At 59.7% G+C, this 51,911-nt stretch carries 38 protein-coding genes and 3 pseudogenes; 8 read left to right on the top strand and 33 right to left on the bottom strand.

Going from position 1 to position 51,911, the window contains the following annotated elements:
- Positions 1 to 629: pseudogene (locus C4334_RS05960) on the top strand (amino acid permease); the annotation flags it as partial.
- A 386-nt stretch (positions 630 to 1,015) separates the two neighbouring features.
- Here C4334_RS05960 and C4334_RS05955 read toward each other — a convergent pair.
- Complete coding sequence (locus C4334_RS05955) at positions 1,016 to 1,390, bottom strand: zinc-ribbon domain containing protein (RefSeq protein WP_352431167.1); 375 nt, start codon at positions 1,388 to 1,390, stop codon at positions 1,016 to 1,018.
- Between the two features lie 152 nt (positions 1,391 to 1,542).
- Positions 1,543 to 1,740 (bottom strand): 30S ribosomal protein S21, encoded by a 198-nt coding sequence (rpsU, locus tag C4334_RS05950; protein WP_352431166.1) that lies wholly within the window; start codon positions 1,738 to 1,740, stop codon positions 1,543 to 1,545.
- Positions 1,741 to 1,949: 209 nt separating this feature from the next.
- Here rpsU and C4334_RS05945 point away from each other — a divergent pair, with 209 nt between their 5' ends.
- Entirely contained in the window at positions 1,950 to 2,435 is a 486-nt protein-coding gene (locus C4334_RS05945; RefSeq protein WP_352431169.1) for a nuclear transport factor 2 family protein, read from the top strand.
- Positions 2,436 to 2,474: 39 nt separating this feature from the next.
- Here C4334_RS05945 and C4334_RS05940 read toward each other — a convergent pair whose 3' ends face one another.
- From C4334_RS05940 to C4334_RS05920, 5 genes are all read right to left on the bottom strand, one after another.
- On the bottom strand, positions 2,475 to 2,696 hold the full coding sequence (locus tag C4334_RS05940) for a DUF2905 domain-containing protein (RefSeq protein ID WP_352431165.1): 222 nt from the start codon (positions 2,694 to 2,696) through the stop codon (positions 2,475 to 2,477).
- 23 nt (positions 2,697 to 2,719) lie between these two features.
- Entirely contained in the window at positions 2,720 to 3,238 is a 519-nt protein-coding gene (locus C4334_RS05935) for a CYTH domain-containing protein (protein WP_352431164.1), read from the bottom strand.
- A 130-nt stretch (positions 3,239 to 3,368) separates the two neighbouring features.
- Positions 3,369 to 5,360 carry an aconitase family protein gene (locus C4334_RS05930; protein WP_352431163.1) on the bottom strand — a complete coding sequence of 664 codons (1,992 nt, stop codon included), beginning with the start codon at positions 5,358 to 5,360 and terminating at the stop codon, positions 3,369 to 3,371.
- A gap of 183 nt (positions 5,361 to 5,543) precedes the next feature.
- Entirely contained in the window at positions 5,544 to 6,458 is a 915-nt protein-coding gene (locus C4334_RS05925; protein WP_352431162.1) for a serine hydrolase, read from the bottom strand.
- 227 nt (positions 6,459 to 6,685) lie between these two features.
- Complete coding sequence (locus C4334_RS05920; protein ID WP_352431161.1) at positions 6,686 to 8,152, bottom strand: ammonium transporter; 1,467 nt, start codon at positions 8,150 to 8,152, stop codon at positions 6,686 to 6,688.
- A 437-nt stretch (positions 8,153 to 8,589) separates the two neighbouring features.
- Between C4334_RS05920 and glnD the strand changes: the two genes are divergently transcribed.
- On the top strand, positions 8,590 to 11,304 hold the full coding sequence (glnD, locus tag C4334_RS05915; RefSeq protein ID WP_352431160.1) for a [protein-PII] uridylyltransferase: 2,715 nt from the start codon (positions 8,590 to 8,592) through the stop codon (positions 11,302 to 11,304).
- A gap of 56 nt (positions 11,305 to 11,360) precedes the next feature.
- Positions 11,361 to 11,699 (top strand): P-II family nitrogen regulator, encoded by a 339-nt coding sequence (locus C4334_RS05910; RefSeq protein WP_352431159.1) that lies wholly within the window; start codon positions 11,361 to 11,363, stop codon positions 11,697 to 11,699.
- A 67-nt stretch (positions 11,700 to 11,766) separates the two neighbouring features.
- Here C4334_RS05910 and C4334_RS05905 read toward each other — a convergent pair whose 3' ends face one another.
- Positions 11,767 to 13,119 (bottom strand): M20 metallopeptidase family protein, encoded by a 1,353-nt coding sequence (locus C4334_RS05905; RefSeq protein ID WP_352431158.1) that lies wholly within the window; start codon positions 13,117 to 13,119, stop codon positions 11,767 to 11,769.
- A gap of 205 nt (positions 13,120 to 13,324) precedes the next feature.
- On the opposite strand from C4334_RS05905, the gene C4334_RS05900 reads away from it, so the two are divergent.
- Together C4334_RS05900 and C4334_RS05895 are read left to right on the top strand one after the other, a co-directional pair.
- Positions 13,325 to 13,897 (top strand): gluzincin family metallopeptidase, encoded by a 573-nt coding sequence (locus C4334_RS05900; protein WP_352431157.1) that lies wholly within the window; start codon positions 13,325 to 13,327, stop codon positions 13,895 to 13,897.
- Positions 13,898 to 13,907: 10 nt separating this feature from the next.
- Positions 13,908 to 15,467, top strand: a complete 1,560-nt coding sequence (locus tag C4334_RS05895; protein ID WP_352431156.1) for an APC family permease — start codon at positions 13,908 to 13,910, stop codon at positions 15,465 to 15,467.
- Positions 15,468 to 15,548: 81 nt separating this feature from the next.
- Here the strand turns inward: C4334_RS05895 and C4334_RS05890 are convergent, their stop codons facing one another.
- Both C4334_RS05890 and C4334_RS05885 read right to left on the bottom strand, forming a co-directional pair.
- Positions 15,549 to 15,821 carry a hypothetical protein gene (locus C4334_RS05890; RefSeq protein ID WP_352431155.1) on the bottom strand — a complete coding sequence of 91 codons (273 nt, stop codon included), beginning with the start codon at positions 15,819 to 15,821 and terminating at the stop codon, positions 15,549 to 15,551.
- A 377-nt stretch (positions 15,822 to 16,198) separates the two neighbouring features.
- A complete protein-coding gene (locus C4334_RS05885) occupies positions 16,199 to 16,747 on the bottom strand; it encodes a hypothetical protein (protein WP_352431154.1) in 549 nt (182 codons plus the stop codon).
- 58 nt (positions 16,748 to 16,805) lie between these two features.
- Here C4334_RS05885 and C4334_RS05880 point away from each other — a divergent pair, with 58 nt between their 5' ends.
- Entirely contained in the window at positions 16,806 to 17,279 is a 474-nt protein-coding gene (locus C4334_RS05880) for a hypothetical protein (protein ID WP_502943408.1), read from the top strand.
- Positions 17,280 to 17,368: 89 nt separating this feature from the next.
- Here the strand turns inward: C4334_RS05880 and C4334_RS05875 are convergent, their stop codons facing one another.
- The 23 genes and pseudogenes from C4334_RS05875 to C4334_RS05760 form a co-directional block, all read right to left on the bottom strand.
- The gene (locus C4334_RS05875; RefSeq protein WP_352431153.1) at positions 17,369 to 18,031 is read right to left on the bottom strand and encodes an NF038129 family PEP-CTERM protein; all 663 of its coding nucleotides are present in this window, start codon (positions 18,029 to 18,031) and stop codon (positions 17,369 to 17,371) included.
- Positions 18,032 to 18,046: 15 nt separating this feature from the next.
- Positions 18,047 to 21,085, bottom strand: coding sequence for an Ig-like domain-containing protein (locus C4334_RS05870; protein ID WP_352431152.1), 3,039 nt, complete (start codon positions 21,083 to 21,085; stop codon positions 18,047 to 18,049).
- A 928-nt stretch (positions 21,086 to 22,013) separates the two neighbouring features.
- Positions 22,014 to 24,929, bottom strand: coding sequence for an ATP-binding protein (locus C4334_RS05865; protein WP_352431151.1), 2,916 nt, complete (start codon positions 24,927 to 24,929; stop codon positions 22,014 to 22,016).
- A gap of 530 nt (positions 24,930 to 25,459) precedes the next feature.
- Positions 25,460 to 27,160 (bottom strand): TonB-dependent receptor, encoded by a 1,701-nt coding sequence (locus tag C4334_RS05860; protein ID WP_352431150.1) that lies wholly within the window; start codon positions 27,158 to 27,160, stop codon positions 25,460 to 25,462.
- A 424-nt stretch (positions 27,161 to 27,584) separates the two neighbouring features.
- The gene (argH, locus tag C4334_RS05855; protein WP_352431149.1) at positions 27,585 to 29,138 is read right to left on the bottom strand and encodes an argininosuccinate lyase; all 1,554 of its coding nucleotides are present in this window, start codon (positions 29,136 to 29,138) and stop codon (positions 27,585 to 27,587) included.
- Positions 29,135 to 31,852, bottom strand: coding sequence for a PIG-L family deacetylase (locus C4334_RS05850; protein WP_352431148.1), 2,718 nt, complete (start codon positions 31,850 to 31,852; stop codon positions 29,135 to 29,137). Before C4334_RS05850 ends, argH begins: the two co-directional genes overlap by 4 nt.
- Before the next feature lie 52 nt (positions 31,853 to 31,904).
- Positions 31,905 to 33,602 (bottom strand): sodium:solute symporter family transporter, encoded by a 1,698-nt coding sequence (locus C4334_RS05845; RefSeq protein WP_352431147.1) that lies wholly within the window; start codon positions 33,600 to 33,602, stop codon positions 31,905 to 31,907.
- Positions 33,603 to 33,677: 75 nt separating this feature from the next.
- Positions 33,678 to 33,806, bottom strand: a complete 129-nt coding sequence (locus tag C4334_RS05840; RefSeq protein ID WP_352431146.1) for a hypothetical protein — start codon at positions 33,804 to 33,806, stop codon at positions 33,678 to 33,680.
- 86 nt (positions 33,807 to 33,892) lie between these two features.
- The gene (locus C4334_RS05835; protein ID WP_352431145.1) at positions 33,893 to 36,772 is read right to left on the bottom strand and encodes a TonB-dependent receptor; all 2,880 of its coding nucleotides are present in this window, start codon (positions 36,770 to 36,772) and stop codon (positions 33,893 to 33,895) included.
- A 56-nt stretch (positions 36,773 to 36,828) separates the two neighbouring features.
- On the bottom strand, positions 36,829 to 37,998 hold the full coding sequence (locus tag C4334_RS05830; protein WP_352431144.1) for an ROK family transcriptional regulator: 1,170 nt from the start codon (positions 37,996 to 37,998) through the stop codon (positions 36,829 to 36,831).
- 417 nt (positions 37,999 to 38,415) lie between these two features.
- The gene (locus C4334_RS05825; RefSeq protein ID WP_352431143.1) at positions 38,416 to 38,925 is read right to left on the bottom strand and encodes a VanZ family protein; all 510 of its coding nucleotides are present in this window, start codon (positions 38,923 to 38,925) and stop codon (positions 38,416 to 38,418) included.
- 155 nt (positions 38,926 to 39,080) lie between these two features.
- Complete coding sequence (gene atpG, locus C4334_RS05820) at positions 39,081 to 39,944, bottom strand: ATP synthase F1 subunit gamma (RefSeq protein WP_352431142.1); 864 nt, start codon at positions 39,942 to 39,944, stop codon at positions 39,081 to 39,083.
- Positions 39,945 to 40,002: 58 nt separating this feature from the next.
- Positions 40,003 to 41,616, bottom strand: coding sequence for a F0F1 ATP synthase subunit alpha (gene atpA / locus C4334_RS05815; RefSeq protein WP_352431141.1), 1,614 nt, complete (start codon positions 41,614 to 41,616; stop codon positions 40,003 to 40,005).
- A 51-nt stretch (positions 41,617 to 41,667) separates the two neighbouring features.
- Complete coding sequence (gene atpH / locus C4334_RS05810; RefSeq protein ID WP_352431140.1) at positions 41,668 to 42,210, bottom strand: ATP synthase F1 subunit delta; 543 nt, start codon at positions 42,208 to 42,210, stop codon at positions 41,668 to 41,670.
- Positions 42,207 to 42,740 carry a F0F1 ATP synthase subunit B gene (locus tag C4334_RS05805; protein WP_352431139.1) on the bottom strand — a complete coding sequence of 178 codons (534 nt, stop codon included), beginning with the start codon at positions 42,738 to 42,740 and terminating at the stop codon, positions 42,207 to 42,209. The genes atpH and C4334_RS05805 overlap by 4 nt, the downstream gene beginning before the upstream one ends.
- A 36-nt stretch (positions 42,741 to 42,776) precedes the next feature.
- A complete protein-coding gene (locus tag C4334_RS05800) occupies positions 42,777 to 43,253 on the bottom strand; it encodes a F0F1 ATP synthase subunit B (RefSeq protein ID WP_352431138.1) in 477 nt (158 codons plus the stop codon).
- Positions 43,254 to 43,627: 374 nt separating this feature from the next.
- Positions 43,628 to 44,263 (bottom strand): hypothetical protein, encoded by a 636-nt coding sequence (locus tag C4334_RS05795; RefSeq protein WP_352431137.1) that lies wholly within the window; start codon positions 44,261 to 44,263, stop codon positions 43,628 to 43,630.
- The gene (locus C4334_RS05790) at positions 44,248 to 45,096 is read right to left on the bottom strand and encodes a polymorphic toxin type 44 domain-containing protein (protein WP_352431136.1); all 849 of its coding nucleotides are present in this window, start codon (positions 45,094 to 45,096) and stop codon (positions 44,248 to 44,250) included. The genes C4334_RS05795 and C4334_RS05790 overlap by 16 nt, the downstream gene beginning before the upstream one ends.
- 1,080 nt (positions 45,097 to 46,176) lie before the next feature.
- Positions 46,177 to 46,769, bottom strand: a pseudogene (locus C4334_RS14795) (transposase); the annotation flags it as partial.
- A gap of 253 nt (positions 46,770 to 47,022) precedes the next feature.
- Complete coding sequence (locus C4334_RS05775; protein WP_352431134.1) at positions 47,023 to 47,427, bottom strand: Rrf2 family transcriptional regulator; 405 nt, start codon at positions 47,425 to 47,427, stop codon at positions 47,023 to 47,025.
- Between the two features lie 634 nt (positions 47,428 to 48,061).
- A complete protein-coding gene (gene selD / locus C4334_RS05770) occupies positions 48,062 to 49,081 on the bottom strand; it encodes a selenide, water dikinase SelD (protein ID WP_502943406.1) in 1,020 nt (339 codons plus the stop codon).
- A gap of 268 nt (positions 49,082 to 49,349) precedes the next feature.
- Positions 49,350 to 50,243: a ParB/RepB/Spo0J family partition protein gene (locus C4334_RS05765; protein WP_352431132.1), complete on the bottom strand. Its 894-nt coding sequence runs from the start codon at positions 50,241 to 50,243 to the stop codon at positions 49,350 to 49,352.
- Positions 50,179 to 50,997, bottom strand: coding sequence for a ParA family protein (locus C4334_RS05760; RefSeq protein ID WP_352431131.1), 819 nt, complete (start codon positions 50,995 to 50,997; stop codon positions 50,179 to 50,181). The genes C4334_RS05765 and C4334_RS05760 overlap by 65 nt, the downstream gene beginning before the upstream one ends.
- A 397-nt stretch (positions 50,998 to 51,394) precedes the next feature.
- Between C4334_RS05760 and C4334_RS14790 the strand changes: the two are divergent.
- Positions 51,395 to 51,535, top strand: a pseudogene (locus C4334_RS14790) (integrase core domain-containing protein); the annotation flags it as partial.
- Between the last annotated feature and the right edge of the window lie 376 nt (positions 51,536 to 51,911).

Raw genomic sequence — 51,911 nt, 5'->3', positions numbered from 1 at the left:
CCCCCGGCTTTAGCCGTGGGGAGGATGTCAACAACGCCTTGGGCGCAAGTTGCACGTTTGTCGTCCTATGCGTTTTCGTCGTCACCAAGTTCGTCCACGGCGCATGGGTGGTAGTGGTGCTTATCCCGCTGCTTGTGGCGATGTTTCGTGCCATCCACGCCCACTATGTGGATGTCGCGCGTCAGCTTTCGACCGAAGGGATGCCGCCCGTTGAAAAGCTACGCCACTACGTTGTCGTCCCGATCTCCGGCATTCACCGCGGCGTCGTTTACGCTCTCGAGTATGCCAAAGCGATCGCGCCATCGGGCGAAGTGACGGCCGTCTACGTCGATCTCGACGAAGAAGCGACGCGCAAGCTGCGCGAAAAATGGGCGCAATGGGGGCAGGGGATTAAACTCGTCGTCTTGCCATCGCCATACCGTGAGTTGACGCGCCCGTTGTTACGTTACATCGAACGCCTCAAACGGCAGGAGAAGGCCGACTTCATTACGGTCGTGATCCCTGAGTTCGTGCCAGCGCGCTGGTGGCAGCACCTGCTGCACAACCAAAGCTCGCTGCTTCTCAAAGGGGCGTTGCTTTTTAAACGCGGGGTGATCGTGACAAACGTCCCGTACCACTTGCGAGGCTGAGGCCAAGCCGCGCGGCAAAAAGAGCGCTCTTCAAAATCCGCCCGCTCAAAAGCACGACAACGATCGCGAACGAACGTGTGGGCGGGCGCTGACTTGGATGCCGAAGAGGCTTTCCGGCTCAGCGCGCCGTGCTGCCGAAGTCGAAACGAAGATTACGGCACGCTGATCACGCGCTGCTCCTATTTGCAGGCAAGAGTCGGTTTTGCGACGCGGCAATGCGCCCGAAAGGCGGCTGCGTCTTGAAACGATCGCTCCCCGGGTGAATTCGTGCCCTAAACGGAGCGCTTTCGGTCAGCCCTGAAGATTGAGTTTCAGCAGTGCGTGCGAGGGTTTGTTTGCTGCGAGGGGAGCAAAATGGAACGCGCTGCGGTCGCGGGCAGCCGTCGTTATTCAGCCTCCTGCTGTTCCCCGTTCTTCTGTGCGAGGAAACAGGAACGACAGTAAACAGGGCGCCCTTGCCAAGGATAAAAGGGCACGGTGGTTGTCTGCCCGCATTGCGCGCAGACGACTGGCACTTCGATGCGCCGACGGACGCCTTCGGCCTGCGCCGCCATGATCGCCGCAATGCGTTCGTTTTTCGCTTGTTTACAGGGCTTGCATCGTTTGGGCGGGTTCTGTAGCCCTTTGTCGCGGAAGAATATCTGCTCTCCCGCCGTCCAGATGAACTCCTCTCCGCAGTCGATGCACTTGATGATGCGATCACGGAATTCCATCTCGACTTCGTTCCACTCTCCGTCGGTTCTGGTTCCCTCGGTTCGCATAGCTCTTTTCCCCGCTTGCGTGCTAAAGAAAAAACCTCACCGAAATTGTTTCATCGCGCCAAACAACATCGGTGAGGGAAGTCGCTCAACGCAGCTTTCGAGCAGAGTTGTTGCGACCTTTGTTGGTGGTTACGGCTTGCGATTGGTACGCTCTAAGCTTCATTGCGACGCGCCTTCTTGCGATTGCGTTTGCGCGCCAGCGCCGATTTCAACCGGCGCTTCTCGCCCGGCTTGAGGTAGAAGGTGTGCTTTTTGTAGTCGCGAATGATGTCTTCGCTCTGCACGCGACGCTTGAAGCGCCGCAACGCCGATTCGATCGACTCGCCTTCGCCAACGATCACCAGCGCCATCCCTTCTCACCTCCTTTCGGGCCGTAGATTTGACTTTTCAGCCAGCGACCTATTTGAAACTAGCAAAGTAATATCTGGGCGGATGCTCTGTCAAGTCTTTTCTTGCATCCGAAACCTCACAAATCTTAGCGATTCTTTGCGTCGCTCGTTCTCGCTCATTCGAGAGATATCCGTGAAAGTTTGCGAAGAGGAGGCGCGTAAACTTCCGCCTGCAGTCGATCACGCGAAAGCAAGGGGGAAACAAAAAGGCGACCAGCACCGTCGAGCGTTTCATCGAAGCGTGGCGCAAACTCGAAGCCCAACACGACGTGAAACCGATGAGGCACCTCTACGCGATGGGAGCCGAGATCGGCAACATCATCTCGCCCGAAAAGTTCCACGGTCCGGAAAGAGCGCGCGAGTTTTGGACCAAATACCGCGAGACGTTCGCCGACGTCGAAAGCCGCTTTCGTCACCGCATCATCGGCGAAGATTGCGCGGCATTGGAATGGACAACCAAGTGGACTACCGGTTCGGGCAACGCGGTCGAGTACGATGGCGTGAGCATTTTGGAGATCTCCTGTGACAAGATCGTGCGGTTCCGCGCTTACTTCGATTCCAAGGCTCTCAGCCGCCAAGTTACAGGCCAACAGAGCGCGTCAACTTGGCGCAGACTTGGAATCTCTCATGCGCGCCCTCAAAAGAAGCGGCCATGATCTGAAAGTCAAGAGCGTTGTCGTCGCGCTCCGCGAACCTCAAAAGAAGCGGCGGACGAGTTGAAAGAGCAAGCTCAAGATAAGCGAGACGAGCAACATGGAAGCGAACGGGAAGTAGATGCGCACGCTTCCGCTCTCGTAGCGGAAATCCCCGGGCAATTTACCGAACCACCACAAAGCGCCGGACCAGATCAGAAGCCCGATGAGGACAACGAAAACGCCGATCAATACGATCCATTGACCGATTGAGCGCTGATCCATGATCTCTCCTCGCGGCGAAGACTTTAGCGACGGCTGGCGAACTCGCGCCGCAGATCTTCAAAGCTTAAGTAAACGAGGCGCCCGCCGGCAAAGAGCGGATCGCCCGTCACTTCGAGCGCGGCGAATGGCGGAACGGGGAATCGTTCCATCTCCGCTTCGGTGGCGAACCGCGCCTTGGCCAGAATCAATCCGAGCAATCGACCGAGAAAGAAGTCTATTTCGTAATGCCGTCCCTCGTATTCGAACGGGTAACGGTTTTTGCGTATCTCATCGCCTTCGAACGTCTTGAAGATCTCGTACTCTTGCGCCGATAGCTCCAGCTCGGCGAAGGCGAACGTTCCATGCGAGCCGGTCGGATACTTCTGCTGCAACCAGCGGCGGCGCTCGTCCGTCGCCGGCACGCGACTTTTGCGCAACCGCAATCGCGTTCCGGCGATGTAGTTGTCCTTGAGTTGCCAATGCCAGTGGTGGCGCTGCAGCCCGGGCGGAAGCTCGTTGAGCAGAAAGATACGCTCGCACACGAGGCGCACGCTCTCAGGCATCTGTTGTCCGAGCTCTCGATTCGTGGCCTTCATACCTGAATTTCACGCTTCTCTTCCGCGACACCGCCTTTTTTACACCGCTTGCAGCGCGCCTCATCAATTCAGCCGCGCACTCACGCCGCACGGCTCTTTAAACGGTTGCCAGATCCGCCTCCGGCACGCGCAAGAACTCTTCGGGCGCAACGATCTTACCGGCGATCGCCGAGGCGGCGACGACGTAGGGCGAAGCCAGATAAACTTTGCCCGGTCCGCTCCTTCCCGGGAAGTTGCGGTTCTGTGCGCTCACGGTCACCTTTTCAGGCGAATCGGACGCGCCCGGACCAGCGTTGATGCAAGCTCCGCAGCTCGGATCGATCAAACGCGCGCCCACCCTTTCGAAGATCTCGATGTAGCCTTTGCGACGAGCGTACTCTTTGATCTTCTGCGAGCCGAATTGCAAGTAAAGCTCGACGCCCGGCGCGACGCGCTTGCCCTGTTCGAGCGCGCGACCGAGCACAGCCGCGTACATATCCATGTCGGTCATTTTGCCGCCCGTGCACGAGCCGCCGTAAGCGATGTCGATCTTGATCTCGCCCGGGAGTTGATCGATCGGGATGCCGTTGCGCGGATCGCCCGGCATCGCCACCATCGGCCTGATCTGCGCCAGATCGATCTCGAACGTGGCGGCATACTCGGCATCGGGATCGCTGAAGACAAACAGCTCGCGGACGCGCTCAGGCGACAAACCGCGCATCCTCACGAGATAGTCAAGCGTCACCGCGTCAGGCTCGATGATGCCCGTAAAGCCGCCCGCTTCGACCGCCATGTTCGTCAACGTCGCGCGCTCATCCATGGGCCAGTCGCGTAAGCCCTCGCCAGCGAATTCCAACACCTGCCCGATGCCACGCCCTTGTTTCATGTAATCCGTGGCGAGGATGTAAAGCATGACGTCTTTGGCCGTCACGTCGGCCCGCTTTTTGCCCTTGAGGACGAAACGCACTGTCTCCGGCACGCGCAAACGAACGTCCTTGGTGTACCAAGCGTTGGCCATGTCGGTAGCGCCGACGCCGAAGGCGAAACATCCGAGCACGCCAGCCATGCACGTATGCGAATCAGTTCCGATGACGATCTGCCCGGGCAGCGCGATGTCTTCCACCACAGCGTTGTGGCAGATGGCTTCCGAGCCGCCTTCGGGCCGCTCCCCGTAATACTTGATGCCTTGTCGCGCAGCGAATTGCTGTTGCGTCGCGGCCAGCCCCTCAGCCCGTTCGAGCAATCCCATCTCGCGGTGCTTGCGCGGCATAATCTGGCCGAGAAAGGTCAGATGATCGCGAAAAGCGAAGACCGATTGGGGTTCGGTGACGCGCGCATCTGGTCCGAGCGCTTGCCGGAAGAGCGCTTCGGCCATGGGCGTCACGTATTCGTGCGAAAAGCGCACGTCGGCGACGGCAAAGAGCGCATCGCCGGGTTTGACCGCTTGGACGCCGATCTTTCCGGCAGTGACGAAAGCATGGCGCGCGATGATCTTCTCGACGATGTTCATCGGACGCGGCAGCGTGGTAATGGGCGGCGGCGAAACTTCGCCGGCGAGCCGCGCCTTGTTGTAATTAAACAGCCCGCCGTATTCGACGATGGCTTTCGAAATAGCATCGAGTCCGCGCGTGAACTCAGCGAGCGGAATCTCTTCGCCGCGCATGATTCGTTCGATCAAACCGAAATCGGTCGAAGTGAGCAGCCCGATGTTCTGTGCGTTCTGTTCGTAGATCTTCTCGATGGTTTTGGCGATGATGAGTTCGATGCCGGCGGCCTTTTCGGCAAACGGCGCCGTCTCGCGCGATGAGCCGCACCCTTTTGAAAGGCCGGAGACGACCACCGAGAAACGTCCGTTCTTCACCTCGTCCGGTTGTACGGCGTTTTCGCGCATCCCGACATAAACGTATCGCCCAAGCGTTTCGTCGTAGTAGAAACAGACCCATGCGGGCGTGATCTCGTCGGTGGAGATGTTGTCCATCAACGGCAAGTTCGGATCGTAGGCGAGATCTTCGCCCGCCAACTGGCGCCGAATGAGCGACGTATCTTTGGTCAAAAAGAGTGTGCGCCCGGCGAAACGGATCTTGTCGGGCCGTTTGCTGCTCTCGTTCATCCTTGACTTTTCCTCGCGAACGTATGCTCCGCAAGAACTCAAATACGATTATAAACTGAATTGATGTGAGGACGGCAATCGCGAGCCGACGTCAAGACCACCCTTGCTGAGGCGCATTGCAGCAAGCTCTCTTTCAAAGCACGGGGCGTTAGCGCTTTGGAGGGGCGCAGCGGTTCTTGGGCATCAGCGTCCCAATTCCTCGACGAGGATTTTCGCCAGCCGGGAGATAAGAATGAGGCCGGGATTATCCACGCTCCAGAGCGTCTCGGGCATGTCGTCGCAGGTGATGGCGAGGGCGATGCGCCCGCGCGACGTGTAAACGATGCCGACGTCGCTTCGCAAACGGTCGAGCGCGCCCGTCTTGTTTGCCACCTCCACGCCGCGCAATGCGCGGGGAATGCCGTCACGGTATTGCTGGCGCTTCATGATGGCGATCATCTCGCGAGAAGCTTCCGGGCTGATCACTTCGCCGCGCTCCAACTTCTCGAGCAGCATGACCATCTCGCGAGGCGTGCTCACGCCGAGACCGAAACGCTTGTTCTCCGAAATCGCTCCGGCGCGACTTTCGCCGCCGCCGCCGACCTTGCGCAGTACGCGCGTTTGCCTTAAGCCGAGACTGTCCATGCGATCATTGACCGCATCGGTGGTGATCCGGTCAAGGAGCAGGTTGGTCGCCGTGTTGTCGCTGACGACGATCATCAAACGCACAGCATCGCGCAAGTTCAGTCGCAAGCCGTCGGAGAGTTCGAGCAAGATCCCCGAGCCGGAAACTTTGCTCGCCTCGGTCAAGATCAGCTCATCTGTCCATTTGGCCTTCCCCTCGGCTACGCGCGCGAAGACTTCGACCATGATCGGCACTTTGATGGTGCTCGCCGTGCGCACGCGATCATCCGCGCCGAAACCGTAGCTTTTGCCCGTATCTATGTTCTCGGCGAAAAGGCTAACGCGGCCCTTGAAGCCAGAGATTTCGGCGCGTATGCGCTGGTCCAGCGCGTCGGCGGCAGTGCCCTTTTGCGCGTCGCTTCGGCTCGCGCCTATTGAGCCAAAGATCAACGCGAAAAGAAGCGCAACGATGAGTTTCGTCTTTCTCCTCGCCATTTTCCTGACGTTTCGCCTCCCGCAACGCTTTCAGAGGCCCTTGACGGGGCGCTTTCGCACTCGACGGCGCGACAACGTGAAGGCGACGGGTTAAGCGCAGCGCGCTCCTCTGCAAAACGCCGCCCCAGCCGATCGTGCCGCCGCGAACGTGCCGTTCACCGCTGGCGAGGGCGCAAGAAGAAAATCGCGCAGATGGCCGCGCCTCGGTCGAAGAACTCAATCGCGCCTCAATCGTTGTGCGCTGGGGCTGTGGATGTCGCCGCTGATAGTTGCGCCCTGCTTTCTTGCACCAAGCGCGTCGGCGTCAGTTCAAGGTCTAGGTTGTAACCCTCTTCGCCGTGCTGCGTCAAATCGAGTCCGGTCACTTCGTCTTCGGCGCTGACGCGCAAACCGATGACCGCATCGACCAATTTAAGGATGATAAAGGAACTGAAGGCCGCGAGCGCGATGGCGATGGCGACGCCGATCGCTTGATTGATGACTTGCACGGCGTTGCCGTCGATCAACCCGACGGGCAACGGATTGCCGTTGGCATCCTTGAAGATCGGATTGATGGTTTTGGTGGCGAAGATGCCGGTCAGCAGCGCGCCGACCATGCCGCCTGTTCCGTGTATGCCGAAGACGTCGAGCGAATCGTCGTAGCCGAATCTCCGCTTGACTTCGGTCACCATGAGGAAACAAGCGACGCTGGCGACAAAACCGATGAGGAGCGCGGCCATGGGCGTGACGAAACCGGAAGCGGGCGTAATGCCGACCAGTCCGGCGACGGCCCCTGAAAGGGCGCCGAGCACGGTCGGTTTGCCATGGCGGAGCCATTCGGCAAGCATCCAGCCGAGCGCCGCTGCCGCGGCAGCAAAGTGCGTGACGACGAAAGCGTTGGCCGCCAATGCGTTGCTCGCCAGCGCGCTTCCGGCGTTGAAGCCGAACCAGCCGACCCAGAGCAAACATGCGCCGATGAAGGTCAGGACGAGATTGTGCGGCAGCATCGGCACTTTCGGGTAACCGAGACGCTGGCCCAACAAAAGAGCACAGATGAGCGCGGAAATGCCCGAAGAGATGTGGACCACTGTGCCACCCGCAAAATCGAGCGCCGGTACCGCGCCGCCGAGCGCGGCGTTGAGAAAACCGCCCTTGCCCCAGACCATATGGGCCAGCGGGAAATAGACGAACGTCAGCCAGAGGACCATGAAGGCGAGCATGGCGCTGAACTTCATTCGTTCGGCGAAAGCGCCGGTGATCAATGCGGGCGTGATGATGGCGAACATCAATTGAAAGATCATGAAGGTCTGCTGTGGGATGGTCGCGGCGTAATCGGCGTTTGGCTCCATGCCGACGCCGTGCATGAAGAGGTAACGTGCGCCGCCGAAAAAGGGCGTGCCTTCGGCAAAAGCCAAGCTGTAGCCGTAAAACGCCCAGAGCACGGTGACCACGGCCATCAACGAAAAGCTCTGCATCATGGTCGCCAAGACGTTCTTCTTGCGGACCAGCCCGCCGTAAAAGAGCGCCAGCCCTGGTCCGGTCATCAAAAGCACGAGCGCTGCACAGGCCAGCACCCAAGCGTTGTCGCCCGCGCTCTGCGCGGCGCGCACGCCGGTCTCCACCTCCCCCACTCTCTGCTCGATGCCTTGCGCCGAGGCGACAGTGAAAAGGAGCGGACCCGATAAAACGATGGAAAAGATCGGTCTCCAACACATGGTCTTTAATCTCCCCTGAGATTTCTTTGGAATCGCCCGGGCTCGCGCCGCCCCTGTTTTCGGCGCGACGAGAGCGCGGAAAACCACGTGGGGCAAGATTCGCTGATCAAGGCTTTACGGTCGGCCAAACGTCCGGCGGGCTGCCGGTTCAAGAACGGTTGTCTAAATTCGCGATCTTTCGCTTGCTTTTCGCTGACGAAAGTCCCCGAAGAAGATTCAAAAGCGCTGCGGCGCCCCGCCCAGTGCATTCAGCTTCCATCTTTCAACGACAAAGGGCTTGACAGCTTCCGTTTTTCCTGTGAAAGTTTCCAAGTCGCTCTCTGTGCGACCGATATCCCGCGCTCGACTGAAGCGACAATTTTAACGCAACCCCCGTTTTATCAATAGATTTTTTTAATTTATGGACTGCGGCAGGGTCCATAGGACGAGCGAGGAGAATGGATCCAGCGACCAATAGGCATTGGCAAAAAGTCAAAGCGCACGCGGCACAGCGCCTTGATGCGCTCGCTGGACTCGCAACGCCCGAACAGATCGCCGCGCAGCTTCGCGCTTTCCTGCGCGTCGAAGATGAGCGCTTGAAGATCGCCTATCGGTGTGGCGCGGCGGGCAGTTGGACCGTGTGGGCGCGCAGCCTCATCCTCGACCATTTGGTGGAACGCGCTTTCGAGGCGGCCAACTGGACCGGCGACGAGCGTCTGCGTTTGGCGCAAGCAAGCTGCGCCGTCGTCGCCATTGGCGGATACGGGCGCCGCGAACTCTGCTTCTGTTCGGACATCGATCTGCTACTGCTGCACACCGGGCGGCGCGCGACGCTGACGCGCCAACTAGTAGAACAACTGCTCCGCTTGCTATGGGATGCTGGGTTAACGGTCGGCCACTCGTTTCACACCATCAGCGAGGCGTTGCACGCCGCCCGCGAAGATCCGCACTTGCAAACGGCGCTGTTCAGCGCGCGATCGGTCGCTGGCAATCTGACGCTGTTCAATGGGCTGGAAGCGGCGCTCGAAGTCGAGCGCGAACGCCGACGCGCCGACATCATGAACATCGTGCGCGAAGAACGTCAGCAGCGGCGGCGCCAACACGGCGCAGAGATTCTCATCCGCGAGCCGCACTTGGAAGAGGGCTGCGGCGGCTTGCGCGACCTCCATTCGGCGCTGTGGGCGGCATGGTTGCTGCGCGGTTGCCGGTCGCTCGATGAAGCTGCAGCTTGCGGCTTGCTGAGCGAAGCCGAAGGACGGAAGATCGCGCGGGCACGCGAGTTTCTCTTGCGCACGAGATGCGAAGCGCATCTTCTCGGCGGGCGCCGCGCCGACCGACTCAACTTCGAGTTGCAACCGGAATTGGCGGCGCGCTTGGGTTATCGTGCGGATGCGCGTTTGACCGCCGCGGAGAAGTTCATGCGCGATTACTATCGCCACACAGCGAACATCAGCCGCTTTTGCGATCGAATGCTCGCCGCCAAACAAGAGAGCGCGCGGGCACGCTGGTTTCCGTGGCGACGCGCTGGCGCGAAGCTGTTCGTCAAAGACGGCGTCCTTCGCTTCGACGGCGATCTAGGCCAAGAGCTGCGTTCGCGTCCCATGTTTTGCTTCGACATCTTCGCGCGGGCTGCAGAGATGGGCGTCGGTCTGTCAGCAGCAGTTGCCGAAGAGTTGGAGCGCAACCTCAGTCTGTTCGATCGCCGCTTTCGCCAGTCGCCAGAAGCGGCGCGCGCTTTTCTTCGTGTGTTGCGCCAACCAGGGCGCGTCGCGCCTGCACTACGCCTGATGCGCGATGTCGGATTTCTCGGTCGCTACTTGCCGGAATTCGAGCGCATCAACTCGCTCATCCAACACGATCTTTACCATCACTACACGATAGATGAACACACGCTCAAGGCCATCGAAGCGCTTGATCAACTGTGCGCCAGTCGCGACGAGCAACGCGCGCCGTGGCGGAACGTTTTCGACCAGATCGAAGACATCGGGTTGCTCTACCTTGCTGTGCTGCTTCACGATCTCGGCAAAGGTCAGGGCAAAGGGCATGCCGCACGCGGAGCGCGCATGGCAGCGCGCATCTGCCGTCGTCTTCACTTCGATGCGACGAGCAGTGCCAAGGTCACGCTCCTGGTCAAGCATCATCTTTTGATGGCGCATCTTGCGCAGCGGCGTGATCTATCCGATCCGCAAGTTATCTCGCGCTTCGCGTCGCAGGTCGCTTCGCTCGATGCGCTCAACATGCTGTTGCTTCTTACCTACGCCGATCTGAGCGGCGTAGCGCCGGGCGTTTGGAGCGATTGGAAAGGGAGACTTTTGTGGGAGCTTTACACGCGCGCGCGCCAAGCTTTGACGGGCGAGAGTTTGACGGGCACGCCGAGCGAAAAGTTGCGACGTAAAGAGCGCGTCGTCGAGCTTTTGCAAGGAACGATCGCGCCGAGCGAGATCGAGCGTCATTTCGCTCTGCTGCCAGAACGTTACGCGCTCGCCTTCGATGCGCAGGCAATCGCGCTTCATTTGCGTCTAATCTCTGCCATGGGCGACTCTTGGCAATGCGCGTGGTGCCCGCTCGGATGCGATGCGACCGAACTAGTCGTCTGCGCGCGCGACCGACACGCCCTTTTCGCGGACATCGCCGGAACGCTCACCGCCAACGGCATCGAGATCCTGAGCGCCGAACTCCACACGCGCGAAGATGGTGTGGTCGTTGACCAGTTCGTGCTGCGCGAAATCGCCACGCACCAAGCCGTCGATGAGCGGCGACGCGAAAAGATAGAGCGCGAACTGGAAGCCGCCATCGCCGGCAAACTCGACGTCGCCGCGCTGGTGGAACGCTGGCGAGAGCGCCACGCTCCGCGTCGCCGGCCCGCTCGTGCCGAGCGCAGTCCGACGCCGCACGTCCGTTGCGACGGCGAAGCTGCGCAAGCGTATACGGTGCTCGAAGTCTGCGTCGCTGATGAACCGGGATTGGCCTATCGCATCGCGCGCATCGTCGCCGGCTTGGGGGTAGAGATCGTCTGCGCGCGCGTCAGCACCGAGAAGCACTACGCGCTCGATGTCTTCTACGTCACGGACGAGGACGGGAAGAAACTCGCTGCCGAACGGGAAGAGGAGTTGCGTCGCGCGCTCGCTGCGGAATTGAAGATCGAACTTTCGTCGAGCGATCCCAAAGCTTGAGTTCTTTTCGACGATCAAGATCGCACGCCAAACTGGACGCCCAAGGAGCTTGAAAGATGAAAAAGGTCGAAGCCATCATCAGGCCGCATCTACTCGATGCCGTGCGCAATGCCCTGCAAGAGGTCGATGTCAAGGGCATGACCGTCAGCGAAGTGCAAGGCTACGGGCGGCAGCGCGGTCACACGGAAACCTACCGCGGGACGGAGTACCAAATCGAATTCATCCCGAAGATAAAAGTCGAAGTCATCATCCCCGATGACATCGAGGACATGGTGGTGCACGCCATCATGAAAGCGGCGCGCACGGGCAAATTCGGCGACGGCAAGATCTTCGTCACCACGCTCGATGACGTGATCCGAATTCGGACCGGAGAGCGCGGCGAAGCGGCCTTGTAGAGAGCTGGGGCGAACCGCGAAAGAGGCAGCCCGTCCGTCTTCGGCACGCCGTTCGCCGAAGAGCAGATCAGTGTGAAGCGGCGACCGAGGACTTTTGATTGGCGTGCCGGTCGAGATAATCGAGCAGGACGTTGGCCATCGCTTTCACGCCGATCGTGATCGCCTCTTCATCAACGTCGAACTCAGGCGTGTGGACCATGGCCGTGATCCCGCGCGCGCGGTTGGCGACGCCGAGAAAGTAGTAGAAACCAGGGATGACCCGCTGGTAGTAGGAGAAATCTTCGGCTCCCATCTGCGGCAACGGAGCGATGACGTTCTGGCTGCCGACGATGCGGCGCAGCGTCGGCAACGTCTCTTCGACCAACTCGGGATCGTTGTAAGTCACGGCGGCGCCCTCTTCATACTGCATCTCAAACGTCGCGCCGTAAGCCGATGTGATGCCGGCCACCGTTTCGCGCATCATCTGTTGCACGCGGCGGCGCACATCTTCGTTCAATGTCCTGACGGTGCCTTCCAATTTGACTTCGTCGGCGATGATGTTGAACCGATTGCCGCCCTGAATGATGCCGACCGAGAGGACCAGAGGCTCCTGCGTGTTGATGCGACGGCTGCGGATCGTTTGCAGCGCCATGACGCATTCGGCGGCGACGACCACCGCATCCACGCCTTCGTGCGGATATGCGCCGTGAACTTTTTTGCCGCGAATCGTGACGACGAACCGGTCCGATGAAGCCATCGCCGGACCGGAATTGTAGCCGATCTTCCCGACTTCGATGGTCGGCATGACGTGCAAGCCGAAGATGGCCTGCGGGCGCGGGTTGTCAAGGACGCCCTCTTTGATCATCAGCGGCGCGCCGCCCTCCTCGCCGGGCGGGGGGCCTTCCTCAGCCGGTTGAAAGATGAACTTGATGCTGCCGCTGATCTCATCGCGCATGCGGCTGAGGATTTCGGCGACGCCGAGCGCGATCGTCGTATGAACGTCATGACCGCAGGCGTGTTTGACGCCGGGCACACGCGATTTGTACGGCACGTCGATGGTCTCCTGAATCGGAAGCGCGTCCATGTCGGCGCGCACGGCGACGACCGGACCGGGCTTGGCCCCCTTGAGAAGACCGACGACCCCATGCCGCGCGACGTTGGTGCGCACGTCATCGAAACCCAACGCCTTCAACCGCTCCGCGACGATGCGAGACGTGCGCTCCTCGCGGTTCGATAGTTCCGGATACATGTGAAAGTCGCGCCGTTGTTCGATCAATTTGGCGCGCAGGCTCTCCGCCGCTTGTGCGATGCGCTGCTCGCGCGATGCGTTCCGGCCCTTCTCGTTGTAAGCGACGGACGAGGCGCAAAACAGCGCGATCGCAAGCAGCGCCAAAAGCCCTTTCGATTCACGCCGAGGAGCACACGGGCCAATTCTCTTCACGATCTTTCGACGCATGTTTCAGGCCATCCTTTTTGAACGAGCGGCGTTCAGGAGATGATCTTGTTGCCGTCGTTGACTTTATACTCTCCGCGCGAAGACCGCGTCAAACTCCCGCCGCAAGCGATGACAGAAGCTTCGGGCTAGCTTGACCGTCGCGTTCGATGGTAGATTTGGACGCGAAAGACCCTTCAGGGAGGAGTTCGGCATGTTCATTGCTCGCTTTGTGAGAACGTCTTTGGTGTTGCTCTTATGTTGCGCGTTGGTTGGATGCAGCAATCGGGACCAAACGGATGAAGCCAATAAACTGATCGACGAAGCTAACGCTTTGCAGGATCGCGTGGCGGAGGTCGCGGCACAGGTCGATGCTAAAGAGGAAGAAATCGTCAGCAAAGATTACGACCAAGAGCGGGCCGAGATCGAACTGCTCGCTCGTGAGCAGATCGAGCTTCTAAAGCAAGCGGCGGCGCTCGAACGCGAAGCCATCGCCAAGACCGAGCGAGCGGCGAAGATGCGCGTCGAAGATTGGTTCCGCGAGTACGTCGCGCTGGTCGGTCAACGACAGCAGAAGATCGTGGCGATGATCGACGTCACGCGCCAACGAGCTGAAGCCATCATCAACGACCAATCTTTGGAAAGCATCAATGAGCGGCGGATGAAGCTCTCCGAAGAGTTTGACAAGCTCGACCAAGAGCGCGAAGAGCTGTCGAAGCGAATCGCCGCCATCGAAGAGCAGAACAAGGCGCGGTTGGCCGGTCCTTCCAACGCCAACGCGCGCTGAAAAGCGACGGATGGGAGACGAAAAGCGAGATGTCCCGCGCGGCGAAGCGTCGGCGTGCGCGCAAGGGCAGCAGATCGAAGCTCTGGCGCGCGGCCTCGGTCCGTTCGATGCAACGATGATCGTCATCGGCTCGATGATCGGCAGCGGCATCTTCATCGTCTCAGCCGAATCGGCGCGCCTTGTCGGCGCGCCTGGGTGGTTGCTCGCCGCTTGGGCGCTCGCTGGAGCTTTGACTATCACCGGCGCATTGTGCTGCGCGGAGCTCGCCGCGATGATGCCACGCGCTGGCGGTCAATACGTCTTTTTGCGCGAAGCCTACCATCCAGCCATCGGTTTTCTCTTCGGATGGTCGCTCTTCATCGTCATCCAAACGGGAACGATCGCTGCCGTAGCCGTTGCTTTCGCCAACTTCCTCGGCGTTTTCACCGACAAAGTTTCGCCGACGCGCTACTTGATCGAACCCATTCACCTAGGACCGTATGCGCTCAGCTTTTCCACGCAGCAGATGGTCGCCGTTGCCCTCATCGCGCTGCTGACCTGGACCAACACGCGCGGGTTGGAAATCGGCAAATTGGTGCAGAACGTCTTCACCTTCACGAAGACGGCGGCGCTGGCCGGTCTCATCCTCGTCGGACTCGTCTTCGGCTGGAACACCGCGAGCGCCGCCTACACTTCGGATTGGTGGGACCCTTGGGCTAACGGCTGGTCGCCGCAAGCGGTGCAGCCGTCGTTGCAGGCGAGTGGAGTTTTAGCGCTGCTCATGCTTTTAGGGCGCGCGATGACCGGCCCATTGTTCGCTCAATCGGCTTGGAACAACGTCACTTTCACGGGAAGCGAAACGCGCGATCCCGGACGCACGCTCCCGCGGGCCCTCCTCTACGGCTGTGCGACGGTGGTCGCGCTCTACCTGCTCGCCAATCTCTCCTACGTCGTCGTGCTGCCATTCGATGCAATCCAGCGAGCACCGCAGGGGCGCGTCGCCACCGCGGCCATGCAAGCGGTGCTCGGCGCCCCGGGCCAGTTCATCATGGCCGCGGCGATCATGATCTCGACCTTCGGTTGCAACAACGGGCTGATTCTGGCCGGCGCACGCGTTTACTATGCGATGGCACGCGACGGATTGTTCTTTTCGCGCGTCGGCGAGCTGAATGCGCGCCGCGTGCCCGCCGCCGCGCTCATCGCTCAAGGGGCGTGGGCTTCAATCTTGACGTTGCCGCGCACCGTCGCAGTGGATACACGTACCGGTGCGATGCAATACGGCAACGTCTACACGCAATTGCTCGAATACATCATCGCCGCCGATTTGATCTTTTACGTCTTGATGGTTGGCGCCGTGATCCGTTTACGACGCCGTCTCCCAGAAGCGCCGCGCCCATATCGCACGCGCGGATATCCGTTCGTGCCGTTGATTTACATGGTGCTGGCGACGCTGCTCATCTGCGATCTGATCTACTTAGCCCCGACGACTTCCGGCATCGGATTCCTGCTCGTCATGACGGGACTTCCAGTCTATCTCATCTGGCAGAAGCGAGCCGCGCCGCGCTCGGTCTTTGAAGCCGCGGAAGGGTGAAGACTCGCCTCCAAGTTCAATGCACGGTCGAAGGAGCGTACTGACGCCGCAGCACAATCGCGCGCGGATTCGTTTCCAAGCTCAATGCACGGTCGAAGCGGGAAGAAGCGATCCGCGACGGTCGGCGGCGATGGCGTATCCTTCTTCGATGTGCCCGATCATGCCGTGAAAGCAGACGTCGGTGCCTGAGAGAACGACCAGCATGTCGCCCACTCGAATGCGCGGGTTTTCAACGCGAAACCGGATCACCGTCGCATGTCCGTTCTCTTGTTCAAGCGTTTCGAATGAAAACCGGTCGGCTTCGACGACTACCGTCTGTGAAGTGTTCGTATAATTTGGTCTCTCTTCGGGCATCTTCAAGCTCCTTTCCCTATCCCATCAACTGCCACGCGCTCCGTCCAAATTTCTATAGGGCGCGCGTCGTGCGAGGTCTCCGTTGAAAAGGGCCTCTTCGCTTCGGCGCGCGCGTCTCTCTTCTCAAGGACGCGAACAGGAAAATTTATGCCTTTCACACAAGTTTGTCGAGCGACCGAAACGCAGTCGGACGACTTCTGCCTATTACCGTTTCTCTCCGCCAAAAGTCCCCTCGCCTCTGTGCCCAAGATGAAACCGTCTGCGAAGCCGGCGGCGCTCTGCACGCGAACGCCTCCTTTTCTCGCCTCGGCGCTCGCGATGGAAGCCGTCAATCAGGGATCAGAAGGGCGTCTTGCCTCGCGGGCGAGCGGCAACTTTTACGTCGGGAAGTTTCGCGGATGAAAGCCGCGTCCGTAGAGATCCTGATAAACCCAGCCGAGAACGCGAATCTCCGCCGTGCAGAGCGCTTCGAGCCAGCATGAAGTCAGATAAACGGTTCGTTCCTGCGATGTCGGAATTTTGCTTGCCTCTTCAAGCGTTGAGGTCCCCGGCGCGGTTTGAAGGCGGTAGGCGTCGGCGATCTCCGCGTTGGTGCGTCGCGCCTGATCGAGCGCCGCAAGCAATTCGCCGATCCAATCGTAAAGCGCGCGTTCGTCTTTGTATGTCGCCAGTGCCTGAAAGATGCCGATGGCGAGCCGGTCTTCGGCGCGCGAAAAAGCGAACGCTTCGCCGTATAGAAGCTCGTCCTCGCGCCGCTTCCATTCGAAGAGTTCTTGCACGGCGGGGTGGTTGATGACGGCAACGCGCGGATCATAGCGGAGGAACCATTCGATCACCTCGGCGAGCGACCTCGGTTCGATCGCGCCCTGCGCGTCGCGCCGCAAGGCGGGCGGACGAAATTCGTCAGCGGATCTCGCTCCGTTCATTTCGCCGCAAAGTTTAACGGCCTTCGAGCAAAAAACAAAGCCGAGGTGCGATCTGACCGTGCTCGTGTATGATCGGCGCGACTTGGAGAGCGCAGCGGATGATATAATCGGCCCGACTTGGGGAGTGCAGCGGATGGGCTTGGGCGCGCAAATCGTTTGGCTCTTGCTTCTCGCCGTCCCGGTCGCCTGCATCTCTTGGACTGTGACGCACGAGGAGATATTCCGCGAAGCGCGCGATTTTTGCGCGGCGAAGAGCCGTGCGTGTCGTCGCCTGCTCGAACGAAAATTCTTCTACCTGTTCACTTGCGAGTATTGCTTCAGCCACTACGTCGCCGCCTTCATCCTCTTGATCGCGCGCTTCAAACTCTTGTTCGATGATTGGCGCGGCTATTTGATCGCTTTCTTCGCGCTCGTCTGGGTGGCCAATCAATACATGAGCCTATACGGTCGTTTGCGCCTCGATATCAGAAGAGAACGGCTCGACATCGAAGCGAAACAGGTCGAAGCTGAAGAGCTCCAGGATCCCGGATAACCTTGACGCATTCCGCGCATTGCGCCCCTTTGAAAAGGAGCTGAAGACGCCGAAACTTTCGGCGTCTTCAGCGCGAAACGCGACAGAGTTTATTCTTTCATCCGCCGACGGCCCCGAACGACGCCGAGACCAACAAGCCCCGTCCCAACGAGCAACAGCGTTGCCGGTTCAGGCACGGCGGCCGCTTGTTCTGTGATCGTCACGACCGAGGGAGAGCCGTTCTCATCGCGGGGGAAAGTGAGCACGGCTCGACCACCGTTCGGATCAAACAGAATGGTTAAGACCGTTCCGTTCGGGTCCGTCGTCAATAAAGGCATCTCGCCAGAATCGTAGAGCGAAAGGCCGAAGGCGCTTCCGGACGAAGACCCGCCCGGTGTATCTATCGCCGGACCGGTGAAGGTCAAACGGAAAGAGAAGTTCGATCCAAAGGTGATCCCTTGAAAAAGTTCGTTGAGCAAAGCGTTGTTGCTGATGGTCACCGTCGAAGGCAGCGTGCCGCTCGCCCCGCCGCTGTTGGTTGAACTCGCAGCGAGCGATCCGCCCGTGAAAGCGAAATTGGAGATGGTAACGGTAGCGCTCTGCGCATCGGCGCCGCCCGGATTGAATTGAAACGAAAGAAAGCCGCTCGTGCCGCTGACAGCGCTTGTGTTGACGAAAACATCGTAAGTTACAGGCGCCGCTTCCGCTTGCGTCATGACGAAAAACAGCAACGCGACGAGCGAGATCGGTAACGTTTGCAAACGACTCCTCATCCTCGATCTTCCTCCCTAGAAGATTCCCGCGTAAGTTTTGGTCACATAGCTGATGCGCGCGCTCGATGAACTGCGAAACTGCACGCTCACCGTCACAGACCCGCTCGGCTCGAGCGAGGCGATATTGGCCGTGACGTACGGGTCGCCGTTGTAAACGCCGCTGGCGTTGACGAGCGTGGTGCCCGCCGAAAGTCCGGTCAACACGACCTGCAACGGCCCGCTGATGGCGCGCGCACTCGTGTTCGTAATGGTGATCGTCCCATTGTATGTGCGCGTTGCGCGATTGTAAATCAAGCCGGAACTGGTCGCACGGACCAAGCTCGATACATCCTCCGGCACGATGGCGATAGAGACAGTCGCCTGTGCGCTCGCGCCGTGCGGATCAGTTGCGCGGTAAGTGAATGAATCCGCGCCCGAAGCGCCCGGGTTGGGCGTGTAGGTCGCCGTGCGATTGCTGCTGTCGAACGCGACGTTGCCTTTGGTCGGAGCTGAAACGAGCGCGAAGCTGAGCGCATCGCCATCCGGATCGCTCGCCTCGAGCGCGAAGGTAAGCGGCGTGGCGTACACCACCGCGACGCTCTGGTCGCGGGCGATGGGCGCGCGATTGACTGGCGGGAGCGCAAAATAGGCGACCGGCATATCGTGATCCGAGATCCTTTCCGGGCGCGTCGCATCGTTGCGGAAAGTTTCAGGGAAATCGGCGTCGTTGCGCGCGTAGGCGAAGCGATTGAAGCGCCCGAAAGCGGCTTGATTGACGATGATGTGGTCGAGCACTTGCGCGTCGCCGTTGTTCACGAACGAGTAGCGTTCGGATGCCGGTAACTGGTCCACCAAATCGACGAAGTCAGGCTCCACTAAATCGCTTGAGGCGAGCACGACTTGATCGGGAGGCGTCGGTTGACCGCGCACCGTGCCGATCACGTCAACGTACCCGTCGTTGAACTGAAAAGCGTTGTAGTCGCCAACCGAAATGACCGGCTCCGTCGGCGTCGAGGTCTGCAAAGATTGCAAGAGGTTGGCTAAAAATTCCGCTTGCGCCCTTCGCTTGGCGCGCACGCGCTGCCCTCCGGTTGGATCGTTGATGCCCAAAAGGGATCGCAGATGGTTGACGATCACCGTTACGCCGAGCCCTAGATCCGTGCCATCGCGCCGCACGCGCGCGCGCAGGACGAGCGGGGGACGATCGTTCAATAGTTCCGGTTGATTCGTGATCGGATTGATGTAGGTTGCGTTCTTGCCCTCCTGCCGCACTTCGATGACCTCGACGCGATTCGTCTTGACCAGAAAACCGACGTCGATGCCGCCTTGATCGTTGCCTTCGATCAAGAAGGCCTGGTAATTCGGGTTCGGGCGTCCGGCAGCGACCTCGTCATCGTTCAATTTATTGGCGACCGCTTGAAGCGTCGCGAGGTTCTCCACCTCTTGGACGCCAATGATGTCGGGCGATCTCATCACTTGCCGGATGGCGAGCGAAGCTTTGTTCAACCGGTTATTGAAAGCCATCGGCGTCAGCACCGGCTCGTTGATCGCGGGATCATCGGTCGCATCGAAGAATCGCTCCATGTTGAACGAACCGACGGTGAACTCATCCGCCGTCGGTTCGGGCACGGCAATGGCGCTTCCTACATTCGATACGCTCGGCGGCGTTGCCGCATCTGGCAAGATGGTGTACGTGCGAAAGCCGAAATCGAGCGGCCCGACGATGTTCGAAACGATGCTGCCTGCCGTGACGTTCAGCGCCACGGCGCCAGGTTGAGCATCGCTGTCGATGCGCAGCTTCTCGGGGTTCGCATCGAAACGAGGTACGCAGCACGGCGCGCCAGCAGGCAACGGGTCAAGCACCGAGATGCCCGGCTCGCGAAACGGACGCGCCAAGCCCAAGACCACTCCGTAAAAGATCCCGTTCGAAACAGAGGTCGCTGTGGTTTCATTAACCGTGCCGCCCGTTGGACCGATCACGAGCAGCGAGTCAACGCGCACGCGCATCCCTTCGTACTTCTCAAGTTGCTCCACCGTCCCAGTGGGCGACGTATCGGCAGGCGTGAGCGTGATCGGCGTCGGCAACGGATTGTTGGTCGAAACGACCGTCACTGTGGGCGAATTAGAGATCTGCGTCAGCGGCGGACTGTTCGGGTCTGAAGACGGACGGAATTCGGTCACCGTGCCCGTGACGTTGACGCGATTGCCGATGGTCGCTGCCGAAGGCGGCGCGGAAGCAGTGAAGACGAAGATCCCTTCGGAACTGTTCGGATCGTTGTCGGCTTCTGAATCTGGAGCTTGAATGAAGAAACCGTTCGACTTCAACCCGGTCACGATGCCGCTCGTTGTGACCGTCTGCCCGACCAAAGGTGAAGAAGAGCCCGTGCCCTGAATCGTATGAATAGGTGTTATGGTCGGCGGCGAAGGTGATGGAGAAGGCGAAGGCGTCGGCGCTCCGCCGCAGGGGTTGAGCGGCGAGTTGGTGTTGCGCGGCGTCGGCGCGCCCGCAGAAAAATCGGCGTTGTTGTTGTTCGTGTCGGTACAGCCGTTGCCCGCTCGAATGGCGGCGGTGGTGTTGCTTAAGTTGACTGTCGGCCCAGCGCCCTCAAAGCAATTCGCCGTGCTGCCGTATCCGACGAAATCGACGATGTTTGCGGTCGGGCATGCGCCCGTGAGCGCGGAGGTGCTGTTGACGAGCGCGACTTTGCCCGACGTAGCGCTCATGGCGATGTTGCCGGTCGCATCAGGCGGCGGCAGATCGACCGTGCCGCCCCCACCGGCAGCCTGACGGATAAGGTAGTACTGGCCTGGTTGGAGCGTTCCCGAAAGCGTCGTCACCTGCCACGTCGTGCCGGTGCTCGAAGCGTATTGCACCGACCATCCGTTGAGGTTAACCGCCGTCGCGCCGCGATTGAATATCTCGATGAAGTCGTTTTTGTAAGTCGCGCCGCTGTTTCCGCCGCCGCCATAGACTTGACTGATGACGACCTGCGGCATGCTGGCTTGGGCGGCGACGCTCCCAGTCCAAAGGATCGCTTGATGAAGCGCGAAGATCGCCCCGACCAAAAAAGCCAACAACACACACCTACTGGCGGAGCAACGTCCGATTTTTGTGAACACGCGAAATCCCTTTCTCTCCGAAGAGGACATCGTTGTCAGAACAATTGGGAAGAGCGTCACCTTTTTACACGCGCTGCCGCGCGTCCGTCAAGACGACGAGGAAGAAATTTCCTCCCCCAAACCGCTTGAAGCAGAAGAATAGATTGTCCGGCGCTAAGCTTTGGTTACGCCGAGGTTAAATCCGAGTGAACTCCCCGCGGCAATGACTGACTTTTCTCGCCTTGCTCTCCCGGCGGTCCCACGATCGAGATCGCCGCATCGGTCGAAGATGAGGTCGATGACCTTCCTCGCTTTGTTCGGTCCGGCCCTCTCCTTGACGTTGACACCAGCCAGCACCGCTCGGGTTCAGCAACAGACAGAGACGTGGGTCGAAGGATATCCAAAGGTTCGACCGTATCGCGGGTCAGAAGCCGAAAAGCTACCGGTCGAAATCTTGAAAGTGAGGTCGGAAGAACACCCGCTCTTTTACCGCATCATCTCAAATAGAGATACGGAACAGCATGAACAAGTGGGTAACGGGCATCTCTTTCAACTGGGCTCTGATCGAGGGAGGTAAGGGCTTACGACGACTTAGCATAGAAACGCCTTTGCTCAACGCCGAACAGCCGCTCGCGCCCGGAGAGAGAACAATCACAAACGTCAAAAACTTCAACATCAGCAAACTTTTTCTCAAGGGCGCTGATTTGGGGGCGCGAAGTTGGATCGAAATTCTTGTGGGCAACGTCTTGTACAGCGACGGATCGAGTTGGCGCCCGATGACCAAAAGATGGCTTCTTTAGAGTTCTGCTGAAGACGCTCCTGGTTTTGATCTTCGTCTCGACGAGCGCGTTGTCCTTGCACCGCTCGCGGAGTTCTGCTGAAGACTGGCGCGCAGGGTTGATCCTCAATCGCCGACCGCTTGCAGTCTGGTGCGCGCTTCGGTCATGCGCGTTTCGGCTTTTGGCAGCATGAGGCGGAAGGTCGTGCCGCGTCCGATGGCGCTTTCGACCGAGATGCGTCCAGCGTGTTCTTGCACGATGCCGTAGGTGACGGCCAGTCCCAATCCGGTGCCGATGCCGATGCCTTTGGTCGTAAAGAAAGGGTCGTAGATCCGCGGCAAATCTTCCGGCGCGATGCCGATGCCATTGTCCGCGACCTCGATCACCACAACGCCATCCTCCTCACCGGTCGTCAATGTGATGCGACCGCCGTCGGTGATGGCATCGCGCGCGTTCAAAAGCAGATTCGTGAAGACCTGCTGCAGCTTCCCGGCGTTGCCCCAAGCGGGCGGCAATCCCTCGCGGTAACGCCGCTCGATTTCGATCTGCCCTTTGCGCAATTGCGGTTCGAGGAGTTGGAGCGTGTCGTCGAGCACGCGGTGGATATCGACCGGTCCGAATTCAGCGGCGCTCCCCGTGCGCGAGAAGTTCAGGAGGTTATTGACGATGCCAGCGGCGCGTCCGGCCTGTCGTTGAATCTTTTCGAGCAGGGCGTGTTTCGGATCCGTTGGCGGTATCATTCCGAGCAACATTTGCGTGTAGCTCGAAATGCCGGTGAGCGGCGTGTTGATCTCGTGCGCCACACCGGCAGCGAGCAAGCCAATCGAAGAGAGCTTTTCGGCCTGTTGCAATTGCTCTTCGAGTTGCGTGCGAGCCGTTGCATCTTCGAGCACGACGAGCGTTCCCGTGTTGCCGTGAACATCGGCGCGCTGCAATGGTGCGAGCGCGATGTTCAGCACCAACGGGCGACCGTCGCGCGTGCGTACGCGCAGCTTATATTTATGGCGCACCTCGGCGAGCGCCCATCCTGCGCCGCCGAGAAGCTCATGCAGCGTATGAGCGAACTCATCGTCGAACAGCTCTTCCACGCGGCAGCCGATGACCTCGTCGCGCCGCACCCGCATCATCTCTTCGAAGGCCGAATTGCAACGCGTGATCCGCCCGTCACGATCCACAGCCAGAAGACCGATGTTGACCGATTCGACGATCGATTCATTGAACTCCTTGAGCTGCTCGAGTTCAGCCGCGCGCGCTTTCTGCTCTTGATAGAGCAGGCTGTTTTCGATGGCGACGGCAACGTAACCGGAAACGGTGCGCAGGATCTCCAAGTCCTCCGATGAAAGGAGCGCGCCGTGTGCTGACCGGCCCAATCCGATGACGGCGACCACTCGTCCGCGCACCGCGCATGGCACGTAGTAGTGCAGCGCGCGCCGCACAGAGGCTTCCGATTCCGGGACGAGTTCAAGGTCGTCGGCGCGGACAACGCCCGTTTTGGCAGAATGAACGCGAATCGCCTCGCGGAAGTTGGCAGGCAACGTGACGCCGTTGAGCCCGACAGCGCGCGCCACACGATAGCCCGAAGGTTCGCCCGCATCCTCGATGAGGATGGCGATGCGCTCGACGCCTAAAACCTCTTGCAAGCGACTCACGAGCGCATCCAGCAGCGGCTCCAGCCCGGTGGTGGCCGAAAGCGTCCGCCCGAAATCGAGCAGGCTGTTCCTCAAGTCATAGCGCTCGCCATAAAAGAGCCGGTCCGTTTTCTCCTGCAAGAAGTTTTTGATCGGCGCCGCCGTCATCACGATCACCGCCATGGCAATCACTGCGACGACGAACCGCAGCGTCACCATTCCCGGCTGCAAGTCTTCGCTGCCGATGGCATACAATCCGGCCACATAGACCACCGACCCGATCATGAGCGCAATGGCCAAAGTCGTCAGCGCGTAGACGGCAGCGCGCCGGACGACGATATCGACGTCCATGAGACGGTAGCGCACCACCGAATTGCCGAAGGTGAGCGGAATCAAAGCCAACGGCACAAGCGAGAGGTCCGTCACCCAGCTTTCGACGACGGCTCCCTCAGACAAGTAGGCGATGGCGTAGAAGAACGTAAACGGCGCAATGGCCAGAGCCGATCCCCAAACTATCCACTTCAGTTGTTGCCGGACGACAGCGTTCTCGCTGCGGACGAAACGGCGCACCAGCAGCATCGCGCCCAGCACGAGCGATGCCCAAAAGAGCGCGAACGACGCGGTATAAAGCCCCGCAATCCAATCGCTCGGCACCTCAAGTCGGGAAGAAGGGACGAAGTGAACGAGCGCAGCAAAGCCGATGAGCGCCACCGCCGGAGCGTAGAGCAAAGCCAACAGCCAGCGCCTTCCGTCGAACAATCGGCGACGAACCGGATAGAGGGCGCAGAAGTGTATGAAGAGCGGCGCAAAAAGAACCAGCGCTGCCGTGTCTAAAAAGGCAATGGCGAGATCGAGATCTTCGTACGTTCCGATCGGCTTGTAGAAATGGAAGACGAAGGCCGTCAGACAAAGAGCGACGAAGTGCGGCACGAAAGGCGTCCGTCCGCCCTGTTTGAGGAGGACGAAGAGACCGACCAAAAGATAGATGAGGCCGATCGACTCGACGATCAGGCCACGCGCTGTCCAACGCTCGACCGAGTCCAGACCGTAGAGATCGGCGTAGTAGAAACGCGTGTCAGGCGGAAACGAGGGGCGCTCGATCAAGTAGTGGAGGTTGCCGCCGATTCCCGCTTGTTCCAGATAGATCTGCACATGCTCGGCACGCTCCAATTGCTGGAAGTGTAAGTCGTCGAAAGCGACGGCGAGCAACTTGTCTCCGGGCAGAATTCCGGCGCGCGCGCCGACCGACCCGGGCATGACCGACCGCGCGATGATACCCTCTTTGCCGTTGGTCCACTCAACGCCGTCTGTAGGTGGCAGATCGTGCGTCACCCGCTGCGCGAAGTTGAGCGCCCCAGCAGCGAAGAGCACCGCCGCCAGGATCAGCAACGCCCAAGTTCGAGTTGTAAGCACGGGGTTCTTCACGATCTAGCCATCAGGCGATGAGATGTGAAACCTTCTCCTTGTTTGCGGCAAACGCCGTTCCACTCGCTCCCTGACACCGCCGGAAGCCGTCCGCAGGAGCGCCACGCCGACTCCGAAAGATAGCAACCATCAATATTTTACGCAAAACGACGGAGGCCTCGTCGCCCCGTCTCACGGGGGTTTCGGAGCGCACGCTGATCTCCAAAATCTTGGATTTCATCCAAAATCTCGGATGAGAGCCGCGCGCGGCCCGTCAGATCAAAGCCGCAAACCTTTGATGCCAAACCATATATGCTTCAACCGCGACCACGCGCGAAGCGCAAGGGGATCTCCAAAATTTTGAATTCCCCCTCACGCACCACAAACGCGGCCTGACACTAACTTCTGCCTTGGTAGGGCAAAGCGGAGCGCAACTGCCGCCGATGCTCCTCCGTTCATCGGAAGAGATCAAGCCCGCGTCTTGAAAGCCAGCGCGGGCTTGAAGTCGCGCGATCTTTCGCCGTCTTTTCAGCCGAAAACTAGAACCGAATCAGAATACCTCCGCGCACGGATCGCGGGAGCGAGCTGACGAAAACCACTTTTTCGCCGTCATCCGCGTTGGGTTGAAGGTTCAATACGTTGCGCGCGTCAAGGACCGCTTCCGCGCGGACGGGCAGGCCGAAGGTCGGCAACTCTTGCGTGACCAGAATGCTCAACGACGGATCATAGACGGCCAAGCGTCCGGCGAACGGGTCAATGGCAAAGATCGTGGCGCGCGGCGAAAACCTGAAGACCGTCTGCACGCGCGTCCCGCTTCCTAGATCGGCATCCATCTGCGCTGCGACCGTTTGGAAGAGGCCATCGCGGAAGAGTCGTGCAGGGTCCCGAAGCCCTTCCGCAGAAAGTTCTTGACCATGCCCGAAAGAATAGCCGGCCGATGCGCTCAACGCTCGACTGATGCGTCGCGTGTAGATGACGCGCAGACCGCGCGCCGCCCCTTGTTGATTAGCGATGCGCAGCAGTTCAGCTCCGCCTTCGCCTTTGGTCGCAGTCGGCGGCAGCGCCATCAAGCCGACGCCGCGTCCATCCACTGTGTCGAAAAAGGCGGTCGCTTCCACGCGCGAACGCTCGTCCAAGACGCGTTCCAAACCGATCTCCAAGCGACGACTGCGTTCGACCACGGCGCGCCCGTCAACGAGCGCCACTGGCTGCGTCCCGACCCTTTCAAACGTCGCCTCGCTTCCTTCGACCACCGTTTCCCGGTGCGTTCTTTCTTTCGGCGCCGCGGCGTAGGCGGCTCGAACGCGCGTGCGCGCATTGAGGTCGAACTGCATGCCCAATCTCGGTACCAATGAACCGGCATCGCCCGCACCTACTAAGCGCGCATAATCCAGTCCGAGCAGCACCACCACGCCATCGCGCACGACCCATTCATCCACGGCCCGCACGGAGAGTTGCTGCAAGTCTTCGTTCAGCAACGGGTGTGACTGCTGTGCGACCAGCAACTTCGCTTGCGCGCTGCCGATGGTCACGCTTGCGCGATGACGGTCGTTGATCCGCCGCCGCGCCGTCGCCTCAAAGCGCGATCCAGCGCCAGCACTTACTTGCCCGACGAAAACCAGATCCAAGTCGGCATTGACCGGCGTGGCGACGGCAAAGTTAACTCCAGGGACAGTGCGGCGTAAAACGCCATCGGAAGCGGCGAAGTAAGTTTCAACGACGCCGTGCGCTTCTCGTCGAGTCGGCGGCTCTTCAAACGGCGCGCGTGGCTCTTCCTCTTCGAGATTGAAGACCGATCGGCGGTTGTTGGCCAGACGAAGACGCCACTTCGGATCGCCGCGGTCGGTTCGTCTTTCCGGCAGCGTACGCCCTAAACCGACCGGCTCCAAGTTGAAGCGATAAACGAGTTCAGATGATGGGGTGACAACCACCGACGCGAAGCTCGTCGCATTGAAGCCGTCGGCAATGGCGCGCAGGATGTACCGCCCGGGAAGCGCGCGCAGACTGAAAGAACCATCCGTCGAGCTGCGCGTTTGGCGGACGATCTTCTCGGCACCTTCGCGCACGAGGATGATCAGAGCGCCAGCGAGCGGGCGGCCTTGCTCATCGCGCACCGATCCTGTGATGGTGCCGAATGGGCGGCTGCTTCCTAGAACCTCCGCAGCAGGCAGCGCGATGCAAAGCAACAACGCGCCAACGACCGCCGCGCCAAAGGGCAATCGGGCTTTCTTCATCTTCATCAGACCCTCCCTCGGCATGGACGCCTTCCAGCAACCGCGTGGCGAGCCGTGCGAACTGCAACCAAACGGACGCACGTCAGAAAGATTTGACCGTTCGGTTGAAGTTTGGGCTTAATTTTCCGCCATGCTCGTAAGGGGTGTCAAGCTGCGCGCCTGCGGAGTTTAAATGTTTTGAGCGAGCTGGGGCACCGTCGGCCTCTGTGTTTCTGTCTTGTGTCGAGCTACGCTTTCGGCGAAAGGCAGCGCGTGTATTCGAGCTAAGCCGCGCTTGGTCTTCGCCATTGCGACGCGAAGAACTTGTCTTGAAAGGCGAAAGCGCGCCGCTTCGGCGAAGACCAAGCTTCAAAGAAGCGCTCGAACGAGCCCATCCATCGTTTTCATGAGGAGAACACGACTTGCTTTGAGTTTCGGACGCGCTCGGGCTTCAGTCGATCGTGTGCTTTCGAGATTTGTCGCTGGGGCCAGCGCAGAGCGCATCGGCTGCCGCCTTGAGATCATGTCGTCGAGTTGCCAACAGCTCCTTGCGACGCTCGTACCATTCCTCGTCCGCCGCTTCACGCGCTCTTTCCGCCATTAAGGCGCGGCGCGTCTCCGTCGGCGCTGGCCCGCCAGTAACATTTCGCACGCCGACAAAGCTCGTCGGATCGAGCGACGCGCGAACCACTTCGGGCGACACCGACAGCGTGCGCCCGATCACCTCGCGCGCCGCCTCTTGCAACAACCTATGTGCCGCCTGCGCAACGAGCTCAATGTGCAAACTGTCCGCCGGCGTTTGAATCGCTTCCAACACGCTCTGCGTGCGACGCACAAAAGCCGCGACGATACGGTGCGCCGTCTGAAAAGCCAACCCTTCGTGCCGCACGAGCGCGTCGGCAAGTTCGGTCACGGTGATGAAATCTTCCGAAGCGCGCTCGCGTAACCGGTCCACATTGAATTGCGCGCTCGAAAGAACGGCGGCAAAGAGAGCGGTCGCGCGCCGCGCGTCGTGGAGCGCGCGCCAGACCAAAGGTTGCAGATCATCTTCGGCATCGTTGATGTCGCCGAACGGCGTGTTGTGGACCACTGTGAAGACGCTCTGCGCTTCGGCGAGCGCGCAACTGGCGAGCGCGCGCACGTGTTCGAGCGCGACCGGATTGCGCTTCTGCGGCATGATGCTCGAAATCTGCACGTAACCATCCGAAAGCCGCAAGAAGCCGAACTCGCGCGTCGCCATTAAGAGGAAATCTTGCGCGAACCGACCCACGTCGACCATCGCCACCGCTACAGCACCCATCGCTTCGGTCAAGTAATCGACGGCGCTGATCGCCGCGTAAGAGTTCTCCGCGACGCCTTCAAACCCCAGCAATTCAGCCGTGCGCGCGCGGTCGATGGCAAACCCCGTAGTCGTGATGGCGCAAGCGCCGAGCGGCGAATGGTTGGCGTTCTCGAAAGCGCGCTGCAACCGCGCGATATCGCGACCCAACACCTCCGCCATCGCCAGAAGGTAGTGCGCGAGCGTCGTCGGCTGGGCCGGTTGCGTGTGCGTGTAGGCCGGAATGGTCGTCTCATGGTGAAGAGCCGCTTGATCGAGCAGCGCGCGGCGCAGATCCATCGCCGCGCGGATCAGCGCAAGAAGATCGCGCCTGAGCCTCATGCGGTAGATCGTCACGTCTATGTCGTTGCGACTGCGCGCCGTGTGCAAACGTCCGGCCACGTCTTCACCACACATCTCGCTGAGTCGGCGTTGCAGGTAGAAGAAGAGGTCTTCGCAGCTTCCATCATAACGCGCGGCGAATATCTCGTCGCGATTCAACTCGTTGAGCGCACGCAGGATCAGGCAAGCGTTTTCGCGCGCAAGGATCCCCTGCTCAGCGAGCATCACTGCGTGCGCGACGTCAACCTCGATGAACGCATCGAGAAAAAGGCGCTTAGCCTCCTCGAAGGTCTCTGCCAGCACGTTCTCCGCATATGCTGGTGCCGGGAATTTCTCTTCCATCATCGTCCTCTTGACGTTTCGGTTTTCCGAACGCTTTGCGACGAACGGCGCAAAGTTCGCCCTTCGCCGCGTGTCGGGGCTTTCGCTAAACTCAATAGATTGGCGAAGAGTCGATACGCGCCGGGCACGCCTTCGGGCAATTGCCTGAACCACGCGTAGGACGTATAGACGTACTTGCCGCGCCCGATCTCGGCATAAACTTCGCCGCCCGTCTGCGGCGGCTCGCCCGCATCGTGCGATTCGAGCAAAGGCACGTAACGCGCATCGTAAGTCGTAAAATTGTAGAGGCTGCGCTCCTGCACCCAACCGCGCCAATCCGCTTCCGTGATCTTGTTCGGGAAGTTGAAGGCCGGATGCTCCGGCACGAGCGTTCTCACCGGCGCGTTCTCGTCCGTGACGCGCGCGGCCATTTTCGCCGGAAACGGAGCCAAGCCGCGCTCGACGTAGTCCGGGCGTTGGTATTGCACGATCAACGTCCCGCCTCGCCGCACGTAATCGAGCAGACGACGATTGTTGGCGACGAAATCGGGGCGCACCTGCGAGGCCCTGATGCCGACGACGATCACGTCGAAACGCGCAAGATCGCCGACTGAAAGCGCGTCTTCATCGAGCAACGTGACGTCAAGCCCCATCTGCCTGATCGCTTCGGGCACGCGGTCGCCGCTTCCCATGATGTAGCCGACGCGCACGGGCGCGACCTTCAAATCGAGCACGCGAAACGTCGCTTGCGCCGGAACGTAAACGCGATGCGTCTGAATGTGCGGATAGCTGATTTCATGCTCCGCGAGCGCGAACCTTCGCCCGCCGATCTCGGCTTCGGCGCCGAGCTTATACGCATCTTCGCGTGTGCCACCGGGAACGCGCACCGTGAAGATGAGCGAAGTCCTTTCGCCTTCACGCTCTAAGTCGAACCGGGCCGCCGCTGGCTCGACGCGCCAACCGGCGGGCACGTTCAACCTCACCGTTCCCTTCACTTCGCGCGCAGCGTTGTTCCGCAAGCGGATGAAGACTTTCCGTTCCGTCTCTTGCGCCGAAGTCGGAACGATGACCAATTCCGGATCGAGCGTGACCGAAACGAGCGGCACGACGTTTATCTCGCGCCTGATCTCGCCGCGGATCGGGTCGGCGTAACGGTATTGGACCGGCGCGGAGATCGTAACCGATTCACCGCTGATCACTGCTTCGACTTCGGCGCGCAAGATGGGCGCGTCGAACGGCATGCTCTTCGGCGCGTCGCTGGGCCAGTGGAAAAGGTCTCCCCGACGCGGCTCGCGCAACCAGTAAGGCATTGTCGGCGGAGCATCGCCCGGCACGGCAACGCGAAACAGCGCTTGTCTTTGTGGCGATTCGCGCCATCCGAACACGCCGCTTTGGGCCTCTGCCGCCGACTCGATCTGTTCGACGCGCCAACCGCTAGGCGCGCGCAACCGGATCGCTTTCACCTCCGCCGCTTTTTCATCCGGCAAAAAGACGCGCGCTGTGACGGTCAATGAATCTCCGGCCACCACCGTTTCATCATCGGCCAGCGCGTCGACCTTGACCGCCGCCGCGCGCCACAACGCTTCGGCGAACTGCGCCTCTTTCTGCACGAGCAAGAAGTCGGCATCATACTTCGCGTTTTCACTCTCAACGCTCGCGCGCAAGCTGGCGCGCAGTTTGCGCGTCTGTTGCAACCCTTCGGCGAGGACGGGGACGAGTTTGCGCGGCTCCATCGCATCGAACTCGCGCAAAGCGCGGCGTGCGAGAAGCTGCACGGCGCCAAGCCCCTCGATGATGCGCGCGTCGCGCAAGCCAGCCAACCGCGCGATGCCGCGGATCGAAACGTCTATCCCATCGAATACGCTCCGTTCGCCGCTCGAGCCAACGGCGCTTTCGAGCAAGCGGACGCCGGAAGTCTGCGGACCGAGCAGTTCAAGCGCGCCCATCTCCTGCGACTTGTGCTGGCTTCGACCCTCCATCGCGATCTCGAAGTAGCTACGACCGAGCAAGTCATCGTGACGACCGGTGTCGAGCAGCAGCGTCGGACGGTTGTTCGGATCGGCGCTGCGACCGATCCCCTCGCTCACGTAAATTTTGAGCGCGCGCCACGGGCGCAATCCTTCCGCGATCTGCTCGGGAAACTCCTTCGGATCGGCAGCCGCGCGAAAAGCTATTGGCGTCAGATACCCGGCAAGCTGATGTTGACCGTGACCATCGGCGGGCGTGCCCGTAAAGCGCGCGATGATGACGAGCGGGCGAAAGAGCCTTATGACGCGCACCATGTCGGCCAAGATCTCGCGTTCGCCCCAACGCGCGGCAGCTTCCGCGCGCGTCTTCGTGAAGCCGAAGTCGTACGCGCGCGTGAAGAACTGTTCGCCGCCATCGAGCCGACGCGCCTGCAGCAGCTCTTCGGTGCGAATCACGCCTAAAGGCTCAAACAGCTCTGGACCGATGATGTTCTGCCCGCCCTCGCCGCGGTTGAGCGCCAAATACGCGACGCGCGCCCCATCGCCGCGCGCAAGACGCGCGATGAGCGCCGAATCCTCATCATCCGGATGAGCGCCCGTATGCAACGCGCTCGCCGTGGTTTGCAAACGCACGAGCAACTGGCCCAGCGCCAAAGCGCCACGCTCGTATGGCGAACGCACCCCTTGCGCTCGACTGACGGGGAGCGCAGCGATCGCCACCGCCAACGCGCAAAGCCAACAGATCGCGCGATGAAGCCTTTTTAATCTCATCTTTCGATCACGTTTCGATCCCGCGAAATATCGCTCAGCACATCAGAAGCCTTCACGAGGCTAACCCTTTCGCCCCTCGATCAGTCAAACTCAAAAGCGTTCCGACGACGACCACCACGACGCACCCGATGACGTTGAACCACAAGAAAGCGATCTCCGTGTACCGGCTTGCGATCCAAACGGACGCGATGCCGAAGAGCAACCCCCAGAAAGCGCCGCGCGCGGTCGCGCGCGGTACGGCGAAAGCCAGGACGAAGACGCCGAGCAACGAACCGTAGAAGAAAGAGCCGAAGCGATTGACGACTTCGATCAACGAACCGAGCGAAGTCGAATAGAGCGCGACGATGCACGCGAACACGCCCCAAAAGGCGGTGGCGACGCGCCCCGCCAGAACGTAATGGCGATCGGGCGCTTCCGGCTTGAAGTGCCGACGGTAGATGTCGATCACCGATGCTGTCGCAAGCGCGTTCAGTTCCGCCGAGATGCTCGACATCGCCGCGGCGAAGATCGCCGCGATGATCAATCCGACGACGCCGATCGGCATGTGCTGAACGACGAAGGTCGGAAAGACGTAGTTGACATCGGTAAAATTGCGGTTGCTGTTTTCGCTGCGGACCGTCTCCAATCCTTTTCTGCGCGCCTCTTCAAATGCCCGCTCAGCCTCCAGATAATCTCGCCGGGCTTGGTCCACTGTGCCGCCCGACGCATCGCGCATGGCGCGCACGTACTCGATGGCGGCCCGTTCGCGCGCCGCGTGCGCCGTTTCGAACTCAACGCTCAACCGCCGCGCATCGAGCGACTCTCGTCGCTCAATACGCTCGGCTTCGACGCGGTTGAAGATGAGCGGCGGACGTTCGAATAGATAGAAGACGAAGACCAAAACGCCGATAAGCAGAATGAAAAATTGCATCGGGATCTTGATGAAAGCGCTCATCAGCAGCGACGTCCGCCCCTCATTGACCGAACGCGCCGTCAGATACCGCTGCACTTGGCTCTGGTCGCAGCCGAAATATGAGAGCATCAGGAAGAGGCCGCCGATCAAACCGGACCAAAGCGTGTAACTCTCCCGTAGATCGAAACGCGCATCCACGGTCGTCAAACGGCCTGCCGCGCCCGCCAAATGGAGCGCATCCGTGAAGGCGACGCCCTCAGGAAGTTTCGAAAGGATGACGAAGAGGCAGACGCCTAGGCCGATGAAGATGATGACCATCTGTTTGACGTCGGTCCACGTCACGGCCTGCACGCCGCCAGCCATCGTGTAGATGGTCGTCGTTAGCCCCATCGCGAAGACGGTCGCCGCTTCGCTCCAGCCAAGAACGATCGAAAGGATGACGGATGGCGCCGCGATGATCACGCCGACGCCCAAGCCCCGCGAGAGCAGAAAGAAGAAGCTCGTGAGCGTGCGCGTGCGCGCATCGAAACGACGCTCCAAATACTCGTAAGCCGTAAAGACCTTGGCGCGATAGAAGAAGGGCACCGCCGTCATGCAGAGGATCACCATCGCAAACGGCAGTCCGTAGTAGAACTGGATGAAGCGCATGCCGTCGGCAAACGCCTGCCCGGTCGTGCCCACGAGCGTGATCGCCGATAGCTGCGTCGCCATCACCGAGAGGCCGACCGCCCACCAAGGAAGGCTGCGGTCGGCGAGGAAGTAACCCTCGACCTTGCCGCTGTGCTTCGAGAGCCGCACGCCATCCCAGACGATGTAGACGAGATAAGCGGCGACCACCGCCCAGTCAACCCAACTCATGTGCGAGCATTCCTTTTTGCGTGCCGCATCTGGAATCGAGCGCCGCGTGCGTTCGGCGTTGGAACGAGGGCGCGCTCAACGCGAAAAAACCGCCGAAAAGAGCCAGAGAGCGCCGATCAACGCGACGGTGTAAATGACGACCGCCAAGTACACGCGAGGCCAACGAGCTTCCTCCTGTTCGTTTTCAAGCGGCGAATCGGTCATCTGTTTCGCATCTCCTTCGACAAAAGTGCGCCCCAAGTGAGGGCACGCCTCTCCCCAGCGAAGATCCGATGGACACGTGGGAGAGGCTAAAAGTTGAACTTAAAGCCGAGCTGAAACTGTCGGCTATCGGTTCCAACCGGATTTCGTTTTGTAAAATCAGGCAGCGGCCCGGTCAAGCTCCCGTCGGGATTGGTCGGCACCACGCCGTTGACCGAAACGATGCTGTTGATATTGAAGACGTTGATGAACTCGCCGAAGACCTCGATGTTGAATCGCTCGCTCAAGCGAATGAAGCGCGCGTAGCGCAGGTCAACGTTGTACCGATGCGGCGTGCGCCCCGTGTTGCGCCCGATGAAGAGCGGGCGATCGGCGTTGCCAGCCGCGCCGAAGCCATCTTGGTTCAAATCGCGTCCCGTTGTGATGTTGAAGGTCTCGCCGCTGTTGGCCGTCGCGATGATCCCCAATTGATTATCGTTGAGCACGCTTCGCCAGAACCCGCTCTCGACGTTGAAGGTCGGACGGGCGACGAAGCTCAAGACGAACGTGTGACGTTGATCGGCAAAGGAGTTCCCGCGATCGCGACGACGGTTCGTCGGATCCGAAAGCACGTAGCTCGTCGCCGCAACGAGGTTCTGCTCTGGAGCGTCGTCGATTGCGTGCGAGTAGGTGTAGTTTGCGCTGAATTGATAACCGGAAGAGAAGCGCTTGCTGAGAATGAGCGTGCCCGCCGTGTAGTTTGAGGTGCCGACCGATTCAACCATCAAGACGTTGTTGAACTGCGGATAGAGGCGCGTCGTCGGACTCACTACGGTGCTGAACACTGGACGACCGTCGGCCAAAAACCCGATCGGATTGATCGGGTTGATATTGCGATAGACGGGCAGATGCGTCCCATGCGAGTTGATGAAACCGACGGTCAACGCGAGATTCGGCGACAACGCTTGTTCCAACTGCAAGTTCGTATGGAAAGCGACGAGGTTCTCATAATCAGGCGAGACGGCTTCGATGCTCTGGCGCGGCAACGTTGCGCCGGGAGGAAGCGAACCGAGCGTGTTCGGAAAACGCGGCGCTCCCGTGCCGCTCGGACCAACGACGAAAGTGATGAAGCGCGGGTTGCCGTTGCTTTGCAACGCGCGCCGGTAGATGTCGAGCCAAGGCTGTTCGTAGTAAAGTCCAGCGCTCGCGCGCAGAACCGTCGGCAGCGTCCCTTCCCGCAAGGCATAACTGATGCCGAGCCGCGGCGCGAAGTTGTTCTTGTCTGTGCGGAAGCGTCGTGAGAAATCGAGCGGCGCGTTTGGATCGCCATCAGGCACGTCGTATAGATCGTAACGCACGCCGTAGTTGATCTTCAAACGCGGCGTCGCTTTCCAATCGTCCTGCACGAACGCTTGATAGAAAGTGGCTGGGACGGTGATGCTCGGGTCGCCGAGCGTCTCGGTGTACTGCGTGTAACTGAAAGGATTCGCCCCGCTCTTTGCTGCTACATAGGCGGCGATCGAGGGGAAGGTGTAACGCGCAAAGACGCCCGCCCGTTGCGTCTGCCGGACGCGGTTGAAGCCCGCGCCGAACTTGATCGTGTGCAGGCCGCGCGTGACCGTTACGTTATCGAGCAGTTGATTCGACGTTTCGAGCGGCGCGATCGTGTTGGCGTTCTCCGGGGCGCCGAAAGCAGCGATGCCTGAGATCAAGATCGACGGACGGCTGCCGGAATTTTCGTTCGGCAAGTTTTCGGACCGGCGCCGCGCATACTGATAGCGAAGTTCGTTCAAAACGACCGGAGAGAAAGTCGAAACCAATTGCACGCCGACCGAATCGGCCCGGTCGATGAAATCTATGCTTCGCTCGAGCGTCGTCGTGCCGCCGGCGATGTTGTTCGGCGACGTATTGCGAAATAGATTGAAGCGTCCGACGAGACGATGCTTGTCCGTCAACTGCACATCCGTGCGAACGATGAAGAAGTTGACCCGCTGCGAAGCCGGAATCGAGTTCGGGAAAGCGCTTGGACTGACGCCAGCGGCGATCAAGGCTTCCTGATCGGCCCTGCTGATCGTGATGACGCGCTGCGGTTCGCCCGCTAAATCGCGCGTGACGCGTTCAAAGCCCGCGTAGAAATGCCAACGGTTGCGGATAATCGGTCCACCCAATGCCGCCGTATAGTCATCGACTTTGGTCTCCGGCTTCGGCTTGGCCGGATCGGAGAAGAAAGGGCGCGATGAAAACGGCGTGCGTCGGAAACGATAGCCGACCGTGCCGCGATATTCGTTCGTCCCGGCGCGCGTCACCGCGTTGAAGACCACTCCGGGCGTATTGCCGAACTCCGGAGCAAAACCGTTCGTCACGACCTGAATTTCGCCGATGAAGATCTCAGAGATGGGCATCAGTCTGATCCCTGCTCGGTCCGATTGCGTGTTGTAGTTGCCATCGAGCTGGTAGTTGATCCGTCGCGCATAGCCGTTGGCGCTGATGCGCGGCACGCCGAACTCGACGTTGGGCCGCCCGACAACGTTCGCTTGAAGCAACGCGAAATTATACGGGTTGCGCGAAACCAACGGGAGATTGGTCACTTCGCGCTCGTTGATGACGCGCCCTAAGTCGATCTTGGCCGGATCCGCAACCGGCGCATCGCTGCTGACGGTGACCGTTTCGTTGACGCCGCCTGGCTCAAGCACAAGATCCGCGGTCGCCGTTTGACCGGCTGCAAGCTTGATCCCTTCGCGGACGAGCCGTTTGAACCCCGAAGCTTCGACTTCAAGGCGATAAGCTCCAAGCGGCAGCAGCGGCGCGCGATAGAATCCCTTTTCGTCCGTCTGAACCGTGCGCGTCGCGCCCGTCTCAGCGTTTGTCACAGTGATCCTCGCCCCAACGATAGCGGCACCGTTGACGTCTTTAACGGTGCCCTCGATCTGCCCGTTGAGCGCCTGTGATTGCGCGTAAAGCGCGCCCTGACTTGCGAGGCAAAACGTCAAAACGAGAAGCGATCTCGAAACCGACCTGCTTCGTTCACGTCTCAGAGCGAACATCTCTATGCCCTCCCAAGGATGGTGGCGCGGAAAGTCGTTCCTTTGCGCCGATCAAGGTGATCCAGTTTCGCCAAACTTTGCGCCAACTTCTCGTAAAGCGATTCGTTGGCGCGCTCGAGCGCAAGTTTCACGCTGCCCATCAAAGCAGCCTCTTCGCCGAGTTCCGTCGAAACGAGCGCCGGGCAGTTCTGCGCGATGCGCGACGCGATCTTCTGCAAGCGTGGCAAGAGATCGGGCGCCGACGCGATCAAGCGTCCGCCGAAGATGATCATCTCCGGATCGAGAATTGTCGCGATGTTAGCAACAGCGGCTCCGAGCCGCAGGACGTCCTCTTCGCCGAGCCTGGTCGCCGCTTTCGCGCGCGACGACCGTCGCGCTCTCGGTGCCGCGCCGACGTAGAACTCAAGGTAACCGGCAGCGCCGAAATCAGCATCCCACTCGCGAAAATCGACGTTGATGTGGCTGATTTCGCCCGCGTGCCAACGGTGACCGCGATGAAGACGATCTTCGATGACGATGCCTGCGCCGATGCCCGCATCCATCCAGATGAAGACGAAGTTGTGCACGCCGCGCGCGCGCCCGCACCATTGCTCGCCGAGCGCAGCGAGATTGACGTCGTTGTCCACGATGATCGGCGCGCCGAGTTGTTCGCTCAGCATCGCCCGGACCTCGACGTTGGCCCACCCTTTTAAGTTCGCCGCTTCGATCACTACGCCACGCGCGACGTCGGTCATGCCGGGGGCGCCAACGGCCACCGCAAACAGAGGAGCTTTGATCTGCTCGCCCAAGATCCTGCGCGTCGCCGCCGCCAGCCGACGAAGCAATCGACGCGGACGCACATCGCTGATTCCTTCGAGCGTCCGCTTCTGCAAGATGCGACCGTTCATGTCCGCAACGGCGAGTTGGATGGAGCTGGTGCCGATGTTTGCGCCGACGACCACTCCGCACCCGGCGTTGAACCCCAAAAGCTGTGGCTTTCGCCCTCCGTTGGAAACGCCTTCGCCCCGCTCTTCGAGCAGCCCAGCCTTAAGCAACCTTTCGACGAGCGCCGATACGGTCGGCGGACTCAAGCGCGTCGCGCGCGCAAGTTCAGCACGCGAGACGGTGCCGAGTTTGCGCACCGCGCGCAACACGCGCTGCGCGTTGTGCGCGCGCATCGCCTGCGCATCCATCTTGCCGCTCCCACGCATCGGCCCTGCCACACTTTGGCAAGTAACTTTATTAAGCCTTTTAACAAGGCTTTAAGTTGATGTCAAGAACAAAAATTCCTGACGACCGTGACTTCCAAACGCCACTGTCTCTGCGTTCGCCGCCCCACCTTGAGGAATCGGCTCTTCATGCGGCGTAAGGCGAGCCGTCGTATGGCCGTATGAGAGATTGAATCCTGCGGCTCCGGTCGCCGTGCGACCCGAATTTTTGGCCTTCCCTGAAAGACTGCGCCTTCGCGGCGATGCGGAGCGAGCAAAATAGCACTTCATCGAGCAGCGCTGGGACTGAAGACCGTTCGACCGAAAAGCTTTTTCAGACCTCAAGCTCGGTCCTGCGCCTATTCTTTAAGTGTGCGAAGGGATGATCTTCGACGAGGCGCATCAAGTCCGGTCCAAGGCCGATTTCACTGCCCTTTCGCTCCGAACAGATCGCCACCGCGCGCCATCTTTTCGCGCGCGCCAAGCGGCGATGAGAAGGAGCGCCGAGGCTCCGCCAGCGATGTCGATCAAGCTATCCCACAGGCTCGGCGTGCGCGTCGGGACGAAGCTTTGGCGGTACTCATCGAAAAGCGCGTATGAGATCACGAGCAGAAGCGAGATCTTCAACCAATGGCGGCACAAAAGCGCGCGCGAGGAAGAGAGAAAAGCGCGCGCTGCAAGAAGCGCAAGCACCGCGTACTCGCCGAAGTGCGCGCCCTTGCGAATCAGCGCGTGCACCGCGTTGAGCGCCTGTTCGCTGATTTCGGGAAAGAGCCACAAGAGCAATGGACGGATGATACGCGAAGTGTTCGCGGCGGAAAACTCTCCGCTGGAAGCGAAAAAGATCAGCGCCATCCAGGCGAGAAGCGGCCCGTAACGCCAGAGACGTTGCTTGTTCCTGTCATCCACCATCGCTGAGAATTAGGCGAAAAGGCCGCCGGATCAAAGCGACCGACGACCAGTTGGGACGTCAAAACCTCGCATCATCGCCAAAAAACAAACGAGGGAAGCACCGGATCGAGCTTCCCCCCTCAGTGAAGTTTCGCCCACGGATCTTCAGAGGACCATCACAACGCCGCCGCGCCGGAGACCACTTCGATGATCTCTTTAGTGATCGCCGCTTGACGTATGCGGTTCATGGTGAGCGTCAAATTATCGATCAATTCGCCGGCGTTCTTGGTCGCCGAATCCATCGCCGTCATGCGGGCGCCATGCTCGGATGCGACCGATTCGAGCAGGGCGCGGAAGACCTGTGTCTCAATGTAGCGCGGAAGCAAGCGCCCGAAGATCTCTGCTGGCGGCTGCTCGTAAATGTACTCCACTGCCTGTTGCGCTCCGGTCTCGACGCGCGGCACGGGCAGAAGCTGCTCGACAACGACGCGTTGCTGAAGAACCGATTTGAACTCGTTGTAGATGATGAAGACTTTGTCGAGCGATTCGTCTTCCGTGAACCGACGCATGATGTCGCGCGCAACCTCCAGCGCCTCCGCGTGCTCGATCCTTCCCTTGCCCGTCAGTCCGACGTACTCGCCGACGATCTCGATCTGGCGCCGGCGAAAGAAATCGCGCCCTTTTCGTCCGATAGCCAGCAGTTGCACTTCTTTGTCGGCGCGCTCTCGCAGGAAGGTCTGTGCCGCTTTGATCAAATTAGCGTTGAAGGCGCCAGCCAAACCCTTGTCGGCGGTGATCAGGACGAGCAGGTAGCGTCGGTCGCCGCGCTCGTCAAGCAACGGGTCATGAAGCGCGTCGCCAATGCGCGCGGCAAGGCGGCCCAGTACTTGCGTCATCTTGGCGGCATACGGACGCGCCGCGACGACGCGATCCTGCGCCCGCTTGAGCTTCGCCGCCGAAACCATCTTCATCGCCTTCGTGATCTGTTGCGTGTTCTTGACCGAACGAATGCGACGACGAATGTCCAAAAGATTAGCCATACGCCACTGTTAATTGATCACGGCAGCGCTCGTCGAGGTGAGCGCTGCACCCCCGACTTTAAGCGCCCACGGTAGCGGGCGCTTCGGCCCGTTCGGCAGCTCGCGACGAGCGCGCGCCATCGCCGCTTGTCGCCACTCGTGCCGGACCAGTCGCGGCGCTCGTCTCACGCCACGCATCTTTGAAATCGGCGAGCACGCGCTTGAGATCGGCGATGATCTCATCGCTCAAGGCCTTCTTCTCGGCGATGGCACGCAGCACGCCGGGATGAGAATTCTCGACGAAACGCAGAAGATCGGCCTCGAAGCGGCGCACCTGCTCGACCGGCACGTCGTCGACGTAGCCGTTAGTTGCAGCCCAGATGACGAGCACTTGCTTTTCGACATCCATCGGATGGTATTGCGGCTGCTTCAAGATTTCAGTCAAACGTTGGCCGCGCGCAAGCTGCGCTTGCGTCGCCTTGTCGAGATCAGAACCGAACTGCGCAAACGCGGCTAGCTCGCGGTACTGGGCCAGCTCCAGACGAAGCGTGCCGGCGACCTGCTTCATCGCTTTGATCTGCGCAGCGCCGCCTACGCGCGAAACCGAATTGCCGACGTTGATCGCCGGACGGATGCCAGCGTTGAACAAGTCCGTTTCGAGAAAGATCTGCCCGTCAGTGATCGAGATGACGTTGGTTGGAATGTAGGCCGAGATGTCCCCCGCTTGAGTTTCGATCACCGGCAAGCTCGTCATCGAGCCGCCGCCTTTAGCATCCGAAAGCTTGGCCGCACGCTCCAGCAAGCGCGAGTGCAGGTAGAAGACATCGCCCGGGTAGGCTTCGCGCCCCGGCGGACGCCGTAACAACAACGAGATCTCGCGATACGCCGCAGCGTGCTTCGATAGATCATCGTAGATCGTCAGCGCATGACGGCCCGAGTCGCGGAAATACTCGCCGATAGCAGCCCCCGCGTAAGGAGCGAGATACTGCATCGCGGCTGGCTCCGAGGCGGAAGCTGTGACCACGATCGAATACTCCATTGCGCCGTAGTCTTGCAATGTCTTGACGACCTGCGCAACCGTCGAGGCCTTCTGCCCGATGGCGACGTAGATGCAGATGACGTCTTTGCCCTTTTGATTGAGGATCGTGTCGATGGCGATGGCCGTCTTGCCCGTCTGTCGGTCGCCGATGATCAACTCGCGCTGGCCACGTCCGATCGGGATCATCGCGTCGATCGCCTTGAGACCCGTTTGCAGCGGTTCTTTCACCGGTTGGCGATCCACCACCCCCGGCGCGAGCCGCTCGACCGGATTGTATTGTTCAGTGATGATCGGCCCGCGGCCATCCACCGGCTGACCCAGCGCATTGACCACGCGCCCAATGAGCGCCTCACCCACCGGTACCTCCATGATGCGGCGCGTGCGGCGCACAGTGTCCCCTTCTTTGATGAGGTAAAAATCGCCGAAAAGCACGGCCCCCACTTTGTCCTCTTCAAGGTTCAAAGCGAGACCACGCACGTCATGTGGGAATTCGAGCAGTTCGCCTGCCATCACCTTTTCGAGGCCGTAGATCTCGGCGATGCCGTCGCCCACTTTGATGATCGTGCCGACCTCGGCGACCGTCACGCCCGCCTCGAAATTTTCCACCTGTTGCTTGATGATCTCGCTGATCTCGTTCGCTTTGATCGGTTCCATAACTTCCCTTCCGCCGACTGGCTAGCTTTCGGAGATCTCTCAAATGAATCTTCACGCTTCGCGCGCCAAACGCTCGCGCACGACTTGGAGTTGACCGCGCACTGAACCGTCGTAGACGGTCGAGCCGATGCGCGTGACTACGCCGCCAATGAGTTCCGGATCGACGGCGAATTGCAGCCGGACCTCGCGGCCCGTCACCTCTTTGAGCCGCTGCCGCAAAAGCTCGCACGATTCTTCATCCAACGGCCGCGCCGTTATCACTTGCGCCGAGATGACGCCCGCGCGTTCATCCAGCTCTTCGGCGAAACGCCGATTGATCTCGCCTAGTTCCGTGATCCGATGGTTCTGCAGCAGAACGCGCAGAAAGTTCGCCGTCGTTTGCCGCACGCGCGTGCGCGTGATCAGCGTCTCCAAAACCTTGCGCTTTTGATCGCGGTGGACCGTCGGATTGCGAAAGACTTCGAGCAGCTCGTGATGCTCCTCGATCATCCGCTGCCACGCGAGCAACTCTTCTTGCACCTCGCGCGCTTCGCCGTGCGCCGCGACGACATCGGCCAACGCCGTCGCGTATCGTCGTGCCACCGCTGCGCTCAACGCCCGTTACCTCCGATCTCTTCGACGTACTTTCGCACAAGGCGCGCGTCATCTTCAGGACGAAGATCGCCTTTGATCATCTCCTCGGCCAAACGCACGCTCTGCTCAGCAGCGAACTCGCGCAGGCTAGCCCGCGCCGCTTTGGCCGCCGATTCGATCTCACGCGCGGCCTGTTCGCGCAAACGTTTGATTTCTTCCTCGGTGGCACGCGCGATGCGCTCGCGCTCTTCCGCCGCTTCGCGCTCAGCCTGCGCGCGCACCTCGGCGACCTCCTGATCGAGCCGAGCGAGCCGCGCATCGACCTCTTGGAGCTTGGTCAAGGCCGCATCGCGCTCCCGCTTCGCTTGCTCCAACTCGCGTTTGATCGCTTCGCGGCGCGTGCGCAACACCTCGCCCACAGGACGTCGCAAGAAGTAGTAAAGCGCAGCGACGAAGATCAATAGGTTCAGCACGCGCCACGCATTGTAGTCATATAGGAACGAGCCGTCCCCTTCAACCGCCCAAAAGACGATGGCAAAAAGATCCGTCATGATTTTCAACGCTCTTGGCTTTCGTCGATCTGCGCTTCAAACTCCTGACCGCGCAACGGGTCTGCCCAAAATGTGCGTGCTGATCTCCGCGGCGATCCTGCGCGCCTCCGTCTCCAAAGTCCGCCGCGCTTCCTCGGCCTGCGCAGCAATGGCCTGCTTTTCGCTCTCGATCATTCGCGCGACCTCTTCGCGTACCTCATCCAAACGACGCTGCCGCTCTTCGAGCGCTTCAGCTCGAACGCGCTCGAGCAAGCGATAGCCCTCTGCCCGAGCCTCGCGCAATGAGCGTTCGTACCGGTCCAGCCGTTCTTCCACTGCGCTCAAAATCGAGCGCGCTTCGCGCCGACGTCCGATCGTCAACTTCTCGCGCTCGCTAAGCACACGCAATACAGGCTTGTAGAGCACCGCGTTCAAAACGGCGATCATGATGAGAAAAAGGATGATGTGCAGAAAAAGCGTGCCATCGGGCACGAGTTGAATGGGGCCTTCAGCTAGGGCAAGCAGAACCACCATAAACTTTTCGTCTCAACGCTTCCTTCGAATCGAACGACCGGGCCAGCGACCTCGCTTTGCGCTTTTGACTCTCGGATGGTGTTGGCAAGCTGTTGCCAAAAGGTGAGAAGCTTAGCACGCTATTTCACAAGCGTCAAGGGGTTCGGTCAGCTCGGGAAACTCACGAAACAACAGCAGGGGGACCACCGCAAACGAGGTGTCTGTAGGCGATGGTGACCCACCTGACGCAACTTGTTGTCGTAGAAAATAGCCGTGTGGGCTTGCCAATGATCCGTCGAGGTCGTCGCCTCAAGGTAATGATCAGGTAGGCTCTGCCACAACCCGATGGCACCTTCCTCGTCCCTTGAACCTATATCCACCCCGCACTTCTAATCCTATTTCGTCTGATCTAATTTCCTGATGAGATGCAGGTTGACTACGTCAGTTACTCGCTGCCACCGCTCGGCGCTCACATCTCTTTCAAAAAAGCTCATGGCAACGATGTACTGTCCATAACGAACCTGATAGAACCAGTACGCACAATCTGATGGATCCCCCATGGCGCATACGACCAGCTCTTGATCTGCCGCAGCTTGATACCTCCAGTTGGCCGGGTAGCGCTTCGCATCGCCTGAACCCGGCAAGAAAGGTAACTCGTTGAAGTTCGGTAGGTGATCGAAATAGTATAACTCGGGACGCGCCAGCCAAAATTGGACCGCGGCCACAATCGGGGTGCGATGACGATAGACTACGATTCCCGGTCCTCTGCTCCAAGAACGGCTCTGCGCTTCGATCGCGTAGGGGAATGCCGCACTTCCTGGTACCGGATCGAGGTGAGTCCGTCCGTCCCACCTCTGATCCGGTTCTTGTTCGCCGAGCTCACATACAGAGGATAACTCGGACCCGTCAACCAGCAATTCTTCGAGCGGCACATCCCGTCGCCTGCTGCACTGCAACGCCGTCAGATAGACAAGCACCGCCAATAGCACGCTCAGCAAAAACTTCGCCCCGACTTTCAACGCCCGTTCCACCCCTCGCTCTTTTTATCGATGACATGCTTGAATCGTTTGCCGTTGGCCTTGATATACTCAGGCGAGTCTTGGACTTTCAGCATCTCGGGCAAACGGCTGATTACCTCGTGGTGCAGCTGCTCTTTTGTGAGCTGATCCCCATATCTATTCCATAGCTCAATGCCTATTTGCACCGTCAGCACATCCATGGAATCGTTACGCCCGGCCACTCCGTCCGCGACAGCAGCGCCTTGCTGCAAAGTCTCGGCGTCGAAGCCGGCGGCTCGCCCCACATAGCCGTAATGGATGTTGGACCAGATATCGTAGTAGACCTCATGCTGGTTATCACCGCGTAGCGGGAAATGGTGATCTCCCTCCTTGTCAAGCCCAAGCATCTTGGCGAGCTTTGGTTTGTGGTCCCAATCGCCACCCGGTCTGACCTTCAAGCCCCAGAGAACCAAAGCTGCAGTGATGTGGTCAGCCACGCTTTCGCCACCCGCTTGTGCGAACGCCGCGCTGACCTGCTCCCAGAAGCCTCTAGGGTGCAACAAATCGCTTGCGCGATCGAGATGGGCCTTGATCTGTTTGACTGTGTCGCTACGAGCGTTGGTCACCATTTCGTTGAACATGTATTCCAAGGTTACATCGAAACGGGCATATGAGACCTCGCTTTGCTCGACGCGTTGGCGCATCTGCGCGCTGTACAACTGTTGCTCGCCAACCTTGCTCGCCTTGCCAGCTTCCTCGCCGCTCGCGCTATCTACCACCGTGCCGCTAGTTGTCACCACCGCCTCGTTCGACAGCGGCGGGCTGACTTCGCTCACGCCACCATCAGCAGTCACTCTCACCGTCATCTTCGTCTCCTCCCTTCAACTCTCTGTCGTCTGCAACACTCGCAGCTTGCGCCTCGCGGGGCAAGCCTGCCATGGCGCTTGCTGCGTCGGGCAACCTCCACACTCAACCCTCTTGCGTCACCTCGGGGCGGAAGGATCTCTGGGAAGAATCCACGGGTATTGATCGGGATCCTCTGCAAACCGGCAGAAATCTCTGCCGCCGAGCTCGACATGCGGTCGCTTGACCTTTTTATCCTCGCCCAACCACCCGATCTTCATTCTCCTCGTGGCGCGCGCAGCGTGTTCTGGCAGGCGTGTTGGTGTCGGCGATCTGCCGCACTCTCCCTTTTCAAATAGCCCCTACTATTTATCGGCGCTTTGCGGAAAAAGTTTCCTACCCTGCTCTCCTGCCAGCAACTTCATGGCCGCACTCTCCCTTTTCAAATGACCTTTACTATTATTATCGGCGGTTCGCGGAAAAAGTTTCCTTGTAATTTCGTTGCGTTTTCATGGCCGACTTGTGAGGGCTACCCCTTGTTGCCACATACACCAACCCCTGAGCCTTCCTTGCTTACATTGAAAAGGCGTCGCCCGGTGGCGCCCTCAAAGTGAAACCGCGCATCTCGGCCCACCAGTTGCTTCCCACCCATCGATCTTTAGGGCAGACGAATGAGGCATCTCGGCCTCGACCGCGCCGTTAGTGGTGACACTAACCGGGAGAAAGTGAGGTGGACGATGAGAGGATGAAGCCAAGCTTTTCCATGGTGGAGGTTTTTCGCTTTGATGATTTTTCTTCCGTTAACTTCTGAGTTGGCAACTCTCTAGCTCTGAGGGAGGGTCAAGTCCGAATTTTGGCGTAAAGCTCCTGTGGTCCAGTAGGTGGTCCAGCGACTGGTCCAGTAGGTCAAGTACGAATGGTGTAAAATCCCCTCTAGGTAGATTCATAACTGCTCAGGCCGCCTCGCTCAACGTCGCCTCCACCTTCTGGTTCGCCGCCGAGTTTCGCCACTCCCAATACTCGGCCATGTCGAAGTACCGATGAGGCGGTCGTCCACGCCTCGTCGATCTGCATCAGGACCGCCCCGATCAGCCGGCCAACGCCGACCAAGTGGACTCCGATTCCGCGTCGCCGATCATCAGTCCAAGGATCTCCCGGTTGATCCCCGTGACCAAGAGCACGCTGCCGCACCCGGCCACCCTTGCGTACCCGGATGACCAAGGCAACCACCAACAGGAACGGGTATGCCTGCCCGGAAAGATCCCGCCCGCTCCATTCCCGGACGATGGTGTCCAGACCCTTGCACAGCTGCGAGACGGTGGATCTGGAAAATTCCGCCCCACACGACGCCTCCACGAAAAGCCCGCACCTTGCAGGTGCTGACGCCGCCTACCACCATCTCCACCATGGCCAAGAGTAGTGCCTGCTCGTTCCGCTGATAGCGGCGGAAGAGGTCCGTGAAGAACTCGCCGCTGAAGCAGCCGGGGCACCGCTAGGACCAGCCTGCCCACCCGCCTGTTGATGGGCACCTCCCGGTGGCCGTTACGGTAACCCCAGCGTTCTTCGCTCCGCTCGTACGGCTTGGCTTTGAGCTGTGCGGTCGTCTGCGCCTCGAGGATCTGGTTGAGCACCCGTTGAAAAGTCGGGCTAGACCGTCATCCCGCAAAATTGACGCTCCCACGGCGCCAGAGCGCATGGGATTCACACGCCTAACCTTCACGCCCGGTACGGGCGTCGCGCCGCGGGCGAGTTCAGGCGTCGCGTCAATCCAAAGTGCGTGACGCGATGCGTGTGCACCACGGTGCAGAGTTAATTCTGCCACACGCAACCACCCACCAGGCGCGTGCAGCGCCGCGCGCCCGCACGTGGGCGCGTCTATGCGCTCCCACCCCTCGTGAGGATCGGTTTTATCGCTCCCCTACAACCCCTCTTTTCTGTAACGGATCCCTTTACAACCGCTCGAGCACGTCTTGCAAGGTGATCTCAGCTAGAGTCCGTCGCACCGCTTCGTCGATCTCCCCTTGGACCCAGCAGAGCACAGAGTGAATGTTACGCCCGACCGGACAACGGCGCCGCGGCGCCGGATGGAGCGCAAAGGTGCTGCCGCCATTCACTGCAAGGTAGACCTCAAGCAACCTGATCGCGTGCGGCGCGCGCGCCAGTTCGGCACCGCCGCCCGCACCGCGCCGCACGCGAATCACACGCGCGCGCGCCAGCGCACAAAGCGTCCGCCGAATCACCACCGGATTGGTGTTGACGCTGCGCGCGATCGCACACGAGCCGAGCGGTTGGCCGCCAGCGCGCGCCAACAACGCCAAGGTGTGAACGGCAACGGCGAAACGACTAGAAGCCACGGTTCGCGCCCTCGTGAATGTAACCATACTGGTTACACTTTCCCTTGTCAACTCGACGCCGTCTCGAAAACTTATTCGCCCCTGATCCCCAACCCGGCGCTCCAGTTCCTACTGTCAACTCGGCGAGGTCTCATCTCGCCTTTCGGTGCCGCGCGTGCCAACTTCCTGAGCCGTTTCGCTCCACACCTCCGCCCGATTGCGCGGTTTCGGTCTCGCCACGCAGAAACTGCCACGGGCGCGCTGCGAGATCTATGACCTTCTTCAGAGCTGGCTCGATCCAAACCGGCTCTTCCTCAAAGAGCGCGTGCACGCTCGCCGCGAGCAATAGAGCGCACAAGTGCGGCGGTTTCTCTCGAAAGAGCGCACAGCAAGCCCATCGCATCCACCAGACACAGTTTGGTCAACCTCGGGCTTGTCATCACAAGCCCCCCCAACTGCGCTTCGTGGGGAGGAAGTCAACGAAAATGGAGGCCATACCACCGACAACAGCGCTAGCACTACGAGGACTCCTTGGCGCGCAGACGTAGGGGAAGAAATCTTGGCGCGCAGACGTAGGGGAAGAAAAAAGGATCCGTTTCTTACGCCTTACCAGCATGCTGCTATCAGGAGGCAGGAAACGACTATTTCGTCCAACTCACATGACCACAATCAATGGGCCGCGTTTTTCGATCACCTCGCCGATGATAAACGAATCGACTTCAGAGGCGAAGTTTTCGGCCTGTGCTGGCGAAAGGCTAATCAGCAGACCGCCAGCCGTTTGTGGGTCGAACAAAGCGCTTTGCATTTCGCGCGAGACGTCAGATGCAAACTCCACCGCATCGCCCACGTAAGCGCGATTGTTGCGATCGCCGCGCGTCAACATCCCTTGCGCGATCAACTCCAACACGTCTGGCAGCAGCGGCACGCGCGCGCAATCTATGCGCAAGCAGACGTTGCTGGCGCGCGCCATTTCATACGCATGACCGAGCAAACCAAACCCCGTGATGTCTGTGCAAGCATGCGCCCCAAGCCTGACCATGGCTTCCGACGCGCGCCTTGCCGACTGCGTCATGACACGCATGGCGGCTTCGGTAGCCTCTTTGCTGGCTGCGCCACGCTTGATCGCCGTCGTGATCGCTCCCGTGCCGAGCGGCTTGGTCAAGATAAGCTTGTCGCCCACTTGCGCTCCTGCGTTTCGAACAATCCTCTCCGGATGCACCGTGCCCGTAACGGCATAGCCGAACTTGATCTCGGCGTCATCAACTGAATGGCCGCCAATGACGAGGACGCCCTCCTCATTCATCGCCCGCAAGCCGCCGCGCAATATGCGACCTAAAACCGTCAAGTCCTCTTTTTGCGGATAGCAAACTAAAGCGAGCGCTGTCAGCGGACGTCCGCCCATCGCGTAAACGTCGTTGAGCGCGTTGATGGCAGCAATCCGCCCATAGGTTTCCGGATCGTCGGCAATAGGCGTAAAGAAATCGACGGTTTGCACTAAAGCAACGTCTTCTCTTAAACGAAACACGCCCGCGTCATCGGCCGTATCGTACCCGACAAGTACGTTTGGATCGTGGGGTTGCGGCGGCAACTCGCTCAGCACCTGAGCGAGATCGCGTGGCGCGAGTTTGGCCACTCAACCAGCGCAGGAAACCATTTCAGTCAATCGCTTCACCATTTCAACCCTCTAATATCTCGTTTTATCTTTTACAATTAACCTCACCCTGGCACAAGCAACCCCATAGGGTAGCGCCGTACTCTCCATGACAGAGGCTGCTGAGCCTCTGAAGCCAAAGGTGATCATTCAATTGGTTCGCGCAATTTTGTTTGCGTCAACCACTGCTGAGACCTTGAAGCCGAAGGCGATCCTGAAGCAGCGCCGTAAACCCTTCTTGCTCTCTTAACATTACCATTGACGAACGACGCAGTTGAAATAAAGAGGTGACCTATGGAATGGCGAAGCCGTCATTCGTTCCTAGCACAAGGCGATACAGACGATCTAGGTCCGCCATGTCGTAAAACTCTATTTCGATCTTTCCGCCTTCGCCCTCCGAGTTCTGCACGATGCGAACCTTAGTGCCTAAGTGACGGCGCAGTTTATCCTCTGCCGCACGTATGTTTGGGTCCGCCGTCGTTTCTTCTGCGCGTGTACGCCCTTCAACGGCAGCCGTTGGCGGCAGGCCAGCGATGATACGCTTTACGGACCTTTCTACCTCGCGCACGGACAGACCACGCGCTACGCAGTCTTGCGCTAGGCGCCTTTGTACTCTCTCGTCATCTATGGCGAGAAGAGCGCGGGCGTGCCCCATGGATAACTTCTCTTCCTCTACTAGCCGCTGTATGTCTTTCGGCAAACGGAGTAGACGCAAGTGATTGGCCACAAAAGAGCGGTCACGACCGATGCGTTGAGCGATCATCTCCTGCGTCAGCCCAAGCGTCTCCATCAGACGTTTGTAGGCGTGGGCCTCTTCTATGGGATTGAGTTCCTGACGTTGTATGTTCTCAATCAACGCTAGTTCTAACAATTTGTCGTCCGGTATCTCTCGGACGACCACCGGCACTTTTTTCAAGCCAGCTCTTTGCGCCGCGCGCCAGCGTCTTTCCCCGGCAACCAATTGATAACGTCCGCCACGCCGCCGCACGAGAAGGGGTTGCACGATGCCGTTGGCGCGAATCGACTGGGCTAATTCCTCCAGTTTAGCTTCGTCGAAATTGGTTCGCGGCTGCATGCCGCTCGGCTCGATGAGGTCGGTTTCGACTTCCAGCAGTTCGTCGTTAGCTGTCGCTGGTGAATCCGACAAAAGCGCGCTCAGACCCCTGCCGAGTGCTCTTCTTGTCATGCGCCAAGACCTCCTTTGCAAGCTGTAGGTAACTCTCCGCGCCACGTGAGCGTGGATCGTAGAGGATAATTGGTTTGCCGTAACTCGGTGCTTCTGCCAAACGCACATTGCGCGGAATCACGGTCTCAAATACTTGACTTCCATAAAAGTCGCGTAGATCCGCCGCTACGGCCGCCGAAAGGTTAGTGCGCTCATCGTACATCGTGAGCAAAAGCCCCTCGATGACCAGATTCGGATTGAGCGAACGTCGGATGCGAGCGAAAGTATCAAAAAGTTCCGTGACGCCTTCGAGCGCGAAGTATTCGCACTGAATGGGCACAAGCAGCGAATCGGCAGCAGTCAAAGCGTTGAGCGTAAGCAATCCCAATGAAGGAGGACAATCGATGATGACGTAATCGAAGTCCCCTTTGACTTCTTGCAAGGCCGCCTTCAAGCGATGCTCACGTCTTTCGATATCAACTAACTCAACTTCAGCGCCCGTCAAATTACGCTCCGAAGGGGCGATCTTCAAAGAAGCGATCTCGTTGTCCTGTATGATTGCGGAGATCGGTTCGCCAAGGACGAGGACGTGGTAAAGGCTCCGCCGAAAGCTCCCGCGCTGAATGCCTGTGCCGGAGGTTGCATTGGCCTGTGGATCAGCATCGACGAGCAGAACCCTCATCCCGCTCAGGGCGAGCGACGCAGCGAGGTTGACCGCAGTGGTCGTTTTCCCGACTCCGCCTTTTTGATTGGCTACGGCAATGGTCTTCGCCATATGGCCCTCGCTCTTTAGAGAGCAGATAAACTAGCATGAAACAAGGGTAGAGCGCCACAACTTTTTTGATGAACACCACTGGCCTCGCCGGAATCGCACAGCACATCCGCGAAATACGACCTCCCAACATGGCAACTCTCACGATCGCGCAAAACGAAATCCATATTGCAACCGCCCTTGTACCCAGACAGACACATGTGAGACTGCCTTAGCTAAAATGTGGGGACCACTCCACGGACGTTTCAGGATGAGTTCTATATCCAGCCCCTACCCACACGGATGGCAGCAGCTGCAGGTTGAGCTGAACGCTTAGCTTGATCACGACAACGGGCACAGACCCCACATGGAGCTAGGTGGGCTTGCGCCATGAATAGTTAACAGACTCCAAATCGCCGGAAAGCGGCCCCACATGGGGCTAGGTGGGCTTGCGCCCTTAGAGTTTCTCGCTAAGAGGTGAGTTGGTCCCCACTGAGTCTCAGATGTATTGACCGATTACAGGAACGGCAACGGCAGAAGGCAGCGCAGAAGGGGGCTTTAACTGCCGCCACCGTGGCATGACCCAGACCGCTTTTACAGACAGTTCGGGACTTGACCCGACGCTCGCGATGCAATGGGATGAACTACATGGCTATATCCATCTCTGACCGCTGAGGAGCACTGAAATACGGCGAAGAGGCTTTTCCAAAGACCGAGGAATAAACGGGAACTTCCCTTACAAGCTGCCAAAAAATTAACCAACCCACAACTTTGGGGTGTATCTCGTCGTTGTGCGTAACGATCGCTTGTTTCACGTGACACGAGGACGTCGGCGTTTCACGTGGAACTTCCCTTACCGTCCGCGCAAACTGCTCCACGTCGAAGAAATTTTAGAGTGCAGCCTGCTTTCTCGCTGGCGCTCAACATGGGTTCATTAA

It is taken from the genome of Pyrinomonas sp. (assembly GCF_040289685.1).
Taxonomy (GTDB): Bacteria; Acidobacteriota; Blastocatellia; order Pyrinomonadales; family Pyrinomonadaceae; genus Pyrinomonas.
Note: the sequence above shows the minus strand (reverse complement) of the source record. Positions and strands in the feature narration are given on the sequence as shown.

What these genes read in the sequence shown, in the direction of transcription:
- C4334_RS05955 (WP_352431167.1), bottom strand. Translation starts at nt 1,390, where the DNA reads ATGCGAACCGAGGGAACCAGAACCGACGGAGAGTGGAACGAAGTCGAG.
- rpsU (WP_352431166.1), bottom strand. Translation starts at nt 1,740, where the DNA reads ATGGCGCTGGTGATCGTTGGCGAAGGCGAGTCGATCGAATCGGCGTTG.
- C4334_RS05940 (WP_352431165.1), bottom strand. Translation starts at nt 2,696, where the DNA reads ATGGATCAGCGCTCAATCGGTCAATGGATCGTATTGATCGGCGTTTTC.
- C4334_RS05935 (WP_352431164.1), bottom strand. Translation starts at nt 3,238, where the DNA reads ATGCCTGAGAGCGTGCGCCTCGTGTGCGAGCGTATCTTTCTGCTCAAC.
- C4334_RS05930 (WP_352431163.1), bottom strand. Translation starts at nt 5,360, where the DNA reads ATGAACGAGAGCAGCAAACGGCCCGACAAGATCCGTTTCGCCGGGCGC.
- C4334_RS05925 (WP_352431162.1), bottom strand. Translation starts at nt 6,458, where the DNA reads ATGGCGAGGAGAAAGACGAAACTCATCGTTGCGCTTCTTTTCGCGTTG.
- C4334_RS05920 (WP_352431161.1), bottom strand. Translation starts at nt 8,152, where the DNA reads ATGTGTTGGAGACCGATCTTTTCCATCGTTTTATCGGGTCCGCTCCTT.
- glnD (WP_352431160.1), top strand. Translation starts at nt 8,590, where the DNA reads ATGGATCCAGCGACCAATAGGCATTGGCAAAAAGTCAAAGCGCACGCG.
- C4334_RS05910 (WP_352431159.1), top strand. Translation starts at nt 11,361, where the DNA reads ATGAAAAAGGTCGAAGCCATCATCAGGCCGCATCTACTCGATGCCGTG.
- C4334_RS05900 (WP_352431157.1), top strand. Translation starts at nt 13,325, where the DNA reads ATGTTCATTGCTCGCTTTGTGAGAACGTCTTTGGTGTTGCTCTTATGT.
- C4334_RS05895 (WP_352431156.1), top strand. Translation starts at nt 13,908, where the DNA reads ATGGGAGACGAAAAGCGAGATGTCCCGCGCGGCGAAGCGTCGGCGTGC.
- C4334_RS05890 (WP_352431155.1), bottom strand. Translation starts at nt 15,821, where the DNA reads ATGCCCGAAGAGAGACCAAATTATACGAACACTTCACAGACGGTAGTC.
- C4334_RS05885 (WP_352431154.1), bottom strand. Translation starts at nt 16,747, where the DNA reads ATGAACGGAGCGAGATCCGCTGACGAATTTCGTCCGCCCGCCTTGCGG.
- C4334_RS05875 (WP_352431153.1), bottom strand. Translation starts at nt 18,031, where the DNA reads ATGAGGAGTCGTTTGCAAACGTTACCGATCTCGCTCGTCGCGTTGCTG.
- C4334_RS05860 (WP_352431150.1), bottom strand. Translation starts at nt 27,160, where the DNA reads ATGAAGATGAAGAAAGCCCGATTGCCCTTTGGCGCGGCGGTCGTTGGC.
- argH (WP_352431149.1), bottom strand. Translation starts at nt 29,138, where the DNA reads ATGATGGAAGAGAAATTCCCGGCACCAGCATATGCGGAGAACGTGCTG.
- C4334_RS05850 (WP_352431148.1), bottom strand. Translation starts at nt 31,852, where the DNA reads ATGAGATTAAAAAGGCTTCATCGCGCGATCTGTTGGCTTTGCGCGTTG.
- C4334_RS05845 (WP_352431147.1), bottom strand. Translation starts at nt 33,602, where the DNA reads ATGAGTTGGGTTGACTGGGCGGTGGTCGCCGCTTATCTCGTCTACATC.
- C4334_RS05840 (WP_352431146.1), bottom strand. Translation starts at nt 33,806, where the DNA reads ATGACCGATTCGCCGCTTGAAAACGAACAGGAGGAAGCTCGTTGGCCT.
- C4334_RS05830 (WP_352431144.1), bottom strand. Translation starts at nt 37,998, where the DNA reads ATGGATGCGCAGGCGATGCGCGCGCACAACGCGCAGCGCGTGTTGCGC.
- C4334_RS05825 (WP_352431143.1), bottom strand. Translation starts at nt 38,925, where the DNA reads ATGGTGGATGACAGGAACAAGCAACGTCTCTGGCGTTACGGGCCGCTT.
- atpG (WP_352431142.1), bottom strand. Translation starts at nt 39,944, where the DNA reads ATGGCTAATCTTTTGGACATTCGTCGTCGCATTCGTTCGGTCAAGAAC.
- atpA (WP_352431141.1), bottom strand. Translation starts at nt 41,616, where the DNA reads ATGGAACCGATCAAAGCGAACGAGATCAGCGAGATCATCAAGCAACAG.
- C4334_RS05805 (WP_352431139.1), bottom strand. Translation starts at nt 42,740, where the DNA reads ATGACGGATCTTTTTGCCATCGTCTTTTGGGCGGTTGAAGGGGACGGC.
- C4334_RS05800 (WP_352431138.1), bottom strand. Translation starts at nt 43,253, where the DNA reads ATGGTGGTTCTGCTTGCCCTAGCTGAAGGCCCCATTCAACTCGTGCCC.
- C4334_RS05790 (WP_352431136.1), bottom strand. Translation starts at nt 45,096, where the DNA reads ATGACGGTGAGAGTGACTGCTGATGGTGGCGTGAGCGAAGTCAGCCCG.
- C4334_RS05765 (WP_352431132.1), bottom strand. Translation starts at nt 50,243, where the DNA reads ATGACAAGAAGAGCACTCGGCAGGGGTCTGAGCGCGCTTTTGTCGGAT.
- C4334_RS05760 (WP_352431131.1), bottom strand. Translation starts at nt 50,997, where the DNA reads ATGGCGAAGACCATTGCCGTAGCCAATCAAAAAGGCGGAGTCGGGAAA.